Source organism: Sphingobium sp. SA916, assembly GCF_002894065.1.
In the GTDB taxonomy this organism is placed as follows: Bacteria; Pseudomonadota; Alphaproteobacteria; order Sphingomonadales; family Sphingomonadaceae; genus Sphingobium; species Sphingobium fuliginis.
The window spans coordinates 1-56,567 of the sequence record NZ_LXYF01000028.1 but is presented as its reverse complement, the minus strand read 5'-3'; the positions used below and the strand labels follow the sequence as shown (position 1 = coordinate 56,567).

The following is a 56,567-nucleotide window of genomic DNA, read 5'->3' as shown; positions in this document are numbered from 1 at the left end:
CAAGGACATCAGTCAGACCCGCGTCGGCGACACCATCACCACGGTCAAGAATCCGGCGAAGGAACCGCTGCCCGGCTTCAAGGAAGTGCAGCCGGTGGTGTTCTGCGGCCTGTTCCCGGTCGACGCCAATGATTTCGAGAAGCTGCGCGAATCGATTTCCAAGCTGCGGCTGAACGACGCCAGCTTCTCCTTCGAGATGGAGACGTCGGCCGCGCTGGGCTTCGGCTTCCGCTGCGGCTTCCTGGGCCTGCTGCATCTGGAGATCATTCAGGAGCGGCTGAGCCGGGAATATGATCTGGACCTCATCACCACCGCGCCTTCGGTGGTGTACGAGATTCACATGAATGACGGGACGGTCCGGCATCTGCACAACCCCGCCGACATGCCCGACGCCAACCATATCGACTATATCGAGGAGCCGTGGATCGAGGCGGTGATCTACTGCCCCGACGAATATCTGGGTTCGATCCTGAAGCTCTGCCAGGACCGGCGCGGCATTCAGAAGAACCTGACCTATGTCGGCGGGCGCGCTCAGGTGACCTATGAACTGCCGCTCAACGAGGTGGTGTTCGATTTCTACGACCGGCTGAAGTCGATTTCGCGCGGCTATGCCAGCTTCGACTATCATCAGATCGGGGCGCGGGAAGGCGACCTCGTCAAGATGAGCATCCTCGTCAACAATGAGCCGGTCGACGCGCTCAGCATGATCGTTCACCGGGGCACCGCCGAATCACGCGGGCGCGGCATGTGCGAGCGATTGAAGGATTTGATCCCCCGCCACCTGTTCAAGATTCCGATCCAGGCGGCGATCGGCGGCAAGGTGATCGCCCGCGAGACCATCGCGGCGATGCGCAAGGACGTGACCGCCAAATGCTATGGCGGCGACATCACCCGCAAGAAGAAGCTGCTGGAGAAGCAGAAGGAGGGCAAGAAGCGGATGCGCGAATATGGGTCCGTGCAGATCCCGCAGGAAGCCTTCATCGCCGCGCTGCGCATGGGGGATGAGAACTGAGGCTCCTGCCGGTGCAGGAGTACGCTATTCCCGAACTAAAGGGACTTCATTCCGCCGCCAGATGGTCCCGAAACCAGGCGGTGGTTTCCTCCTCGCTCAGTTCTCCGGCCGCGAGAGCCAGGAAGGCTACTACCAACTCGGCGTCGGTGGCCGTCAGCACATAGCCGTTCAGCGCCAGGAAGGTTTCGCTGACAACTGCGGCGGTGCGCTTGTTGCCGTCGACAAAGGGATGGTTGCGCGCAATGCCATAGGCATAGGCAGCCGCCAGTTCCGCTGCATCGGGTTCATGATAGGCCGCCAGATTCTGCGGGCGGGCCATGGCGCTTTCCAGCAAGCCTGAGTCGCGCACGCCTTCACCGCCGCCATGTTCGGCCAACTGTTCGGCATGCGCCGCCATCGCCACTTCGGCGCTGACCCAGACCCAATTGCGGGACATGGTTTATTTCGCAAGCTCGCGCAGCGCGCGTTTGCGGCGCTGCATGACCTCCCGCGCTGCCGCCATCTGGGCGTCGAAATCGGGTTCGGCTGCGCTTAATTCGATGCCGCGCGGCGTGGTGACGACCGACAGGGTCTCGCCGACGCTGACATTGAGATGCGCCAGCACCTCCTTGGGCAGGATGACCCCGGCGGAATTGCCGATCTTCGTGATCTTGAGCGGTGTGTTCATACGGATGTTATAACCATTATCCGGCTGCGGCGCAAGTCCGGCGGCCTTGACGGCGGCGGGGCGTCCATGGTCAATGCTCACGACCAACCGCAGGGGACCGGCATGAGCGAGACATGGCTGTATGACGAGCATCCCGCGATGTTCCGCGCGCATCCCTTCCTGTTCATCCTCCTGCTGATCTCCGTCGTCGGCATCCTCGCCATCGGCGTGTGGTGGGTGTTGCACAAGGGGGAGCGGCTGGCGCTTTCCGACCGGGAAGTGCTGCTGGAACGGGGCCTTCTGGCCAAGCAGCGGACGGAGATCGCGCTTTCCAGCATCCGCAGCGTGCGCATCACCCAGACGTTGGGCCAGCGCATCTTCAACGTCGGCAATGTGGAACTGTTCAGCGCCGGGGACATGGCGGAAATCGCGATCAGGTCCATGCCGCGGCCCGACCGCATCCGGGCGATCGCGGCTTCGCGCAATCTCGACCTGCTGCCCCAGCGGTAGGAGAATGGTGAACAGCCTCTTGACTTGTCCGCATTTATTTCAACGATAGTGCAATAGCGAGAAGGGGTGCTTTGGAGCGCCCACGGCCAGCAGGAAGGACGCCGGAGGAACGCCGGTCCGCAGTGGCGCGGGCAGGTGAGCAAGGGGTCGTCGTGCATGGGCTTGCGTGTGATGCCGTCGCTGCCAGAACTGACCGCGCAGCAGCAGGACGAAGTGCGTCAGGCTTGCGGTTTCGCCTGCGTCCGCTGTGGCGTGACCATCTACCGCTATCTTCGCTTGCCCGAAAGTCATGGGGTGACGCTGCTCTGCCCCACCTGCCATGGGCTGGTGGAGGAAGGGCGCCTGACGCCGATGCAGGTGCAGGGCTTCCATGCCAATCCCGTCGTGCGGCAGCGCCATTTCGCGCGGGACCGCCTGCCCTTCTCGCCGGAATTGCCGACGCTGATCATGGGCGGCTCGCAATTGCTGAGGGACACGCCGATCCCGCTGACGCTGGAGGGGGAGCCGATCCTGATCTTCGCGCCGCCGCGCCGAAGCAATGGCGCGACCCGCATCAGCGTGCGCATGGGTGGCCCCGATGGCGAGCCGGTGCAGGTCGTGAACGGCAATGAGTGGATGCCGACGGACGGTAGCTGGCACTTCCTGCTGCGCGGCGACCGCTACAGCATGATGGCGGCGCGGGGCGAGGGGCTGGCGGTGCTGCGCATCGTGGCGCGCAACCGCATTGCCGTCGAGCATCTGCGCACCACGATCAGGGGGCGGCGGCTGGAAGTGACGCCCGACTGGCTGGAGATCGACGGGAAGCGTTATGTCGGGCGGATCGGCAGCGGGACGCTGATCGGGCTGGAATGTTGATGGGGCGTGGGCGGCGCTGTGGTCTGATCCGTTGGTTATGGGCGCGCCGCTCTTCCATTATTCAGATGTCATCTGACTTTTCTTCCTCAGCCTGCTCATGTTGAGCGCCGCGGCGGCGCGAATCAGCGCCTTGAACGCGTCGGCATCGATTGTCTCGCCTTCCCTTATGTCGATGGCGCGGCGCACATTGCCGTCCAGGCTGGCGTTGAACAGGCCTGCCGGGTCCTCCAGCGAAGCGCCCTTCGCGAAGGTGAGCTTGACCACCGCCTTGTAGCTTTCCCCGGTGCAGAGGATGCCGCCATGCGACCAGACCGGGACGCCCCGCCATTTCCATTCCTCTACCGCCTGCGGATCGGCTTCCCTGATCAGCGCGCGGACATGGGCAAGCGTTTCTCCCCGCCAATCGCTGAGTTCCGCGATGCGCCGGTCGATCAGCGCGGAGGGAGAGTCAGTGTCGTTCATCGGGCCGCTCCTCTTGCCCGGCACCCTAAACGGATCGCAACGAAACGGGAATGGCGTAGCGATGGTGCCAGGAGGGGCCTGCCTCCCCGCGCCACCGCTACGCCGCCCTTTGGGGACCACCCGTGGGGCTGGCCGCCCGCGATCAGGGGGATCGCGACCGGCGCCGGATGGGATACGGCTGTGCGGTAAGGTTTATTCCATTGCGATCCTCAGCCGCAGCGCGCGGTCGTGATCGCCATCTTCCCGTCATAGCTGACGGTCAACCGGTCCGGGCGGAAATCCATGGTCATCGCCATGCCCGGCGCGCCCCAGCGCAGCGTGCGGGCCCCGGAAAGCCTGAGCAATTCGGCGCCGGTCGCCGCGCTGGCGGTCTGGCCGATGAAGCGGTCCAGCCCCTCGTCGCGGCATGGTCCTTCGGCGGTGGGCGGCGGCGTGGCGGGGCCTTGGCCGTTCGCGCCGGCGCAGGCGGCAAGCAGGGAGAGAAGGGGAAGCATAGCGGTTCGCATCCGTCCTGAACTCCTATTGCGTGCGGGTCATCTTGAGGCGGCCATTCTTGACCGCGAAGGCAAGGCGGCCCTCGACCAGGTCGACCGCATCGCGGCCGAACTGTTCATAGCGCCAGCCTTCCAGGATCGCGAGGTCTTCCCGCACGCCGGCGGCCAGCGCGTCGATGTCGTCGCTGCGGGCGATAAGGCGCGCGGCGACATTGATGTCGCGCGAACGGATTTTCAGCAGCAGCTTCAGAAGGTCCGCCACCAGCGCGCCATCCTTGCCCAGGCCCGGCCGCTTGGGGTCGCGCTCCGGCATTTCCTCCTTGGCCAGCGGCTTGTGCGCGGCAAGGGCGAGCATCAGCCGATTGCCGATGTCGTTGGTCTTCCACGTGGCAGACAGGCCGCGCACCTTGCCCAGATCCTCCTGCGTGCGCGGCGGGTGGCTGGCGATGTCGGCCAGCGTCTCGTCCTTGACGATGCGGCCGCGTGGCAGATTCTTGTCCTGCGCCTCCATCTCGCGCCATGCCGCCAGCGCCTTCAGGCGGCCCAGCACATCGGCCTTGCGGCTGGCGATGCGGACGCGTTGCCAGGCCTCGTCGGGCCTGTTCTCATAGTTGGAGGGGTCGCTGATCCGCTCCATCTCCTGATCCAGCCAGTCGCCACGGCCGGTCCGGCGCAGTTCCTCCAGCATCTTGGGGAATATCTGGATCAGGTAGGTGACGTCGCCGATCGCATAATCGATCTGCCGCTTGTCGAGCGGCCGGCGCGCCCAGTCGGTGAAGCGCGCGCCCTTGTCGAGCTGCACGCCCAGCCAGGCGTCGACCAGATTGCCGTAGCCGATCTGTTCGCCCAGCCCCAGCGCCATCGCCGCGATCTGCGTGTCGAACATCGGGTGGGGGGTCTTGCCGGTCAGGTTGTAGATGATTTCCAGGTCCTGACCGCCCGCATGAAAGACCTTCAGCACATCCTCATTGTCGACCATCAGGTCGAGCAGGGGCGAAAGGTCGAGGCCGGGCGCCTTGGGGTCGATGGCCGCCGCCTCATGCTCGTCCGCGACCTGCACCAGGCAGAGATCGGGCCAATAGCTGTTTTCGCGCATGAATTCGGTATCGACCGCGATATAGGGCGATTTGGCGATCCGGGCGCAGAATTGGGCGAGAGTCTTGCTGTCGGTAATCAGCGGATGGATTTGCATATGGTCTTCGATCTTATTATGGGCTGGCCCGTCGCGCACGGGCTCGTCAATGCTTGACAGGACTGCCCATAGCGGCGCTGCAACAATTTGTCATTTCCGTAAAACGAAGCTGAAAGACCAAAAACGCCATGCATGCCTATCGCACCCACACCTGCGGCGCCCTTACGACGGCGGAGGTCGGCAATGAGGTGCGGGTGTCCGGCTGGGTGCATCGCAAGCGGGATCATGGCGACCTGGTGTTCATCGACCTGCGCGACCATTATGGCATGGTGCAGATCGTCACCGAGGTGGATGGGCCGGTGTTCAGGGTGATCGAGTCGCTGCGGGCCGAAAGCGTCGTGACCGTGACGGGCAAGGTCGTCGCCCGGGCGAAGGAAGCGGTGAACCCCAACCTGCCGACCGGCGAGATCGAGATTCGCGCGCTGGACGCGGTGGTGCTGTCCGCCGCCGCCGACCTGCCGCTGCCGGTGGCTGGCGAGCAGGAATATCCGGAGGACATCCGCCTTCGCTACCGCTTCCTCGACCTGCGGCGCGAGACGCTGCACGCGAACATCGTCAAGCGCACGCAGATCATCCGGGACATGCGCCGCCGCATGGAGGATGCAGGATTCACCGAATATTCGACGCCGATCCTGACGGCGTCGAGCCCCGAAGGCGCACGAGACTTTCTGGTGCCGAGCCGCATCCATGCGGGCAAATTCTACGCGCTGCCCCAGGCGCCGCAGCAATATAAGCAGTTGCTGATGGTCGCGGGTTTCGACCGCTATTTCCAGATCGCGCCCTGCTTCCGCGACGAGGACCCGCGCGCCGACCGCCTGCCGGGCGAATTCTACCAGTTGGACCTGGAGATGAGCTTCGTCACCCAGGAAGACGTGTGGAACACCATGGAGCCGGTGATCGCGCAGGTGTTCGAGGCGTTCGCCGACGGCAGGCCGGTGACGCCAGCGGGCACCTTCCCGCGCATCCCCCATGCCGAGGCGATGCTGAAATATGGGTCGGACAAGCCCGACCTGCGCAACCCGATCCTGATCAGCGATGTGACCGAGCATTTCCATGGCAGCGGCTTCGGCATCTTCGCTTCGCTGGTGGAGAGCGGCAGCGTGATCCGCGCTATTCCCGCACCGGGCGCAGGCGCGGGCAGCCGCAAATTCTTCGACGACATGAACAATTGGGCGCGCAGCGAAGGCTATTCGGGCCTTGGCTATATCAACATCAAGGACGGCGTGCCCGGCGGTCCCATCGCCAAGAACCATGGCGAGGAACGGACGGCGAAGCTGATCGAGGCGCTGGGCCTTGGCCCTAATGACGGCGTCTTCTTCGCGGCGGGCAAGGAAAGCCAGGCGGCCAAGCTGGCGGGTCTGGCGCGCATCCGCGTGGGTGAGCAGCTCGATCTGATCGACAGGGATCGCTTCGAACTGTGCTGGATCGTCGACTTCCCCTTCTACGAATATGACGAGGATGAGAAGAAGATCGATTTCGCGCACAACCCCTTCTCCATGCCGCAGGGGGGATTGGATGCGCTGGAGCATCAGGACCCGCTGAGCCTCAAGGCCTATCAATATGACATGGTCTGCAATGGCTATGAAATCGCCTCGGGATCGATCCGCAACCAGTCGCCGGAACTGATGGTCAAGGCGTTCGAGAAGGTGGGCCTCAGCCAGGCCGATGTGGAGGAGCGCTTCGGCGGCCTCTATCGCGCGTTCCAATATGGCGCGCCGCCCCATGGCGGCATGGCGGCGGGCGTGGACCGCATCGTGATGCTGCTTTGCGGGGCGCAGAACCTGCGCGAGATCACGCTGTTCCCGATGAACCAGCGCGCGGAAGACCTGCTGATGGGGGCGCCCAGCCCGGCGGAGTTCAAGCAGTTGCGCGAACTGCACATCCGCGTCGTGGAGCCGCAGGCGAAGGCCTGATTCCCCAACCTCCGTTCGCCCTGAGCCCCAACGACAGGAGAGGCTTGCACTCTCGCTGAACCTTCGATGTAAGGACGGGCAAGGGGGACAGGCCATGCTCGACGAACAGATGTTGCCGGACAAGCCGCCGGCCCTGGCGCGCAGCCTGGGCGTGGCGGGCGTCCTGTTCCTGACCCTGTCCGCGACCACCCCGGCATCCTCCGTCTTCGTCATCATACCCGGCATGTTGCAGGAGGCCGGGACCGGCGCGATCTGGGCGATGATCCTCGCCAGTCTGATCTGCGTCACCACCGCCTTCATCTATGCCGAACTCTCCTCCGCCTGGCCGGTGGCGGGCGGGGAATATGTCGCGGTGGCGCAGACGCTGGGGCCGATGGCCGGTTTCGTCATGCTGGGCGTCAATGTCTTCAACAATGTGCTCTTCCCGCCTGTCGCGGCGCTGGGCATCGCATCGGTCATGGCGACGGTGGTGCCGGGCCTGCCCGCCGTGCCGGTCGCGGTGGCGGTGATGATCGGATCGACGCTGGTCGCGATCCTCAATATCCGCGTGAATGCGGTCATCACCGGGCTGTTCCTGCTGGTCGAACTGGCAGCCGTGGCCGTGGTGATGGTGCTGGGCTTTGCCGATCATGCGCGGCCGGCGCTGGAATTCCTGACCCATCCGGTGGTGGCAGCGACGGGGCAGGGCTTCGTCCCGGCCAGCGCCGCCTCCATCGGGGTGGCGACGACCATCGCGATCTTCGCGCTCAACGGCTATGGCATGGCGGTCTATTTCGGGGAGGAGATGCATGAGGCGCCCAGACGGATCGCCGGAACCATCCTCGCCGCCCTCGGCCTCGCGCTGCTGTTCGAAGGCGTGCCCTTGCTCGCGCTGCTGCTGGCGAGGATCGACCTTGCGACCCTGCTGACCGTCGACGATCCCTTTGGCCTGCTGGTGCGGCAGCGGGGGAGCGCCGGCCTTTCGGCGCTGGTGTCGGTCGGCATCGTGCTTGCGATCGTGAACGCGATCATCGCCTGCGTGCTGGCCTGCGCCCGCTTCTTCTATTCGACCGGGCGGGACCGGGCCTGGATTCCGCGCATCGACGACTGGCTGGTGGCGATCCATCCGCGCTTCGATTCGCCCTGGATCGGAACGCTGATCGTCGGCGGGATGGGAACGCTCGCCTGCTTCCTGCCGCTATCCATGCTGCTGGTGCTGAACGGCACCGGGCTGGTGGCGATCTATGGCGGCATCGCGCTGGCCGCCATGGCCGGGCGGCGCAGTGGGGCGAGCGCCCATGCGCCCTATCGCATGCCGCTTTATCCGCTTGCCCCGGTCGTCACCCTGCTCGCGCTGGCCTATGTGGTCTGGACCAGCTGGCTCGATGCCGGGGAGGGGCGGCCCGGCCTGATTGCAACCGCCGCCCAGATTGCGGGTTCGGTGCTTTGGTATAAGCTCGTGCTTTGCCGCCGGGGCCAGTGGAAGGTGCAGACATGACCATCGACCTTGCCGATTATGAGAAGGGCGCGAAGCTCAAGGGCGATTATGAGGCGAAGCTGGCCGAATTGCAGGAGCGGCTCGCCAAGATCCAGGTCGCGCACATCATCCACGACCGGCGCAGCGTCATCCTGCTGGAGGGGTGGGATGCGGCGGGCAAGGGCGGCATCATCAAGCGCATGACCGCCGACTGGGACCCGCGCTATTACAAGGTCCACCCCATTTCCGCCCCGACGGAGGAGGAGCGCGACCGGCACTTCCTCTGGCGTTTCTGGACGCGGCTGCCGGCGGGGCGCAACATCGCGATCTTCGACCGGAGCTGGTATGGCCGGGTGCTGGTCGAGCGGGTCGAGGGCTTCTGTTCCAAGGGCGAATGGAAGCGCGCCTATGAAGAGATCAACGCCTTCGAAAGGCAGCAGGTCGACGCCGGGACCAACATCGTCAAGCTGTTCGTCCACATCACGCAAGAGACGCAGGACGAACAGCTCGCCCAGCGGCTCGACACGCCGTGGAAGCGGTGGAAGACCGGCGCGGACGATTATCGCAACCGCGCAAGGCGGGCCGATTATCTGGACGCCATGCACGACATGTTCCGCAAGACCGACACCAAGGTGGCGCCCTGGCATGCCATCGACAATAATCACCGTCGGGCGGGTCGGATCGCGGCGCTCTCCTATGTCGCCAAGCGATTGGAAAAGCTGGTGCCGATGGATTTTCCGGAAGCCGATCCGGAAGTGGTGAAGCTGGCCGCCAAGGCCTACGGCTATAGGGTTCCGTAAGAAAATCACTGAAAATCAACATCTTGTAACAAAATTGTCATCAAAATCTAACGGCTCATTTACCATTATGGGCTTAACCGGCGCCTATGTACGCACCCCCGATGCTCGACCGATCCCTGGACCATTCGGCTGGTCCGATCCTCATGACGCCCAGCCCGGCGATCCGGCTGGGGCGGCCGCTCAGCGAGGCGGTCGATCATTTCCAGCATGACCCGGCGCTGCGGCTGCTGCCGGTACTCGATGCTGCCGACAGGCCCGTGGGAGCGATCTACGAATGCGACATGCGGCGCATCCTGTTCAATCCCTTCGGCCATGCCCTGTTGCGCAATCCCAGCTTCGGTGGGCGGCTGGACGATCATGTCCGTCACTGCGCGACGGTCGAGCGGCGCGCCAGCATCGAGGCGCTGATCGACCTCTATGCCGCGCAGGGGCAGGGCTGCGAAGGCCTGATCGTGGTGGACGGGGATCGCTATGCCGGGGTCGCGGGTGGGCAGCTTCTGCTCCGGCTGGCGGCGGAGCGGGACGCACGTGTGGCGCTGGCGAGGGTCGAGCGGCTGGAACGGGTGACGCGGGAGAGCGCGACGTTCCGGGCCGATGTCCAGGCGTTGACAGGGGACATGGTGGCGATGGCGGACATGCTGTCGCGTCTGGCCGAAGATGCGGCGGAACGGTCCGCGCATAACGGGCATGCGTCGGCCGGCATGGCGGTGGCGGCGGCGCAGACCGCCGACAATCTGGCCGGCATCGCCGTGTCCGGGCGGGAACTGGGGCTGCTGTTCCAGGCGATGGAGGATGAAGTGCGCGAGGCGGGGGCCGCCATTCGCGCCGCCGTCGACCAGACGCAATCGGGTGCGGCGCAGACAAGGATGCTGAGCGCGCAGGCCGACGGGATCGGGGAAGTGACCGCTCTGATCGACGCGATTGCGCGGGCGACGACGACGCTGGCGCTCAACGCCGGGATAGAGGCGGCGCGGGCCGGGGACGCCGGGCGGGGCTTTGCCGTGGTTGCGCGGGAGGTCAAGACGCTGGCGGGCCAGACACGCGATGCGGCGGCGGAGATTGCGCGGCGGATCGACCATATCCGCGTGACCGTCGGCCATGTCGCGCAGGGCCATGCGCATATGGATGCGGCGATCGCGACGGCGGATCGGCTTTCGGCCTCCGTCTTTACGGCGGTGGCGCGGCATGGCGCATTCAGCCGGGCGATTGCGGACAGCGTGGCGGAGGCGGGCGAGGCGAGCGGGCATGTCCGCGCCAGCGCCAGTCAGATCAGCGTCAATGCGGGCGATGCGGTGGCGGATGCGCAGGCGATGCGCGACGCGGCGAGCCGCCTGTCGGAAGAGGCGCATCGGCTGGATGACCGCGCCAGCGCCTTCATCCGCGCAATTCAGGCCGCCTGAAGGGAAAAGGGCTGGCTTCGGGCGGAATTCGGGTTAGGCTCTCCTTCCAGAAAGAAGGAGAGGATGCATGCTCGTCATGTTCGTGGGCGCCGACCGGACCGAAACCGCCGTCAATGCCGCGCAGGTCACCTTCGTGTCATCGGTGACGGACGGCACCCGCATCCGCTTCGGAGAGGGACGCAGCGTCACCGTGATCGAGCCGATCGCCGAGGTGATGGAGCGGCTCAACGTGATATTGCGGCGGGACGATTAGCGGGCTGCTCCGGCGGTTTGTCTTGGCATGGCCGATCATCACGCCGGATAGCTGATCGCCATCACCTCATATTCCCGCTCGCCCGCGGGCAGCACCACGCGGCGCAGGTCGCCCACGGCAGCGCCGCGCAGGGCGCGGGCGATGGGCGTGCTCCAGCCGATGCGGCCGGCGGCGGCGTCCGTCTCGTCATTGCCGACCAGCGTGACGGTGCGGTGGTTGTCGTCCTCGTCCGCGATGGTGACGGTGGCGCCGAAATAGACCTTGCTCTTGTCGGGCTGCTGGCGTGGGTCGACCACCCTGGCGTCCTTCATCTTGCGCGAGAGGCGCTTCAACTGGCCGTCGATCTCGCGCATCCGCTTGCGGCCGTAGAGATAGTCGCCATTTTCGCTGCGGTCGCCATTGCCGGCCGCCCAGCTTACCACTTCCACGATCTTCGGGCGCTCGACTCCCAGCAGCTGGTCATATTCGGCGCGCAGCTTCGCGAAACCTTCCGGAGTGATATAGTTGGGATGGGGAGTGCTCATGCCCCGCCCATAGCGCAAGTTCAGCCCGGCGTCTGCTTGCCGAGATATTTGGACAGCGGCGTCGTCGTGCCCCGGAAGCGGGCGCGCTGCGGGTTCATCGCCTCATAGACCACGGCGTTTTCCAGCACGCGCTGGACATAGTTGCGCGTTTCGAAAAGCGGAATCTGCTCGATCCAGCGCAGCATGTCGGCGCCGGGCAGGCGCGGGTCGCCATTGGCGGCGATCCAGCGGTTCACATTGCCCGGCCCGGCATTATAGGCCGCCACCGCCAACGGATAGCTGCCGCCATAATAATCGAGCATCCGCTGGAAATAGGAGGAGCCGAGCATGATGTTGTAACTGGGATCGTTGAGCGAACTGGCGTCATAGCTCATTCCCAGCTTCCCCGCCTGTTCGCGGGCGGTGCCGGGCATCAGTTGCATCAGCCCGCGTGCGCCCGCATGGCTGACGATCTGCCGGTCGAACTGGCTTTCCTGCCGGGCAATGGCGTGGACCATCGTCCAGTTATATTGCGCCTCCGACGGCACGGGCACGCGGGGAAAGGCGCTTTCGCCATAGCCGGTGAGGCCGCTCGACACGGCGCGGCGGCCGACCATCACGCCCATGTCGGGTCGTCCGATGCTCTGCGCGAGTTCGACGGCGAGATAATGGTCGGCATCGCTGTCGGCATTATTGGCGATGGCGCGGGCGAATTTGCTCTGATCTTCCCAATAGCCCATCTGGCCCAGCGCCTTCACCGCCCGGACGACCGAGCGGTTGGCGAAGGCCGTGCGTTCCGCGGCGGAGATTTCGACCGGACGTTCCACAGTCGCTGGGGCAGGGATCGGCCGGCCCAGCCGTTCGAGCGCAAGCTGGCCGTAAAACTGGTCCGGAAAGGCCCCCGCGCGGGCGAAATAGCTGTTCGCGGTCGCAGCGTCGCCGGCCTGGAGCGCGGCGCGACCCGCCCAGTAGAAGCCCTTGGACTGGGTCTGCGGCGACTTGGCGGCTGTGGCGTAGCGGCGGAACATCTCCATCGCGTCCAGCGGCTTGCCAAGGTTGTAGAAGGCCGTCGATCCCGCCAGCCAGGCAAGGCTGGTATAATCGTCGCGCTCGCCAATGGGCCGGCTGTTGACGTCGGTGCCGGGCAGATAGGCGTCGTCCAGCTTGCTGGCGATGCCGTAGGCGAAGCTCCACTGGCTGTCATTGGCGGCGGCGCGCGCCTGCGTCAGCAGCGTTTCATACCATTTTTCCGCGTCGCCGGGACGGAAGGTCAACGCCGGACGGTTGGCGAGATATTGGCGGCCGGCGATCCAGTTGCCCGTGTTGAGCAGCCATGTCGCCTTGTCCGCGACGAATCCGGCGTCGGTCGCGCCCACGGCCTCCGCCAACTGCATCTTCATCGCCGCGTCGGGCGCCTTCTGGCGGAAGGCGATGCGCGCCTCATAGACCGGGCGGCGGGCCGGCGAGACATAGGCAAGCCTCCGCTGCGCGCCCATGACGTCGCCCTTCCACAGCAGCGCGTCGGCGCGCAGGTCATGCTCCACCGATGTCCATCCCGCGCCGAAGAGCGAAAGCAGCCGCGCCTCGTCATCGGGGGAAAGCGTGCCGCCGACCCACGCGTTGCGCGCGGCGACCCGCGCCTCGCCCATGCGGCCCTGCTGCATCAGCGCCAGCGCATAGCGGGCATTGCCGGTTGCGGTGCGCGGCGGGAAGCGGGTGAAGAAGGCGATGACTTGCCCGGGATCGTAGCTGTTGGGATTGATGCCGGTTTCCGCCAGCCGCCGCATCCGGTCCTCGCCCGGCCAGCCGGGATTGGCCATGATGAAGCTCATATAGGTGGAGGAGCCCAGGCCATCGCTCTGCTGGAGCGCGCGCCACTGGCTGATCGTGCCGGAGATCGAGGGATCGCTCGCCACGCCGATTCGGCTTTGGGCGCGCTGCCACGGGCTGGGCTCGCTGGAGCTTGGAACAGGCTGCACCACGGCGCCGGGCGGATAGGCCGCGGCTGGCGCGGGGCCGGTGGTTTCGGTCTGGGCGCTGGCGCCGGCTGTGAAAAGCAAAAGAGCAATCAGTGGCATACGAACCGTGAGGGCTTCCGGGGCAGTTTCAAGACAGGAGAGCGATACCCTACTGGACATTATCGCAATTGCATCCTTATCAGGCCCTGAATGACGCGCTATAGCGCGCCGTTCGCGTGTTTCACGCTATCATGCCCCGGAATCCCGGTGAATTGAAGGAGTTTGTTGCATGTTTTCCGGGTCGATTCCGGCACTGATCACGCCCTTCCGCAACGGGGCGGTGGACGAGGCGGCTTTTCGCGCCTTCGTCGACTGGCAGATCGGGGAAGGCAGCAGCGCGCTCGTCCCTTGCGGCACGACGGGCGAAAGCGCGACCATGACGGTCGAGGAACATAATCGCGTCATCGCCATCTGCGTCGACCAGGCGGCGGGCCGCGTGCCGGTGATCGCGGGTTGCGGTTCCAACGACACCCGCATCGCGCTGGAGCATATGTTCGCGGCGCAGGCGGCGGGGGCCGATGCGGCGCTGGTGGTCGCGCCCTATTACAACAAGCCCAATCAGGAGGGGGTGTACCGGCATTTCGCGCATCTGGCGGAGCGCTGTTCGCTGCCGATCATCCTCTATAACGTGCCCAGCCGCACGATCACCGACATCGGCGTGCCGGTCATCCACCGCCTGTCGGAGGAATTTCAGACCATCGTCGGCATCAAGGACGCCACCGGGAATCTGGGGCGGGTCAGCGCACAGCGCCTCGCCTGCCGGGCCGATTTCTGTCAGCTTTCCGGCAATGACGAAACGGCGCTGGGTTTCAATGCGATGGGCGGCAGGGGCTGCATTTCGGTCACGGCCAATGTCGCGCCGCGCCTTTGCGCCGAATTCCAGCGGGCAATGGCAAACGGCGACTGGCATGGCGCCCTTGCGCTTCAGGATCGTCTCTACCCCCTGCATGATGCCCTGTTCAGCGATTCTTCACCCGGCCCGGTCAAATATGCCCTTACGCGCGTTCGGCCCGACATGTCCGGCGAGGTCCGCCTGCCGATCACCTGGCCGTCGGAATCGAGCCGTGCCGCCGTCGACCGGGCTCTGGAGATCGCGGGACTGGTTTGATCGTCCCGCGGGCCTATATGGTGAAGCGAGTTAGTTAGAGAATAATGGCCCGTCCCCGTCCCGAAGCCTTCGACAAGAAGAAGATCGTCGCCGAGAACCGGCGCGCCCGTTTCGAATATTTCCTGGAGGATGTGTTCGAGGCTGGGATCGCCCTGCAAGGGACCGAGGTGAAGTCGCTGCGCTTCGGCGAGGGCAATATCGCGGAAAGCTATGCCGAGGTGAAGGGCGAGCAGGTGTGGCTGGTCAACAGCAACATCCCCGAATTCAGCCATGGCAACCGCTTCAACCATGAGCCCAAGCGCCCCCGCAAGCTGCTGCTGCACCAGCGGGAGATCGCCCGCATGCATGGCGCTGTCGAGCGCAAGGGAATGACGCTGGTGCCGCTGTCGATCTATTTCAACAGCCGGGGCAAGGCGAAGGTCGAGCTGGCGCTGGCCAAGGGCAAGAAGACCCATGACAAGCGCGACACGATCAAGGAACGCGACTGGAAGCGCGATCAGCAGCGCATCATGAAGGCGCATCGCTGATGGACAACAGGCTCTCCCGCTGGTGGCACGCCAATGCGCCTACCCGCGAATCGCTGGAAAACAACCGCTTTTTGGCCCCGGTGGCGCACCGGGTGCTGGAACCCTCGCTGTGGCGCTTCACCCGGCGTTCGGTGCCGCGCGGCGTGGCATTGGGGCTGCTGGTCGGCATCTTCCTGCTGATCCCCGGCGTGCAGATCGCGGGCGCGGCGCTGCTGGCGCTGCCGTTCCGGGCGAACATCCCGCTGGCGGCGGCGATGACCTTCCTCTCCAATCCCGCGACCACGCCGCTGTTCCTGATGGCGTCGGTCTATATGGGCAACTGGCTGCTCGGACGGTCGGCGGATGCATCGGGCTTCATGGCGCTGATCGACCGGCATGCGTCGATCCGCGAATGGTGCGCCTGGCTCTTTTCGGAGGCAGCGCCCGCCATGCTGCTGGGGCTGGCGCTGATTTCCCTGGCTTTTGCGGTGGTCGGCTACTTCCTGGCCGACTGGATCTGGCGTCATCGCATGGGCCGGAAATGGCATGCCCGCAAATTGAGGATTGGCAAGGCACGCGAAAGCAGCGCATTGGAGGAGGTCGCTTCGGCCTGACCGGCGGGAGCGGGCAGTCCATTGTGAATGCAGGGGGATAGCCGGGCCGTGTCCGCGCGTGTGATCAGGGATGGAGACGCCTGGGCGGCCGACAGGTCGTCGCCCCTGGCCCTGCCGCTGCTCATCCTGCTGGCGCTGATGTCCGCCGGGCTGGTGGTCTATGCCGCCGGCAACTGGGCGCTGGGCGCCGGGTTCGGCGCCGCGCTGCTGGCCGGAGCGGCGCTGCTGGGGTGGTATCGCCGGCTCTATCCGCAGGAAGTGGCCGTGGGTGAGGCCGTGCCCGACTGGACGGTGGCGCGCGCGGCGGCGGATGCCTCCAACATGGCGATCGCCGTCACCGATCGCGCCGGGCGGCTGGTCTGCGCCAGCGACCTGTTCGGGGAATGGTTTCCCGGTTTCCCCACGCCGCCCCATGTCACCGGCGACAGCAGCCTGTCCGACAGTCTGGGCAACGCCGCCCGCGCCGCCTGGCGCGACGGCGAGGCGCGGGTGGAAGGGATCGTGCAGGGTGCGCTGCGACTGGATGCCTTCCTCTGCCGCACCGGCCGGTCGGAGGATTATCTGCTGTGGCGCTTTTCCCCGGTGCGCCAGCCGAGCGCGCTGGACGATGTGCACCGCCTGCTGACCGGGGAAGCCGGGCGGCAATTGGGCGAAGCGGGCATCATGGCGGTGATGATCGGCGGGGAGGGGCGCATCCGGGCCGCCAACGGCGCCTTCCTGCTGCGCGCCGCCGGACGGATCGACGCCAATATCACCGGGCGCGATTTCGCCGCCCACATGCGGGTGGACGACAAGGCGCGGCTGTTCCTGGCGCGGGAGGAATCGGGCGGCATTCCGCTGCGGCTGCTGCAGGTGCCGCTGAAGCGCGCCGCCCAGCCGGCGGGCGCGCAATCGGGTGCGCAGGATGGGCCGATGCTGCTGCTGCTGATCGACGAGCCGGCGGGCAATGCGGGCGGCACGTCGGCGCTTTCCTATATCGAGACGCTGTTGTCGCTGCTGCCCTTCGGCCTCGCCATGGCGGATCGCGACGGTCGCGTCCTGTTCATGAACAAGGCCTTTTCGCGAGCGGCGGGCGTTAAGCCCGAGGAGAAGCCGAGCTATCCCGGCGACCTGGTGGTGCGGGAAGATCAGGCGGCGGTGGCCGACGCCGTGCGGCGCTTTGCGGTCGGGCCGCAAATGTCGGGCGATGTCGCCGTGCGCATGCGCAACCAACCGGACGAGCCGATCGCGCTCAGCCTGGCCGGCGTGCGCGGGCTGGGCGAGGCGGCGGTGCTGCTCTCCCTCAAGGACAATAGCGAGGAGAGCAAGCTCAAGCGCCAGGTCGCGCAGGCGACCAAGATGCAGGCGATCGGCCAGCTCGCGGGCGGCGTCGCGCATGACTTCAACAATATCCTGACCGCGATCATCGGCCATTGCGACCTGATGTTGATGCGCCATACGCCGGGCGACAGCGATTATGACGACATCCAGCAGATCAAGTCGAACAGCAACCGCGCGGCGGGGCTGACGCGGCAGTTGCTCGCCTTCTCGCGCCAGCAGACGTTGCGGCCGCAGATATTGCAGTTGCCCGACATCGTCGCGGACGTCTCCAACCTGCTGAAGCGCCTGCTGGGCGAGAGCGTCAAGCTGGAAGTCAGCCATGGCCGCAATCTGGGCGCGGTGCGGGCCGATCCCGGCCAGCTGGAGCAGGTGATCGTCAACCTGGCGGTCAACGCCCGCGACGCCATGCCGGACGGCGGCACGCTCAATATCCAGACCTACGGCGTGCCCGCCGCCAAGGTGCGGGAGATGCGGTCGGACATATTGCCGCCAGCCGACTATACGGCGGTGCGGGTGTCCGACACGGGGCTGGGCATCCCGCCCGACATTCTTTCGAAGATCTTCGAACCCTTCTTCACCACGAAGGAACTGGGCAAGGGGACGGGCCTTGGCCTCTCCACCGTCTACGGCATCGTCAAGCAGTCGGGCGGGTTCATCTTCGCGGAATCGGAGCTTGGCCGCGGGGCGAGCTTCGTTATCTACCTGCCCGTCTATCAGGGCGCCGATGTCGATCAGGCCGCCCAGCCCAAGGCGCCCGTGCGCCGCAGCGAAACCTGGGGCACCGGCACCGTGCTGCTGGTGGAGGATGAGGATATGGTGCGCGCCGTCGCGGAACGGGCTTTGTCGCGCCAGGGCTATAAGGTGCTGACAGCCAATGACGGCGAACAGGGGCTGGAAGTGTTGGCCGGAGACGAGAAGATCGACCTGTTGATTTCCGATGTGGTGATGCCGAACATGGACGGTCCATCGATGGTCGCGCGGGCGCGGGCGAGCCATCCGGACCTGCCGGTCTTGTTCATGTCGGGCTATGCCGAGGAACAGTTGCGCAAATCGATCGACATCGCCAATGTGGCTTTCCTTCCGAAACCCTTTTCCGTCAGCCAGTTGGCGGAAGCGGCGCGGGATGCTCTGGCGATGCGTCCTGCGGCGGAATGAATTTGAAGAATGAACTTCCGCGCGGCTTGTCGATTATGCCGGTGGGAAAAGGCCTTTGGGGTTGCGATGGGTAAGATTGGGGACCGCAAGCATGTCTGATGGCAAGACCATCCTGATCGTCGAGGATGAGGCAATGATCGGCATGATGTTGGAGGATTATCTCGACGCGCTCGGATACCGGCTGCACGCCATTGCCGAATCGGTCGATGATGCCTGCGCCAAGGCGCGCGAGGGCGGCTTCGACGCGGCGCTGCTCGATTGCAACCTGCATGGCGAGAAAAGCTGGCCCGTTGCGGACATATTGGCGCAGAGCGGCATACCCTTCGTCTTTGCGACGGGCGGCATGGCGGACGATCTGCCGACCAGCCATGCCGACCGGCCGACCCTGGCCAAGCCCTTCACGATCGGCGCGGTCGAGCGCGCGCTGAACAAGGCGCTGAGCGCCGCATAAGAAAATTTCGTTCCCCTCTTGTTCCATTAGAACAAACAGGATACATGGTGGCCACGCGCCATCCGGACCGGCGCGTTCCGCTTGACAGGGGATAGGCCGATGACCGCAATGCTCTCACTCATCGATTCCAAGAAGACAGGGACAATGGACAGACAGAAAGCATTGGAAGCGGCCCTTTCCCAGATCGACCGTGCCTTCGGCAAGGGGTCGGCCATGAAGCTGGGCAGCCGCGAGAAGATCGAGATCGAGGCGATCTCGACCGGATCGCTGGGGCTGGACATCGCGCTTGGCATTGGTGGCCTGCCGCGCGGACGTATTGTGGAGATTTATGGCCCGGAAAGCTCGGGCAAGACCACGCTGGCGCTGCACGCCATTGCAGAAGCGCAGAAGACCGGCGGCATCGCGGCCTTTGTCGATGCGGAACATGCGCTCGATCCGGGCTATGCGAAGAAGCTGGGCGTCGACATCGACGAACTGATCGTGTCGCAGCCGGATACCGGCGAGCAGGCGCTGGAGATCGTCGACACGCTGGTGCGCTCCAATGCCATCGACGTGCTGGTGGTGGACTCGGTCGCCGCGCTGGTTCCGCGTGCCGAAATCGAGGGCGAGATGGGCGACAGCCATGTCGGCCTGCAGGCCCGCCTGATGAGCCAGGCGCTGCGCAAGCTGACCGGCTCCATCTCCCGCTCGCGCTGTCTGGTGATCTTCATCAACCAGGTCCGCATGAAGATCGGCGTCATGTACGGCAATCCCGAAACGACGACGGGCGGCAACGCGCTCAAATTCTACGCCTCGGTCCGCCTCGACATCCGTCGCACCGGTCAGATCAAGGATCGTGAGGACATTGTCGGCAACGCGACCCGCGTGAAAGTGGTCAAGAACAAGGTCGCGCCGCCCTTCAAGCAGGTCGAATTCGACATCATGTATGGCGAGGGCGTGTCCAAGATTGGCGAACTGCTCGACATCGGCGTGAAGGCTGGGCTGGTCGAGAAGTCGGGCGCCTGGTTCTCCTATGACTCGGTTCGCATCGGGCAAGGTCGCGAGAATGCGAAAACCTTTCTGAAAGAACATCCCGAAATGGCGGACAAGCTGGAAAAGGCGATCCGCGGAAAGACCGAGGAGGTCGCCGAAGGGATGATGGCCGGACCCGAAGCGGAGGATGATGGCGAATAAGCGCTGACGGGCTTTCCGGCCGGATCAACCGGAAGGCTCCAGCGCGGCTCTGCCCGCCTGCCGCTTCACGCACTGAAAAGGCCCGCTGCGCGACTGGCGCAGCGGGCCTTTTACCTTCGGCCCGGGTGTCCGGATGGGATGCCCTATCCATGGAATTCTCTTTGCGGGCAGAGGCGTTGGATGATGATTGGTCATGCTGCCGTCCAACACTCCGCGCCCCTGCAAAGGTTCCTCGAAACAGACAAGTGCCTCATAAGAACCCAAGCCAGACGCTGCCGTGATAGATGAGAGAGACCTGGACTCATGCCTTCAGGAGCGTAGTGAATCTCAGGAATCTCGCCCTGCATTCAGACCCGGTTTCCCGCCCGCAAGCATCCAGCAAAGTCGCCCCTTGAACCCGCCCCCGGACATTTCCATCCGACTGCCGATGGCGTCAATAATCCTTCGAATAGCGCAGATTGGCTGAGGAACCCGCATTGGTGCCGGTCTTCGACAAAAGGCTGAGCGTCTTGGACAGGGAGATTTCGAGCTGGGTGGCGGTGAAACCCTTGGGATCGGTGATCACCTCCACATAGATGTTGTTGGAGATATGCTGTCCGACGGCGAGGGAGGTGCCGCGTCCCGTCGCCTCGTCTCCGCCGACGATGCCGATCCGGTCGACGCCCGAAGCATTTTGCAGCTTGCCCATGGGATTGAGCCCGCCTCCGCCCCCACGCAGACCGTTGAGCGCCGCCGCCAACTGGATCGCCTGGGTGGCCGACAGGTTCGCCACATTGTCCCCGAACAGGATGCGTGCCAATATCTCGTCCTGCGGCAGCGTCGGCGTGGAAACGAAGGCGATGTCGGGCCGTTGCGCCGTGCCGCCCACCGCTATGCCTGCCGTCACATCGTCGATCCGGGTTTCGGCGCGGATCGCCAGCGTGGGATTCATCATCGGTCCGTTGAAGGTGATGATGCCCTGCTCCAGATCGAACTGATGGCCCGAGAAGCTGTAGCGGCCGCGTATCACCTCGATCTTGCCGACCACGCGCGGATCGTTCGCGGTGCCGGTGACGCGCATGTTCGTCTTCCATTCGGAATCGAGGCCCATGCCGGTCACATAGATTTCGTTATCGGCGCGAACGCGCACGTCCAGCTTCCATGGGGTGGGCCTGGCGGCCGCCTGCCGTGCCGCAAGGCGCTGGTCGAGCAGGTCGGTCCCTTCGCCCTTGCGGCGCACGCCCGTCAACTGGCGGATGTCGCTGCCCCCCTGCCAGGCGACGCGGTAGCGCGTTTCCGGAAGCGAAAGGTCGCCCCTGATCAGGCCGCCATTGGCCGGGCTGTTGGTGATGGCCAGCGTGCCGCTGACCACGCTGGTGATCGCTTCGCTGCGGGCGAGGCGGGCGCGGTTCAGCCTCACGGCTATGTTCATCGGATAGCCGCTCTCCGCCGCCAGCCCCACCGTGCCGCTGGCCTGCACCGTGCCTTCGCCTGCCCGCCCGGAAAAGTCGCGCAGGTCGAGCCGGTCATTGGTGAAGCGCCCATCCAGCCGCATCTGCGTGACGCGCGTGCCGAAGGTCTCATTCTCATAGGTCAGGGCATTGGCGCGAACCAGCCCGTTGAGCCGCGGGGCAGTCAGCCGCCCCCCGAAATCCGCAGCTACGGCGATCGGCCCCGTCAATTGCTGGTCGGCTAGCCCGGCGAAGGAAAACAGCACATCGGCCGGCCCGGCATAGCGGATGCCGCCGCCCAAGGGCGCGGATTGCAATTGCTGCGCCCAACTCGCCCCGGGTCCCGGCGGCGCCAGCGTCGCGACGAAACGGCCCAGCGTCGCATTGCCGCGCCGGATGAGGCCGCGCATGTCGCCGCCTGCGCTCGACAGCTTGCCCTCGATTGCCATCGACACCGGATCGGATACGGCGGTCAGGCTGGAACGGCGGAAGTCGTTGATCGCGAGGCGCGTGGTCGCGGTGGGGAAGGCGGAGCCATTCTGCGCGAAATCCAGCGTGCCGGTCGCCTTCCCGCCAATTCCCAATCCCGGAGAGGCCATGTTGACGATGGCGAGGTCGAAATCCTTGAACCGCGCCTGCATCGCCGTCTGCCGGCCGAAGCGCCCCGCCAGGTCGACCCGGCCCTGCGGCAGCACCAGCGTTGAGGGTTCGAGGCGATAGCCTTCCTTCTCGATCCGGATGATGGCAGGCCGGGCGAAGCGGAAGGGGATGTTGCTCGCCCGTCCCTCCAGCGCGACGGCGTAGAGTGTCGGGCGCAACGCGGCGTTCATGGCGATGGAGAAGGGCACGCCGGTCGATCCGTCAGCCACCAACTGAGCCCGCCCGCGTCCGCCGCGATAGTCGATCCGGCCGCGCGCCTTGCGCACGATATAGTCGCCATAGGCGGCGTTCGCCATCTGCACGTCGGCGTTGATCTGCGGCTGTTCGGTCAGCACCATGTTCGCCGTGATCAGCGCCCGGCCGATCACCACATCCGCTTCGCCCGGCAGTTTCGCATTGCTGGCGGTGGCGCTCAACTGCGCGCCCTGCGCCTTGCCCACCGCCATCAGCCGGACCGCGCCGGTGATGCCGGAACCGTTCATGGCAAGTTGCCCGGTGAAGGGACCGGCGGCACTCTGCTGCACGCGGCCGTTCATGTCGATGCCGGCGAAACGCGCCCTTGCTATGTCGATGGTGAGCGGCCCCCTGGCAGTGCGGATCAGCACATTGGCGAAGAAGGGGCCATAGGCGGACCCGCCCGTGGCTTCGAGCCGATAGCCCGCCCCTTCGCCATTCAGCTTCGCCACCACGTCGTAAAGCTGCACGCCGACATTGGGCCGGGCGGCGCGGAGCACGGCATTGGGCCGCTCCATCGTGCCGCGCACGGTCAGCGCCAGCGGGCCATATTGGTTGGACGTCGCCTTGGCGTCGAAGGCGATCCGGCCGTCGGTATCATAGCTGCCCGAACCGCTGTGGATCCGGAAATTGGGCGCCGCGCCTTTCAGGCCGGTGAGGGTGAACTTCCCCTCCGGCGTCATGCCGATGCTGCCGGAGGCGACGGCATTGCCGCCCAGGAAATCGCGGACGGAGGCGTTCTCCCAACGGGCCGTGCGGACGCCGAAACGGCCGGACAGGCCGAAGCCGCCCCGGGGCCCCGGCACCAGCTTCACATCGGTGTTGAGATTGACGATGCCGACGCCGTCGATCCTGTAGTCGTTGACCCGGCCCTTGAGCGCGCCGCGATAGATGGCGTTTTCCATGTCGGCCAGCACGATGGCGGTGGCGTCCACCCGGTCGCTGTCGATCTTCAGATTGTCGCTGATGAGCTTGCCCGCGGCATAGGCGAAGTCGCCCTTCACCCGCAGATTGTTGAGCAGGCCGCCCGCCGCGGCATTGAGGCCGGTGACGCGGCTGGCGGTGGCGCTTACCGGAATGCGGATGCGGTCGGCGTCGATCACGGCGCGCCCGCTGGCCTTCAGATTTTCGATCCCCGTGGCGTCGAAGGCGATATGCTTCGCCGTGATGTCATAGTCGATGAAGGGCGTCGCCATCGGCCCGTCGAGGATCACCGAAGCGCGCACATCGCGGCCCTTCACCTTCTCCATGATCGCGCCGGGGGTGAGCAGGGCGGCGTCGATCCTGAGCGCGCTGAACCGGCTTTGGCCAAGGTCGACCAGACCCTGCGCCGTGGCGGACAGGGCGGGGGATTTCAGCGAGCCTTTGAGGTTCACCCGCCGCTCGTTCAGGCCCGCGAACAGGTCGACGTCAAGCGACGGCGTCGTCAGCCGGTCGACGGTCCCGGCAAAGACCAGCCCGGGCCGCAGCGGGCCCCTGGCGGTGAAATTGCCGTCGCGAGCGGCGAGCGCGATATTCGCCAACTCGCCCTTGCCGGACGTCGCGACCAGCCGCCCGTTCCACGCCTGCCACGTGCCCCGGCCGTCCAGCGTCGCGGTGAAGCCGTCGGTCAGGCCGCTCATCGCCGCGATGACGCCGCCCTTCGGCGCGGTCAGCGTGCCCTTCATGGACAGGCGGTTCTGCGCGGGCACGGCGTCCAGATTGGCCTGCAGGCGGTCGCCGCTATCCACCACCGCATTGGCCGACAATATGGCGCGGCCGTCCGCGATGTGGGTCACGCCGTCGATGGCGATCTCCCGCTTCTGGCCGATCACCGGCCTGGCGACGAGGAACCTCGCGATCTTCAGCCGATCGACGTCGATGTCGAGGTCGGGCAGGATCGGCGCATTGGGATCGCTTTTCGTCACGTTGAACTGCGGGCTGCGCGCCAGCACCACCAGCGGGCTTTCCAGCAGCCGCACCGAAATATGGTTGTCGATGTAGCGGAACGGGCTCCATACCACATGGACGCGCGGGGAGGCGGCGAACGGCCCCTTGGGATCGCGCAGCACCAGGTCGTGGATCACCATGTCGCTGTAGATCGACCCTTCGATCCGGCCGACCGATATGCCCATGCCGGATTCCAGCTTCAGCGCGGCGATCTGTCGGATCAGGAATTTCTTGCCCGGCTGGGTGTTCAGGAACAGCAGCAGCCCGGCGACCAGTACGATCAGGGCGACGACCAGTCCGACGACCCACAGGACGATCCTCTGCCAGAGGGGACGCCTGACGACGACAGTGGCGGTTTCCTGGGCCATCAGAATGCCTGTCCGATGCCGATATAAAGCGCGAACTTGGATTCGCCCGGCTGCCGGTTGATCGGCATGGCTATGTCGGCGCGGAAGGGACCGAAATTGGTGTAGAAGCGGCCGCCGACGCCCACGCCGTACCGGATGTCGGAAAATTGCGGCATGGAACTTTCATAGACCTGGCCCGCATCGACGAAGGCGACCACGCCATAGTCCCCGAAGCGGTAGCGGCCCTCGACCGCGAATTCATTGACGGACCGGCCGCCGATGGGATCGTTGTTCGCGTCCTTCGGCCCCAGTTCCTGATAGCCATAGCCGCGTACCGACCCGCCCCCGCCGGCATAGATCCGCCGTGAGGGCGCCACATCGTCGCGCTTCACCCCGCTGATCGTGCCGACCCGCGTGCGCGCGGCGATCACCAGGCTGTCCGACAAGGGATAATAGCCGGTGAGGTCGAATGTCGCGCGCAGATAGGGGGAGAAGCTGCCCTGCAACGATCCTTCCGGTTCCGCGCGCAGATTGGCGCGAAAACCCCTGGTCGGGTTCAGCAGGTCGTTGGACCGGTCATAGCCGAGTTGCACCGGCAGGCCGCCGATGAAATAGGTCCGCCGCGTCTTGTCCGCCGTCGCCGGATCGACCACCACCTGTTCGTTGGTCAGCAGCACTTCCGCGCCATAGCTGTAGGTCCAGCGCTTCTGGAAGATCGGCGTCGACTGCCGCGACCAGCCGATGTTGAGACCTGCCGTATAGGCTTCATAGGCGTCGTAATTCTGGTGATTGAGCGTGATGCCGGTCTGGAAGGTCTTGTCGCGCTTGCCCGCATTGGATCGGCGGAAGGTGCCCGACGCGCCCTGTTCCTGCGTTCCGGCGATCACGCTGGCGATCAGCGCGCCTTCGGGCGGGAAGAGGTTGCGGTGGGTCCATGTTGCCTCCGCGCGGAAGCCCTGGCCGGTGCCATAGCCCAGCTCACCCGCCAGCGTGCGCGGCCTGCCGGCCTCCTGCGCGACTTCCAGGTCGACATATTCGGTGCCGTCCGGTCCCGGCTCGCTGGTCCTGACCGGATCGACCGAGATGCTGGAGAACAGCCCCGTCGCCACCAGCGCCCGGCGAAGGTCGTCGACCTTGCGGCTGTCGTAAAGCTCGCCCGGCCGGAAGCGGCTGATGACCTTCATATGATCGGCGCCGAAGGCCTGCTTCTCGCCCGTGGTGGTGATCCCCCGGAACGATCCGCGCGGGCCCGTCTCCACCGCCAGGGTATAGTCTCCCGTCACCGTCGCGGGGTCGAGCAATATGTCGCGCTGCCCGACCTTCGCGAAGGGATAGCCATTTTCCGGCAGCTTGACGCCCACATTGGCCTCCGCCCCCTCGACCGCCGCCGCGACGATATAGTCGCCGGTCTTGAGCGGCAGGCTGTCGCGGATCAGGCCGGGCGGCACGGTCGGCCCGGCGTTGATGACGATGTCCCCGATCCTGTAGCGCTTGCCCGGCGTGACCGAGAGGACGGCCTTCAACGCCCCGTCGCCTGATTGGTCGAGCGATGCGAGCGCGGTCGCGTCATAATAGCCCTCAGCATAGAGCAGCCTTATGGCGAGCGCCTCATCCTCATGGGCCCGGGCCTGCACCATTGCCGCCGTGTCGGCCTTGCCGCCGCCGTCGATCAGGGCGGAGGAATCGCGGAACGCCGGCTCCAGCCCGGTCTTGCCGAAGCCTTCCAACGCCACCGAATAACGCACCGCCTGGGTCTTTTCATCGGGGTTGCCGTCAGTCGCGACCTGCGTCGGCACCTGCACGCTGTCGAGCGGCGGCAGCGGCTGGGCCAGTTCACGCTCCTCCTGCGGCTCGACCGCCGGGGGCAGTTGCTGCGCCGCGCCGGCTTCGGGCATCTGCTGGTCGATCCACTGGTCTATGGAGGGCAGCGGCGCGCCGGCGCCCGTTGGCGTTTCCCCCGTCTTGGGCAGGCGCGCCTCGAACTCGCTGTCGGGCAGGATCGGTTCTTCCTGCTGTTGCGGCGAAGGCGTCTGCGCCATCAGGGGGAGGGGAGAGGCCGCCATCATCATCAGACCCAAGGCTCGCCGGACCCGCTTCTGCCTTGAACCCATGGAAACCCGCTTTGCCCCTTTTGTCCTTCGCCCGTGCAGGGCGCGAACAGCCAATACGCGCAAGCGGTTGCTTCGGTTCCGCCTGCGTCATGAAGGCAGGTGCTTCCCTCCGAATCCCAACCGGTCTAGACCGGCGGCATGACCATCGCGCTCAACATTACCCGCTCTATCCTTGGCCAGCCCTGGCGGTGGCGCGGGGGCAATGGCGATGGGCGCGATCCCGGTTATCGGCCCGACGATCTGGTCACGCAATTGCTGCTGGCGCGCGGTTGCCCGCGTGAGGCGGTGGAGGCGCACCGCAACCCCACCATCCGCCATTTCATGCCCGACCCCAGCCTGTTCCGAGACATGGACGCCGCCGCCGAACGGCTGGCCGACGCGGTGGTGCGCGGGGAGGATGTGCGCATCTTCGGCGATTATGATGTCGACGGCGCGACCAGCGCGGCGCTGCTGATACGCCTGCTGCGCGATCTGGGGCTGGCGGCGCGGCCCTATATTCCCGACCGGCTGATGGAGGGATACGGCCCCTCCGGCGAGGCGCTGGTGCGGCTGGCGGGCGAGGGGGCGACGCTGATCGTCACGGTGGACTGCGGCGCGCAGGCGTTCGAGGCGCTCGCCATGGCGAAGGCGGCAGGGGTCGATGTCGTGGTGGTCGACCATCATAAATGCGCCGCCGCCCTGCCCGAAGCGCTGGCGCTGGTGAACCCCAACCGCCTGGACGAAGCGGAGGAAGCGGCGGCGCACGGTCATCTGGCGGCCGTGGGCGTGGCCTTCCTGCTCGGTGCGGCATTGATCCGCGTGCTGCGCAGGCGCGGCTGGTTCGACCGGCGTGCCGAGCCGCCCTTGATGGAACTGCTCGACATCGTCGCGCTGGGCACGGTGGCGGATGTGGCGCAACTGAAGGGCCTCAACCGCGCCTTCGTCGCGCAGGGGCTGAAGATCATGGCGAAGCGGCGCAATATCGGCCTTTCCGCCCTGATCGACGCCAGCCGCCTGACGCGGGCGCCGCTGTGCCACGATCTGGGCTTCGCGCTTGGCCCGCGCATCAATGCGGGCGGGCGCGTGGGCAAGGCGGATCTGGGGGTGCGGCTGCTGATCACCGACGATCCGGCGGAAGCGGCGAAGATCGCGCAGGAGCTGGACCGGCTCAATGAGGAACGCCGCGCCATAGAGGCGGCGGTGCAGGCGGAGGCGGAGGAACTGCTCGCGGCGCAGGGCAATCGGGCGGTGGCGCTGGTGTCGGGCGCGGGTTGGCATCCCGGCGTGATCGGCATCGTCGCCGGGCGCATCAAGGAGAAGGCGGGGCGCCCCGCCATCGTCGTCGCCCTGGATGAGGAAGGCGTCGGCAAGGGGTCGGGCCGCTCCATCTCCGGCGTCGATCTGGGCGCGGCGATCCTGGCGGCGAAGGACAGCGGCCTGCTGGTCGCGGGTGGTGGTCATGCCATGGCGGCGGGCCTGACGGTCGCGGCGGACAAGGTGGATGCGCTGGCCGACTTCCTCGACGAACGGCTCGCCAACGCGGTCGCCAGGGCGCGGGACGACCGGGCGCTGCTGATCGACGCCGTGCTGGCGCCTGCGGGGGTCAATCCGGATTTTGTTGCCGCCATCGACGCCGGCGGTCCCTATGGGGCGGGGTGGCCTGCGCCGCTCATCGCCTCCGGCCCGATGCGGGTGGTCAAGGCCGATGTCGTCGGCAACGGCCATTTGCGCGCGATCATGGCGGGCGACGATGGCCGGTCGATCAAGACCATCGCCTTCCGCCAGGCGGAATCCGATCTGGGCCAGGCCATTCTCGGCGCGCCGCGCGACCGGCGCCTGTGGATAGCGGGCCGCGCGAAGATCGACGATTGGGGCCCCCGTCCTGCCGCCGAACTGCATCTGGAGGATGCCGCCTGGGCCGATTGAGAAGCGGATCGGCAAATTTTCGCCCCGCGCTCTTTTCATGACGAAAAGGGGGTTGACCGTTCCGGAGCCACCGCCTAATGCCCGCCTCGCTTCGCAGCGACGCCCAAGCGGACCTGCATGTGGCCCCTTCGTCTAGCGGTCTAGGACGCGGCCCTTTCACGGCTGAAACACGGGTTCGATTCCCGTAGGGGTCACCAGTCAAGCTATTTATAGCATTGATTTTGTGTGATAAATTAAAAAGTACCCGAAACCGATACCACAAGCGTTCCCACATTTTCCGTGGGGTTTAATGGTATGCTTCAGAACGTCCTAGGACAGAATCGATCATATTTCTGATCTGCTTCTCCTGAACGGCCGCGTTTTCGGTTCCTATCGCGACACCATCTGATCGCAAGGTATGGTCCAATTCCAACTGAGAAGTTCCAGCAATATACTGCGAAAGCTCCTTTCGTCGGAGCATAATATTCTTGATGACTGAGAGCCCCACGCCAACATTCGTTGACCTGTGTTTAGGCCGTTGATCTTCCCAATAGTGCCATCGAACGCGGCGGCTCCCCATCCCCAGGATTTCCGCCGCGCTCCAAATGGACATTAGAAACGATAAGCGGCGCCCACCAAGATTTGATGGCGGTCGAATTTGCTCGGCCCTTCTCCAAGATCAGAATATCGGTACTCCAGGCGGGCCGATATGTGATCGGTGATCAGTCTCTCGGCGCCACCGCCGATCATCCAGCCATCCAGGTTGTCAGATGAAGAGATTCGCTTGGAATCCACTGTCGCGGTCGTACGCACACGGGCGTTGCTGTACCCGCCGCGCACATAGAGCAGCGTCTGGGGCGTTACGAGATAACCCACTCGGGCTGTCAGATCGAAGGCGTATTTGGGGTTGACGCGTATCGAGGCCGCCGCCGCCGACGCCCCGAACTCATCGGACGCGGCAATATTGAACTCTGCCTGAGCACCGAGCACGACATGCGGCACCACTTCGTAGTCATATGCGAGGAACCCGCCGGCCACGAACGCATCGGTCGACTGGTCGATGGCCGGCGTTCCATCCTTTCCTTTGGGAAGACCCACGTCAGTATTGTTCCAGCCCGCCTGGATGCCAATTGAGGGGCCGCTGAAATCCTGCGCTGAAGCCTGGATCGACCAACCGGCTAGGGCAGCGGCGATGAATAGACGGATTTTCATTTGTTCAATCTCCTAGATCACTAGCAATCACGGCAACTGCTACGTGTGCCGGGGAGATTGATAGGGTCGGACCAGAGTTTCTGGATTGTTCGATCGGCTGGATTGCTTTCTTGATGTGGCGTCGTTTGCCTAAACTTCGGTATAGCGGCCGGGGTCCGAACAGGCCTGAACAGAATGCTGCGCGACGAGAGCCTGTGCGGACATCATCCGCACGCTGACGGGCCATCGACCTTGCGGCTAGTCCCGGCATACCATCGAACAGGCGAGCCAGAACCATAGCAGAATGGCTGGATCCCACCCACTTCGCCAGCTTGCCCTCGGATCACTGAGGCAGGTCTGATGAAATCAAGACAGCAGACATCCACCCGGCATCGATCGAGGACGACAGGGAGTCCCTGGGATAGGCTCGCTCGTGGGCAGCTATCCCTTCTGGCGCTTCCAGCTGCAATGGCGGGCGTCATTTCATGGCACACCTTCGCTTCCTTGGGTGATCTGCCCTTATCCCTCGTCTTGGGCAGTGTGGGGTTCGTCATCCTCACGCCCCTGATCGCTTCCATGAGCGACCGGGATCGAAATCGGCATATCAAATGAATAAGCGGCGGCTGGTGCTCGACGGCCTTGTCACGCTCGTGACGATCGCCATGCGACTTTCACCACTCGAGCGAGAAATGCTGGCTGTCGCGCTGCTTGCATTACACGATAGGCTTTGGCCTTCGGGGCTATTGCGAACCGACCAACAGATCCATTCTTCAGGCGGTCGCCGGTTCGGGCTTCGCAGGCGATCACTGTCTGCTCCCAGTCCCGGCGGCCGTGATACCCGGACCGACGAACGGTCGTGCGAGGCGGCGGCGAACATATTCGTCGATCCGCCAAGTGCCTGAACCTTTCGTGAGAATATTCTGACCTGCACTGCCCTTTACGCTTCAGGAGGCTCACGGCTCTGTTCCAAAGGATAGATCGGCATAGCCATTGGCGTGCAGCTGCTAGTCTCCCGCACGATAGCGGACCGGCGAGGCGTTCGCGATCCTTCCTTCAGCTTCCAGGTTCTGTCGTAGCCGACCCGCGGAAGCCAGGGATTCACCGTCGCTGCTCACTAGGAGATATCGCATGGCACAGCATATTGTTATCATTGGAGCCGGTTTCGCCGGTCTCATGGCCGCACTTTCGGCCGCGCGCTTGCGTGATGAAAAGGGTGCATCGCCCGACGACATGAAAATCACTGTGATTTCTCCGGAACCGGCGCTGGTCGTTCGGCCGCGCCTCTACGAACGTAGCCCGGAAACGATGGTCGCGCCGCTGGGCGAGTTGTTCGCATCGACGGACATCGGCTTTCATTCCGGGACCGTGGACAGGCTTGACGCCCAGCTCGGAACGGTCACGGTAACGGGTGCGGATGGAAAGTCCTCGAGCCTGTCCTACGACCGATTGATCATTGCGTCAGGGAGCCACGGTTTTCAGCCCCCCATACCTGGTCTTTCCGAATTTGGTCACAACGTGACAGATCTCGAAGGCGCGATGGCACTCGACAAGCATCTGCATGCTCTTGCGAGCAAGCCTTCCTCGCCAGCCCGCAATACCGTGGTGGTCGGCGGCGGAGGGTTCACCGGAATAGAAGTGGCGACCGAAATGCCGGATCGGCTCCGAGAGATTCTCGGTCGGGACGAACCAGTGCGCATAGTCATCGTGGAGCGAGGACCCGTAGTCGCTCCGGATATGGGAGCCGAACCGCGCCCCTATATCGAGACCCGGCTACGCGATATCGGTGTTGAAACGGTGCTCGGCTCGGGCATTGCCCGCATCGATGCAGATGGGGTCACGCTCGAGAATGGCGATCAAATCGAGGCGGGCACCGTGATCTGGTCAGCGGGCATGCGCGCGTCGCCGCTAACCTCTCAATTACCCGCCGATCGCGATAATCTCGGACGCATTCTCGTCGATGCCGATCTGCGTGTACCTGGCTATCCGCACATTTTCGCCGCAGGCGATACGGCGAAAGCAGCGACGGACCAGGACGGCCATTTCTCGGTGATGTCATGTCAACACGCACGTCGACTGGGTTCCTTCGCTGGCCACAACGCCGCAGCCGATCTTCTTGGCGAGCCTGTGCTTGCCTATGATCAACCTGCCTACGTCGTCTGTCTCGATCTCGGTCCCGACACTGCCATTTTCACGCGAGGCTGGGCGCCCCGGAGGGTGGAACTTACAGGCGCTGACGCCAAGAAAGTCAAAATGGATATCAACGCGGTGTGGATCTACCCGCCGGCAGCAGAGCGGCAAGCTGCATTCCAGAATGCCTATGACGCCCGCACGGTCGATTTCTGAAAATCCCGGGCCGGTCGGGTGGAGCGTCCGGCCGGCCCTCCACAGACAATTGAAGCTGGAACCATTCATGCGAATTTGTGTCTTTTCCGGGTCGAGCCATGGATATTCGCTGGAATATCAAGGTGCTGCGACGGCGCTGGGCCGGCTGCTGGCCCGCAATTCCATCGAGCTTGTCTATGGTGGAGCCGCCGTCGGGTTGATGGGTGCCGTTGCCGACGCTGTACTCGCTGAGGGCGGTCGGGTGACGGGAGTCATCCCGCAAGCGTTGGTAGACAAGGAGGTCGCTCACCTTGGCCTGACCGACCTGCGTGTCGTGCATTCCATGCACGAGCGAAAGGCTCTGATGGCAAATCTTTCGGACGGTTTCATTGCTTTACCCGGAGGCATTGGCACATTTGAGGAACTGTTCGAGGTTTGGACATGGGCACAGCTAGGAAGCCACTCCAAGCCTTGCGCCCTCCTGAACATACTGGGCTTTTATGACCGGCTGCTGGAGTTTCTGGACCAGGTGGTTGAGCAAGGCTTCCTGAAGGCTGTGCATCGCCAGATGTTGCTCGTGGAGGAAGACGCGGCCCCTTTGCTCCGCGCCATCCGGCAATATCACGCGCCTGCCGAAACCAAATGGATCAGGCCGACTGAAACCTGATCCGCAAGGCACGTCGTCGGGATGTTCGGAGCGACCAGAGCGTGACCGCTACACCTCTTTCTCTCGGCTGGCCTGCTTCTGAACTTGGCGCGGCGTTACGCCCGTAATCCGGCGAAAGGCAAAGCCGAAAGCGCTTTCCGAACCATAGCCGGCGCGCGCGGCAACGGCGGTAATCGTTGTGCCCGGTTGAGCGAGCGCCTTCTGAGCGAGCGCGATGCGCAATCTTGTCAGATATCCCATCGGCGGGAGGCCAACGGCCGATCTGAATCGTGCGGAAAAGCGCGAGCGTGAGAGGCACGCGACGCTCGCAAGATCCTCGATCCGCCAGTTTCTCTCCGGATCCTGATGAAGCGCCCTGAGCGATGCACCGATCCTGGGATCGGCTAACGCAGCAAGCCAGCTGCCAACCTGGCCACTAGGTATGTTTCGGATCATTTCGATGAAGATCATCTGCATGATGGTCGCGGCCATCACCGACGCGCCAATGGACCCCGAGGAGAGTTCCTCCTCCAGCCTGTCGACAAGCCAGCGCAGGCGGACGGCAGCCGGTTCATCCGCATGGATCACGATAACCGGTGGCAGGGCATCGGCCAGGAAACCGGCGGTGGCCGGAAGGTCCATACGGCCCCCGAGGCAATGAAAATCAGGCCCGGGTCCTGTGTCCAGCCAGGCGCAATCATTGGCCTTCACACCGGCAAAAACATCCTCCGCCGCCTTGGGTATTCGGTCGAGGTCGGTCCCGATGATGAAAGGCAGGTTCGCACCGACGAGAAAACAACTGCCTTCTTCCAGCGCCCACCGCGCCGCGCCGACTTCGAGCTGGCATTGTCCCCCCTTGATGATGTTGCATTTGAGCGCACCCACAGGAGCCACCCGGACGGCCCAAAGCCCTCTTGCCCTGAGCCCGGATGACATAACGGCGCGCGCATCGATGAGAGACAGTATCTGCGACAAGGGATCTTCGAGCGATGCAGGATTATCTCTATATGAATCGGGATTTTCAGCCATGGATTATCCCCAATCCGCTTCCCATTGTTCCTGTCAACTGAGACAGGAGATTTTGAATGCCTTCTTCACAAAAGCCCCTGGGCACCGGCTTTGGACCGTTCACCACGGCTGCGGAGGTCGCGAATGGCGTCGACCTTTCGGGAAAGACCGCCATCGTGACGGGCGGGGCGTCCAATCTTGGCCGGGAGACCGTGCGAATCCTTTCTTCGAAAGGAGCGCGCGTGCTGGTGCCGGCGCGCGATCCCGATGCAGCGCGAGAGGCGATGTCGGATCTGCCGGATGTGGAACTGGTCCCGATGGACCTGCTCGACCCATCATCGATCGACAGTTTCGCGGCCGGGGTGATCGACAAGTTGGGGGCGCTCGATCTCCTGGTTCTCAATGCCGGCGTCATGGCAAGCCCGCTATTTCGCGATACGCGGGGCCATGAAGGCCAATTCGCCACCAACCACCTCGGCCATTTCCAGCTGACTGCCGCACTCTGGCCCGCACTTCTGCGCGGGGACGGCGCGCGTGTTGTCGTTCTCTCCTCCCGGGCGCATCAGCTCGGTGGCCTTGATCTCTCCGATCTCGACTTCCGGCATCGCGCCTATGACAAATGGCTCGCCTACGGTCAGGCGAAGACGGCCAACGCGCTCTTTGCCGTAGCCCTCGATGCGCGCGGCAAGACCCGCGGGGTCAGGGCTTGCTCGGTTCACCCCGGCTCCATCCTTGGCCCGCTCGCCCGGCACCTGACCCGCGAAGAGATCGACCAATTTGGCGCCCTCGATGCGGACGGATCCCCCGTCGTCGACCCAAGCCGCGACAAAAAAAGTCCGCAGCAAGGCGCGGCGACGACGATATGGTGCGCCACTTCGCCTGAGCTTAGCGACATTGGTGGAGTCTATTGCGAGGACTGTGACATTGCGCCCGTCGTATCGGATGGCCAGCTTGGTGGCCCTGGCGTCCGCCCGTTCGCGATCGATCCGGAGACGGCCGAAGCGCTGTGGACTGAAAGCGTCCTGCTGACCGGCCATGATATTCCATGATCTGTCCGGCCGCCCCGCGCATTGCTCCGCCTGACTGTCAGCCCGCCATCTCATCGGCATCGATGATCGCGCGGGCAAAGGCATGTGGCGCTTCCTGCGGAAGATTGTGTCCTATGCCGCCTTCGATCAGCCTGTGCTCATAGGACGCCAGGAAGCGTGTCCGATAATCCTCGGCGCGCAGGTGGGGGGCGCCATTCGCATCGCCTTCCAGCGTGATGGCGGGAATATTTACGGGCGGAAAGCGCGCAAGCTGGGCCTCCATGCCTGCATAACGAGGCTCCCCTTCGGAGAGGCCGAGCCGCCAGCGATAGTTGTGGATGGTGATCGCCACATGATCGGGATTATCGAGCGCGACAGCTGAACGTGCGAAGGTCGGCTCATCGAAGGCCCAGCGGGGCGATGCGCTTTTCCATATCAGCTTTGCGAAGTCATGCGTGTGTGCCGCATAACCCCGCCGCCCCCGCTCCGTCGCGAAGTAGAATTGATACCACCAGTCACGCTCCGCTTCGGGAAGGAGCGGTACCGCCCCCGCCGCCTGGCTGCCGATGAGATAGCCGCTCACCGAGACGAGCGCGCGCACCCGCTCGGGATAAAGGACGGCGAGAATGCACGCTGTCCGGGCGCCCCAGTCGCAGCCACCCACAATGGGATGTTCCAGACCCAACGCCTCGACAAGTTCGATCGCATCACTGGCAAGCGCTGCCTGCTGACCATTGCGAGGAGATGTGTCGGAGAGGAAGCGGGTTGCGCCATAGCCGCGCAGATAGGGAATGATCACCCGGTAGCCCGAAGCCGCGAGAAGCGGTGCAACCTCGGCATAGCTGTGGATGTCATAGGGCCAGCCATGGAGCAGCAATATGGGGCGACCGCGCGATGGCCCGGCTTCGACATAGGCAATGTCGAGTGTGCTGGTGCGGACCCGCTTAAGCGGGCCAAGGCCCGCCGATCGCGTGCTCGCGTCCACGACTGCTGACGATGCGCGCACGGGCTTGGTCGTTGCCGCCAGAAACGCTGTGCCGCCCAGGATGGAAGCAAGGAAGCCGCGCCGCTCGAAGCGCGAGCGGGCCGGAGCAAACGGTTCCTTCAGATGAGACGGATGCTTGATATCATACAAGATATGCCGCCAGTCGTCTCCGCCAGGTATGCCCATCCTGCCATCTCCGCTTCTGTCTAGACGATAGCGTCATGCCGGGACGAACGCGCCGATCCGCCCCGGCCTGCGCATCAGCCCCGGATGAAGGCCAGCATATCCGCGTTGATTACATCGGCATTGGTAGCCGCCATACCGTGCGGATAGCCGTCATAGGCCTTGAGCACCCCCTTCGCGAGCAGCTTGGCCGACAGCGGGGCAGAATCCGCGAATGGCACGACCTGGTCATCCGTTCCGTGCATAACGAGCGTCGGCACCTGGATCTTCTTCAGATCTTCGGTGAAATCCGTTTCCGAAAACGCCTTGATGCAGTCGTAATGGGCCCTGGCGCTGCCCACCATGCCCTGACGCCACCAATTCTGGATCAGGCCCTGGCTGACCTTCGCGCCCTCGCGATTGAATCCGTAGAACGGCCCCGCCGCGATATCGAGGTAGAATTGGGAGCGGTCCTCGGCGAGGGCCTTGCGGAACCCGTCGAACACCTCGATCGGCAGCCCACCGGGATTGCTGGCCTTCCTGACCATCACGGGCGGCACCGCCCCGACAAGGATCAACTTTGCAAGCGTCCCGGGCTTGGCGCGCGCCGCATAGTGGGCCGCCTCGCCGCCGCCGGTGGAATGGCCGATATGGACCGCATCCTTGAGATCGAGCGCGGCGACCAGCGCGGCGACATCGGCAGCATAGGTATCCATCTCGTTTCCGGTGTCGGTCTGGGTCGAGCGACCGTGACCACGGCGGTCGTGCGCGATGACACGATAGCCCTGCGCGAGGAAGAAAAGCAGCTGGTTGTCCCATTCGTCGGCGGTCAGCGGCCAGCCATGATGGAAGACGAGCGGCTGCGCGTCGCGCGGACCCCAGTCCTTGTAGAAGATCCGAGCGCCGTCATTTGCGGTAATGAAATTCATGGGATGAGCTCCTTGATTTGCGTGAATTAGAGATGCGCCGAGGCCTACGACCGGCCAGCCCAGACCGTTCACGAGGACAGCAGCTCCGCCGGCGGCGCAGAATGCCCGGCGATCGACCATGAAATCTTTAAGTAGCGGCATGCTGTGCTCCTCTGCACCGCGCCAGCTCTGCGCGAGTTCGATTTCGGACAGAGCGGCCTGGTCAGGAATAGTGAAATCCCGCCATTTCTCGACCATACGGGGGGCGCGGCCAGGCTATGCGAAGGTGGAGTGCCTCCCGGCAGAGAGATCAGGACGCGCTGGCGACAAGCGATCAGGCATCAGCGGATACCTCGAACCCGTCCTGACCGAAGGGATTAGAGGCCTGCCACCGCCGCACAGTCGCGCGTTTATGCCTCGACGGCCTAGCTCCTTGGCATCAACGGCAAGGAGACGTCGCAATGAGTATCCCACTTCACCATGCAAATGGCGCACCGGTGACCGACAATCTCAACATCCTCACCGCCGGGCGACGCGGGCCTGCGCTGCTCCAGGATGTCTGGCTCATCGAAAAGCTCGCTCATTTCGATCGCGAGGTCATTCCCGAACGGCGGATGCACGCCAAGGGATCGGGCGCACATGGCACGTTCACGGTCACGCAGGACATATCCCGCTTCAGCAAGGCGAGATTGTTTGCCCGGCCTGGCAAGCAGACGCCGGTGTTCGTCCGGTTCTCGACGGTGGCGGGCGAGCGCGGCGCGGCCGATGCCGAACGCGACATTCGTGGCTTCGCGGTCAAATTCTATACTGAGGAGGGCAACTGGGACCTTGTCGGCAACAACACGCCGGTCTTCTTCTTTCGCGACCCCTTGCGGTTCCCGGATCTCAACCATGCGGTGAAGCACGATCCGAGGACGGGTTTGAGGAGCGCCGAGAACAATTGGGATTTCTGGACGCTGCTTCCCGAGGCCCTGCATCAGGTGACGATCCTGATGTCCGAGCGCGGCATCCCCAGAAGCTACCGGCACATGCACGGGTTCGGCAGCCATACTTATGCGATGATCAATGCCGCCGGCGAACGCCATTGGGTCAAGTTCCACTTCCGTTGCGAGCAGGGCATCGCAAATCTGAGCGACGGCGAAGCGGCCACGCTGATCGGCAGCGACCGGGAAAGCCATGGCCGGGATCTCCTCGAGGCGATCGACCGCGGTGACTTCCCACGCTGGACGCTTGCGATCCAGGTCATGACCGAGGCGCAGGCCGGGACCCATCGCCACAATCCGTTCGACGTCACCAAGGTCTGGCCGAAAAGCGAATATCCGCTCATTCCTGTCGGCACGCTCGAGCTCAACCGCAATCCGGAGAATTATTTCGCCGAGGTTGAGCAGGTCGCCTTTTCACCGGCTAATCTTGTTCCGGGACTCGGCGTATCGCCCGACCGCATGTTGCAGGCACGCCTGTTCTCCTATGGAGACGCACAGCGTTATCGACTCGGGGTCAATCACCTGCATCTCCCGATCAACGCCCCGCAATGCCCGTTCGCAAGCTACCATCGTGACGGCGCGATGCGCGCGGACGGCAATCTCGGCGCGACGCCCAGCTATTATCCGAACAGCCATGGGGCGTGGGAGGACCAGCCTCATCTGGCCGAACCGACGATGCGGATCGAAGGCGATGCCGCCCATTGGGATCATCGCGACGACGAGGATCACTGGGAGCAGCCCGGCAACCTGTTCCGCAAGATGAACGCAACCGAGCGCGAGGCGCTGTTCGCAAACACCGCCCGGCAGATCGGCGGAGCCACGCGGGCGGTGCAGGAACGGCACGTGGCGAACTGCAATCGCGCGGACCCTGCTTATGGGGATGGTGTCGCCAGGGCGCTCGGCCTGCGCTGACCGCGCGAAGGGCCATGATGGCGGACCGACATTGAGTCAGCGGTCCGCTGCGCCTTCGCCCCTCTCGGCGGTGATGACAGGCAGGGTGAATATGAAGCGCGCGCCGACGGCATCGCCATTTTCGGCCCAGAGCCTGCCGCCATGCGCTTCGATAATCGAGCGGCAGATCGCAAGGCCCATGCCCATGCCATCCGCCTTGGTCGTGAAAAAGGCCTCGAAGACAGTCTCGGGAGAAGGCAGGCCGGATCCGGTATCGGTCACCTCGACTTGCACGCCTTCAGCGACCGCCGAGAGGTGAATGCGTAACGTTCGCCGGTCAGGATCGACATCGACCATCGCTTCCATCGCATTGCGCAGGAGGTTGACCAGAACCTGCTGAATCTGGACGGGGTCGATCGCGACGTGGGGGACGTTCGCTGCCACTCGTGTATGGAGCGCAACCTCGTATCGCGTCAGTTCATCGGCGAGCAGCTCGCACACTTCGCCGATGAGCACATCGAGGCCCAATGACGTTCGCGGCCCCGCGTTCCGGCTGAAGAGCGCGCGAATATGGCTGACGATGTCGGCGGCAGACTGCGCGCTGCGTGCGATCCGATCGACGATCGCCCGTGCCCGATCGACATTGGGAGGGTCCGCCGCCAGCCAGCGGTGGCAGGCCTGCGCATTGGTCATGATCGCCGCGAGAGGCTGGTTGACCTCATGCGCGACCGACGCCGAAAGCTCGGCAAGGCTTGCCGCCTTGCCGGCCCGTGCGAGTTTGTCCTGCGCCGTGCGCAGCTCTTCCTGGGCGCGGATCTGATCTTCGATATCAAGGCAGACGCCATTCCACTGCACAATGGCCCCATCTTCATTGCGCATCGCGGCGATACGGGTCTCGACCCAGCGATATGTTCCATCGAAGCGCCGTTGCCTGTGCGTGAGCGCATAGGGATCGCCCGTCCGAAGCGAATGCATGAATCGCTCGTTGACCTTGGCGAGATCGTCCGGATGGATCACCGCTTCGAGAATGCGTTCGAGCCGCGAAGCGCCGGGCCGGTCCTTCGCGGCGACATCGAAGCCGAAAAATTCCCGCAGGCGTCGGCTGAAATAGATGGGTTCGCCTTCGGGCGTCATGCACCAGATGAGAGCGGGCGCAGTCTCGATCATCTCCCGCAGCGAACGCTCGCTTTCGCGCAGCGCGTCGTCGGTCTTGCGAAAGACGTCGATATCCTGACCCGTTCCGTACCAGCCCGTGACGCGCCCGTCGGCGTCACGCGCCGGGCGGATCGCAAAGCGGTGCCAGACATAATCGCCGCCCGCGCGCAGGACGCGATATTCATAGTTGAAGGGCTCCCCGGCGCGCATGCAGCGCCGCAACTCGGCGGCGGCGCCTTCATAATCGTCCGGATGCACGCCATTCTTCCAGCCAAGATCACCGCCTTCGATGAAGCTGCGTCCGTCCAGAGGAGCGTTCAGATCGTCGAGCGTCATGGCGATCGAGGTCTGCGCCATGGGGTGGCGTAGGTGAAGTGGCCGGTCGCATCGAACGCGAAGGCGGCGCCATAAAGATTCTCGATCACCTTCGCCGCGCGGACGGCACCCTCGGTTTCGCCAAGCGAGGCGGCGATCGTCCACGCATCATCCGGCCTATGCACGATCGGCGCGACATCCACTCTGATCGGGTAAGGCGGATCGGCGCGATATTCGTGCCACCGCCAGGCCCCGATCCATTCCCGGCGGCGATAGCCGATAATCTGTGGCACGCCGCTGATAAAGGCCCGTGCTTCCGCCTGCGCCATGGCCTCGCGGTCTCCGGGATGGATCATGCCGACATGGCTGCGCCGTCCCGCGAGCCATGCGCCTCCCAACAGGCCGAGGCCCAGCCCGATCGCGAACCATGCCGCCAGAGCGCCGAGCCAGGCTGCGATCGCGACTATAGCCACGGCAATGATCGTCAAAGCCATCCAGCCGCGCGAAAGGGACCTCATGCCTTCAACCTCCTGCATCGCGTCGCCGAGGCACGGGCGTTCTCGATGCGGCGTCTCCGTCATGGCGGAAAGGGATCAGGTCGCGTTCGGCGGGTGAGGAATGAAAGACCGCGGCGCATTTCCCGTCAGCCGACCGACTACCGCATGACGTCCGGCACGGGGCAGGACAACGCGGAATTCCGCTCCGCCGCCAAGCCGGTTCGACGCCGACACCTCACCGCCATGGGCCACGACGATCGACTGGCATATGGCGAGACCAATGCCCATGCCCTGGGGCTTGGTGGTGAAGAAGCCGTCGAAGATGTGATCGAGATGATCTGCCGCGATTCCCGGTCCGCGGTCGCGCAGGGTGAATAGAAGGTTGCCCTTCTCGTCGGTCCCCGTAGCGATCGCGATGTCACGATCGTTTTCTTCGCCGCACTCGACCGCCTGCACCGCATTGATAAGCATGTTCACGATCACTTGCTGGAGCTGAATGCGATCACCGATGACCGGCGGCAAATTGCGGGCGAAGGAAGTCGTTACACGAATCGAGCGCGTTTCGACCTCGTGGCGCACGAAGAGCAGGCTTTCCTGAATGATCTCATTGAACGCGAGCTCGACGGGTTCGGGAGCCTGCTTGACCGCCATGTCCCGCGCGCGTTGCACGATATCATCCGCCCGCCGCGCGTTCGCCGCGATCCGTGCGGTGAGTTGCGCGACCTTGCCGATATCGGGTGTCTCGCGCGCCAGCCAGCGCAGACTGGTCTCGGCATTGGTCACAATGGCGGCAAGCGGCTGGTTAACCTCATGGGCGATCGAACTTGCCAGTTCGCCGAGCATCGAGACGCGCGCCGCGTGGCTGAAATCGGCCTGCAACTGGCGTAACTGCGCTTCCATGCGCAAGCGGTCGGTCACATCTTCCAGACTGAAGATGGTGGTGTCGAGTTCGAGCAGCGGTTCCGGATAGGTGACGGAAAGGCGCACGTCGAGCACGCGGTTGTCGAGCGTGCGAAGCTTCATGAACTCGCTGTAGTTCTTCAGGCCGGTGAACCGCCCGATCATCACGCGCTGTAGCGATGCGGGGCTTTCGGCAAAAAGATATCCGACGGGCCGGATCAGATCCTGCACACCTGTCCCGCCAAAAACTTCGATCGCGCTGCGATTGACATCGGTGACGGGAACCGAGGTCGCCGCGAGTTCGACTAGCTCGGGATGCTGTTCCAGATAGCGCTCGAAGTCGACAACGCCCTGCGCCTTCAACCCCGCATAGATTTTCCCCATATGGCTCGCATCGACCTGCCAGAGAGCGATCGGCATATAATCGATCAGGTTGCGGTAGCGGGCCTCACTTGCGCGCAGGAACGGATAGGAACGATCGTCATCGGCTTCCCCGTAGACTGCGATGAACAGATGGCCCGGCCGTTCGCTGCCCGCACGCCACACGCTGACGACCGGATCGCGCAAAATGCCGTCCGACGCGAGCTGTCGGCGGCACACGCTTCCGTTCTTGTCGTCCAGCGCTTCCAGGATAAGTTCGGCCAATATATTGCGGCTGCCGACCGGCCAGAAAGCGGCGACGGACTGGCCAGTCATGAGGGCGCGTCCGCGATTGCCGCCGACGAGGCGTGCGGTACGCTCATTGACTTCGACGATCCGGGCGGTTTCGACGAGGTGACGATGAAGCCTGTCCATCTCGTCCTCGCCTGCAAGGTCGGTGCGCTCAGCAATCTCGGCGATCATCGCCGAGGCAGGCGAGATGTCGATTCTCCAACTGGCCGCCATCATCCCGTCGGGAACGGCGCCCCCCTGGGCACGCGGATCCCCGGCATCCGTCGCCGGCCGTGCGAATTCGATAACGTCGCGATGTTCGCCCGCCGCGCCATACCGCTGGTGACGCCGCACATCAGCAAAAACGATGTTGCCATCGGGGGTGCACCGTCCCACACGGCCCTGCCACGAGCCTTCCTGCAACAATTGGGTCCAGGCTCGCTTTTCATCCGCAGGTGCCGATGAAAATTTAGTGATCGAGGTCCCGCGCGCTGCAAGCGCGGGCCAGCCGAAGAGTCGTTCCGCAGCGGGGTTCCAGTAGCGCACCTTTCCGTGCCGATCTAGAATGACGACACTTTCCGCCGCAAATTCGGCAATCCCCGTGTCGTCATGCTCCTGGAGGCCGAGAACGATAGTCATCGTCAGCCACCCGGCCCAGAGTTATTCTCGATGGCTATGGTGATCGCGCCAAGCAACTGCTCGTCCGAGACTGGTTTGGTAAACCAGGCATGGACTCCAAGCGAAAGGGCATGCGCCCGCGTTTGCTGATCGAGTACCGATGAAAGGATGATCACCGGCAGTTTGGCGCCTTCATCATGCAGGCGCTCCACAAGTTCGATCCCGGTCATTCCGGGCATACGGATGTCTGTGACCAGACAATCGAAATGGCATTCTGTCCATGCGGCAAGGAAGGCCGCTGCACCGGCGAAAGTGTGGCAGGAGAGCCCCGAGACCATCAGCAGGTCACCAAGGGCTTCGCGCACAGCCTCGTCATCGTCAACGATGGCGACGGTCGGCAATTCAGGCAAGGGGCGACATCCTCTCTAACGCAGGCTCCGGTACAGAAGCCGTCAATGTCGCGCAGCTTGTAAGGCATTGTTACCATACCAAAGACTAGGCCGGGACGACTTCGCGTATATCGAGAGGCAGCTTCTCCCAGGCACGAATCAACTCGCCCACGGACGATGCCTCCATCTTGCGCATCACATTGCTGCGATGTAGCTTCACGGTGATTTCGGTTATGCCGAGGTCGAACGCGATCTGCTTGTTGAGGCGGCCCATGGCCACTTCCCGCATAACCTGACACTCGCGCGGAGTCAGGGTCCGGTAGTGCTCGACATGCTTCTGGACGGTACGAGCATTCGCGCGATCCGAAACATCGCGCTCGATGCCAGCGGTCACTGCGTCAAGCAGGGTCTGGTCGCGCACGGGCTTGGTCAGAAAGTCGACGGCGCCCGCCTTCATCGCCTGAACGGACATCGGAATGTCGCCATGGCCAGTCAGGAACACGATCGGCTTGGAGATACCGGCGGAGGCCAGGTGCTGCTGCAGATCCAGCCCACTCGCTCCGGGCATGCGTACATCGAGGATGATGCATCCTGGCCGTTCAAGAAGCGGAGATTCCACTAGGGCGCTCGTCGAGGAACAACATGCTGCCTCTATTCCGACCGACAGCATCAGTTCACGGATTGCCGCGCGAACCTCCTCGTCGTCATCGACCACGAAGACCAGCGGGGTTTCCTTTTCGATAACCTGACTGATCATGATTCCATGTCCTTCGTTTGCGCCAGCCTTCCCGAGCGTCGCTCCGTCATCCGTTGATCGAACCATGCCCTGGTATCTGCGCCGAATGTGGCTGGCGCCTTGCGCTCGAGCCGCCCACCGATATCCGCGAGAGTCTCGCTTGCGAGCGCATCGCGCATCGCTCTTTCGGCTTTGAGCATGACGGCGTGTATCGAGCAGACACCCCGTGTTGCCCACCTCGGCGCATCTTCTTCAAACAGCGCGCAGCGGCTGCGGATTTCCTGGCAGTCGAAGAGCGGCTTGCGTCCCTCGATCGCGTCGACCAGTTCGAGCACGGTGATTGTCTCCGGTCCGCGAGCGAGGCGATAGCCGCCGCGTACTCCCTCCTCGGCTTCGACGATCCCGGCTTTCTCGAGCTTCAGGAAAATCTTCGCGACGAAGGTAGGCGAGATGCCCTGAAACCGGGCGAGGTCGCGTGCACTACGCGGCTGCTCGCCGGCATCAAGCAACCCCAGCAGGCAATGCAGCCCATATTCCACGCTTGCGGTAAGATGTGCCATAACGAAGACTATAATTGTCTTCGTTTGGTGAGGCAAGGAAATCTGGCCCCTGCCTCGCCTTGCCGGCGGATGTCGCGCGCGATGGGATCAGTCGGCTTTCCGCCGTGGAGGAAGAAAATTGCCGTCGATCCCGCCTGGCCAGGGCGTCACTGTTTCGCCGGCCACCATCCAGATGCCGGAATCCCTGCGCAGGCGAAGCTCATACATCGCCGGCGGCGCATCCGGGCTCATGCGGCGATAGAGGATCGCGGTGGCATGATCGCCTTGCTGTTCGATATGGAGGACGCGGTGTTCGGTCGAGAGCGGATTCTCGCCCGCGTCGCGACGAGACCGGAACTCGGCGATCGAATCATCGCGGCGCACGCGGGTCACACCGCCGTCACTGCCGAGAACCAGAAAGATCTGGTCCGGCGTATAGAGCTTCTCCATGCCTTCGATATCGTAGGCACTGCCAACGTGAACGACATCATGGATCAAGTCATGAATTGCGGGATCGATTTCCGATTGTGTCATCATAGAGGTTCCTTCCAGGATTAACGGGCATGATCAGAGCAGCGCCATGCCGCCATCGACGCGCAGATTAATGCCGGTGATGAAACTGCTGGCATCCGACGCGAGGAACAGCGCTGCGCGCGCGAGCTCCTCAGGCTGACCGAGCCGGCCGAGCGGGATCGCTCCCGCCATCATGGCGGTGAAGGCATCGCGCTTCTCCACAGGGACGCCGAGCTTTTCGAGTATTTCCGTTTCGGTGGGGCCCGGGCTCAGAATATTGACGCGGATGCCGCGTCCCTTGAACTCAAGCGCCCAGCTTCGCGCGAAAGCGCCGATAGCTGCTTTCGTGCCGGCATAGACTGCATGACCTTCAAGGACTTTTTCGCTCGCGAGCGAGCCAAGGAGAATGATCGACCCGCCGTCACGCAACGTCGGAGCTATGGCTTGCACGCCGAAAAAAGTACCCCGCGCATTGATTCCGAACTGGGTATCAAACTCGGTCTCGGAAACCCGATCCGAAGCCGTTATCGTGTTCACCCCGGCATTCGCCATATAAATGTCGGCGCCGCCGAAACGCTCACGAATGACCTCCGCAACCTTATGATGATGTGCCGGATCGGCAACATCACCCCGAACCGCCAGCGCGGTGGCGCCGATCGCCTCAACCGCATTGTCAAGGGCTTGCTGACGGCGCCCGGTGATCACAACTTGCGCGCCCTTCTCAGCAAAGAGCTTCGCACTCGCGAGCCCGATGCCGCTGTTGCCGCCGGTGATGACGGCGACCTTCCCGACCAGATTTGTCATGATTGACCTCCGATATTGAAACCGGAGATGCATTTGGTTTTTCCATGAAAGAAAATTAGTCTCGACTATGGCACAGCATTTTTGCCAAAACCTATCAAATGAGTACCGGTCTCGAACTCGCCCCCGGCCTTCAGGCCTTCGTCCGGGCCGCAGAGGCTGGTTCGTTCAGCGCCGCCGCCCGGCTCGCCGGAACGACCCCCTCTGCCATTTCGAAAAGTGTCGAACGCCTTGAAAAGCGGCTCGATGTGAAGCTCTTTTTGCGCTCGACCCGATCGCTCACGCTGACTGTCGACGGAACCGCTTATTACGAGCGGGTGGCACCCTTGTTGCGCGCTCTTGATGAAGCAGGAGAGGTCCTGAGCAAGACGGGCCGAGCGCGCGGGGCGCTACGCGTCAGCATTCCTGGCGTGCTTGGCCCGACGATCGTCGAGCATCTGACGCGTGGGTTCGTTCAGCGCTATCCTGAGATCAAACTCGATATCAGTATTACCGACCGCCATGTCGATCTCGTGCGCGAAGGCTTCGACACCGCATTGCGCGCCGGAGCAGTCGACGCCGCCGACTGGATGGTCCGGCGCATCGCGACCCTGCCGCTCATACTTGTTGCAGCGCCTGCCTGGCTTGAGCGCTCCGGGCATCCCGAGACGCGAGAGGATCTTATGCGGGCAGATCATATTCGCTACCGCCTCGGTTCAAACGCTTATCCGATCCGCTTCGCCGATGGGTGTGAATTGGAAACTGATCGGGTTCTCGACACCGACTCCGGCCAGGCCATGCGGATTGCGGCCATCGCTGGTTTGGGGATGGCGCAATTGCTTCGGCTCGCGGTTGCAGATGATCTCTCGGCCGGCCGACTCGTCGAAGTGTTGCCGGGAGATCCTCTCACGGCTGTCCCGGTCCTGTCCCTGCACGCCTTCGGGCGCCTCGTTCCCCTGCGAGTTCAGCTATTCATCGACTTTCTTGTGGAAGTCCTCGCGCCCCACTCGGTCTAACGGGTCCAGCGCATTTGAATGGTTCTGGCGGATTTATGTTGCGGTTGCACAGGCAACCATCCCGTAGCTGTAAGGGCGCACATCCGCAGAATGCTGCGCGTGCGCGCCCAGACATGAACGTTACCCAAGCTGCCGTCAGTAATCCCAGAAGGACGCGACCCAACGGAAGGCGTCGCCATCGACTGCAACATGGCCAACCGACGGAAATGGCAGATGTGTGGCAACCAGCAGTTCACCGCTCGCCGCCGCGTCCTGCAGAAGGCGGACGCGGACGCGCACAGACTCTTCCGGGTCATGCTCGAAGCCATTATGCCAGTCAGGATGCTCGAAGCCGACCGGGAACAGGGCATCCCCGGCGAAGGTCAGACGCTCGCCGCCGGAAGCGAGATGGACCACGCAGTGACCAGGCGTATGGCCGCCGGTGAGCTTGGCGACCACACCGGGCGCCACTTCATACTCGTCTTCGAAAGTTCGAAGGTTGCCGCGATAGACCTTGATGAACTCTGCGGCAGTGGAGCGAAGAACCTTCGGCACCGGGGTTGGCATCGAGGTGAACGAGAAGTCCGGCGCATCCCAGAACGCGACTTCGGTCGCCGAAACGTGAATTCGCACGTCAGGGCTCAGCCGTTTCTTGACGTCCTCGACCAGTAGTCCGCCGACATGGTCCATGTGCATGTGGGTGATGATGACGTCCGTGACGGATGCGAGGTCGATGCCCGCTGCTTCCAGACGCTTGGGAAACTGGCCCGCGCGGGGGAAGCCAGGGAATTGTCCTCCGAGGCCCGCGTCGATCAGAATCGTCTGGTCGCCGCTCCGGACCACAAGAACATTGAGCGCCCAGTCGAACATGTCGGGTCCGACGAACATATCCTTGAACCAGGCGGCACGAACGGTCGGGTCCACGTTAGTAGCCATGGTTTCGGTCGGTAAAGGCAGGACGCCGTCGCTGACTACGAGGACATTGAGGTCGCCGACACTTAGCGCGTACCGCGAGGGCACGAGATCGTCGGCATCACTCGTGCCGGGTTTGGCAATGGTATCGAGTTTCATGCTAAATTCCTTTCAATTGCCGTCAACGCCACGGCGATAGCCAAGCTACGCGGGAGCATTTGATGGATCGATTGGATCGAAGCATCGCCTGAGATATACGGTCGGGTAGGTTTGGGGAGAGCAGAGTTTAGGGCGGATCACCTTTCCGGATGATACGTATGCGGCACCTATCCATCGGGATGGATCTTCCGCGACGAATGTAGCATCGCATCGCCCGCATCACGATATTAGTTCAGTGTGGCAGTCCGCAGGAAACCGCCCCCACCCCGACCTCGGACTGACCGCTGGTTAGCGGTAGTTTGAGCGGGCCGGTTACCCCCCCGACCGGCCCGCTCTTTTAATAACCATGTCAGCATTGATTGGTCTTTACTCTATTCCTGATGACAGTCGATCGAAGGCAAAGTCGCAATGACCGCCATTTACCCCTGTTGTGAAGTGCAGCTTGCATCCGGAAATGTCGATGTGAACGCACGAAGGAGCCCCGTGTTCGTTTATCAGCAACAGTCTAGTTGACCCCTTGATCTGCCGTGACATCAATTACGCATCGCACCGGCTTTTTCGCCTTTGAGGCCGTCGCGCGACATTTGTCGATCTCGTCGCGATTGTTCTGCACAAGCGCATTAGAGAACAGCACCGTGCGCCAGCGTTCCGGCTCGGCGGTAGCAAGCAGGCGTTCCCCGGCTGTCCAGCGGTCAAGGCCGAGGGTGCGGGCGGCCATTCGTTCCGGTAAATGCCAGCTATCGGGCAAAGTACGTGCGACGAAGCCGGGAAGGAACGAGCAAAGCACGATGGCCGCCAGCGCGCCGCCTATCCCCCGTTGATGACGCTGGCGGCGTTGATCGCGGGCGGTGGCGACCGTTCCCTGGATATATTCCATCCGGGCCGTCGCCTTGTTGAATCGCTCCTGCACCTGCCCGATGGTCGCGGCATCCTCCGCGCGCGCCTTGGCGGCGGTGGCCGTGATCCGCTCGGCCATCGCTTCGGGCGTGATCTCCATAGCGGGCCGACGCGCAAGCGCGTTGATCGCGGTTCGCATCTTTTCGAGAAGTGCCGCGATCTCGCCAAGCGTCTCGCTGTAATCGGGCGTGGCTTCACGCTTGGCGGCAAGCCCGGCGATAGCGGCTTCGAGCAAATCTACCTTTTCGGCAAGACGCGCGAAGGCGTGCGCGGCCGGGTCCGCGTCGGGGGCAAGGGCTGGCAGGGTGTCCATGATCGTTTCTCCTATCTGCTAAGTCCGTGGTCGTGGCTGCGGCCCATCTCGATCCCGACGCTGGAAGCGAGGTCATGGGTGAGCTTGCGGCCGGTATCGAAGTCGATGCCGAATTCCTGCTTGCGGCCGCGCAACAGCGATTCCACCTGGGCGTCGCGTTCGAGGCTTTTCGCCATGCCCGCCATCTGCTCGGACACTTTGCGCGCGCCCCGGAAATCCCCGTCGCGCTGTAGCTCCTCGCGGTGCTGGCCGAGTTGCCGCCAGCCTTCCACGAACCTGTCGGCGCGCTTGTCGGGATCGGTGCGGATTTCTGCTTCAAGCTGCATGGCGCGGATGGCTTGGCGGACACGTCCGCCCGCTGCATCGGACGCCAAGGCAGGATCGCGACTGTAAGCCCGTTCCATGTCCTGGGCGGCGTGCTTGCTGGTCTGGTTCATCGCCTCGCGGGCCTTGTCGAGTTCGGCGCGCTGATGGGGCAGGACGGGCAAGCCCTGACCCTGCATCTTCCAGATGCTCGCGACCGCGCGGGCATGGCGCTGAACGGCAATGGCCCGCATGCGCTCACGCTCGGCCCGTGCGGCTGCGGCCGGGTCATGGTTTTGCGCGGGCGGCCGGAAGCTTGCGAATATCCCCTGCTCGCACTGCGGCTGCGGCGCGGGCGGCCGGAAATTGTCGAACATGCCGCGTTGCCGTTCCGGCGTGGGCGATGCCCCGCGATCCTGTCCGGGCAGAGACAGGCGCAACCCGTCGAAGATGCCGCGCGCTTTCTCCGCGCCTGCGCGGGCGATTCCCATGATGCGCTCGCCAATGCCGATGCCGCGCCGATCTGCGAACTCGCGCGCGGGGTCGGCTTGGCGGTAGTCGCTCGCCATGTCCTTGACGCGCTCGCGGGACAGCGTGCGGATAAGGCGGGTGTCGTACTTGAAGTCGTCGCGGCCGTAGTGGAGCGCCATGCCCTCCCGGTGGCGGGTCATGCCGACATAGGCCCCATGCCGGTCCATGCTCGGTGTGGCGAGCATATGGGAGCGATCCACGCTCATGCCCTGCGCCTTGTGGATCGTGGCGGCATAGCCGTGATCTACGTGGGCATAATCTTTCGTATCGAAGGATACGGAACGTCCGTCATCGGTGCGGACGGTCACGCCCTGCTGGTTCACCTGCTCGACGGTGCCAAGCGTGCCGTTCTTCACCTCAAGCCCGCGCTCATTGCGAAGAAACATAATCCGGTCACCTGATGCGAAGGCACGGGGGCCGCGCTCGGTTTTCACCTGCACGTCATCGCCAAGCTCGCCCGCCGCCCGCATCCGGTCGCGCGCGGCTTCGTTGAGTTCTCGCACCTCGTCATTGGTATGGGTGAGGATGATGCGGGATTGATCCGGCGCTGCGATGCGCTCGCGGTCCCACCGTTCGACAAGCTCGGTGCGCGCCTGCTCGCGCGTCTCGGCGGCGTGGACCATGCCGCGCTCCGCATAAGCCCGGATCGCCTCGCCAGTCCTGCCGGTCGCCAGATGCCGGGTGGCGTCCTGCTGCCACTCGACATGCTGGCGGCGGACCTCTGTAATCTCGACACCGCCATGCCGTTCGTTGATCGCCCGAAAGGCCGCGCCCGCCTCAATGGCCTGCAACTGCTGCGGGTCGCCTACCAGCACGACCTTTGCGCCCACGTCGGCGGCATGGGACAGCACGCGCTCCATCTGGCGCGTGCCGACCATGCCCGCCTCGTCGATCACCAGCACATCGCGGGCGGCCAGAAGCTCGCGCCCTTGGCTCCATTGATGTTCAAGGCTGGCGATGGTGCGCGAGGCGATGCCGGAGCCGTTCTCAAGACCTTCGGCGGCGATGCCGGACAGGGCAGCGCCGCGCACCTCGAACCCGCCGCGCTCCCATGCCTCACGCGCAACGCCAAGCATGGCGCTCTTGCCGGTCCCGGCGTAACCGACGACCAGGCCAAGCCCGCACTCGCCCGTCACATGATCGAACGCCGCGCGCTGCTCGCCGGTCAACGCCAGCCCGCGCCCCTCCGCGCTCGCCAATGCGGCGGCGCGATCCTTCTCATCCACGCGATGCCGCTCGCGCTCCGCCATCAGTTCGGACGCATGCTGCAACCGCTGCTCGGTTTCGATCATGTCGCGGCTGGTGGACCTGTCGTCGCCGCGCCCGTCCTTGCCCAAGGCGACAAGATCGGGCGAGGCGCGAACGGCGCTCATCGCGCGGTCGAACTGCTCTTTGCCGTCCGTGTGGCGATGCACGAACATCGCTACGTCGCGCTTGGTGAATGTCGCTTGCTGGTGGGTGATGGCGTCCAGAGCAACGCGCGGGTCGGCAATGATGCGTTCGCCGTTGCGCTGCGCGATGGCGCGGTGATCTTCGATGCGCTCGGATTCAAGTCCGCGCTCGCCCATGCGTTGCGCGGCCGGACCGATCTTGTCTTGTGGCTCAAGGCCGATGCCCTGCGCCTCAAGGGAGCGGTGATCTATGCGGGCATCTATATCCAGTTCCGCAAGCCGGGTGTTGACGTGATCGGCCCACCGCTCCCGCCATTGCTCGACAAGCTCGGTCCTGTTCCAGTCGCGTTCCTTCGCGCCGAAACCGTCGGGACCAACCTCGCGCATGGTGAGCATGACATGGGCATGAGGCTTCGCCAACCCGTCCGCGCCGATATCCCAATGCACATTCAAGTCCGCGATCATGCCGCGATCGACAAACTCGGCCTGAACGAAGTCCTGTGCGAGCGCGATGCCCTGTTGCTGGTTCATCTCGCGCGGAATGGAAAACTCCACCTCGCGGGAAAGCTGCGCGTCCTTGCGCTTCTCGGTCGCCTCGACCTCGTTCCAGAGGGTCGCGCGATCCGAGAAGCGTTCGGGTGCGCCTTCGGGCAGGAGGATCTCCGAATGGACGACACCCGACTTATGCGTGAAGTCATGGTCGCGGTCCAGCCGGTCATCGTGCAGCCGCTCGGCCGAACGATAGGCGGCTGCCGCGACAGCGCTGCGCCCTTGCGCGCGGCCAATGACCTGAACGGAGAAATGGTAGATCGCCATAGCGATCATCCATTTACTGCCTTAAGCGCACGTCGGCACGACGTATAAGCGCGCCCTTCTCGAAAATTTCTCGGACGGGACTAGGCGGTGTCAGGCTGTCCCGGCGACTCTACTGCGCGATGGCGAGGTTTATCTTATCATCGCTCCATCGTCACTCAATGGAGACTTAACGATGCGTAAGCCGCGTGATTTTGATTCGGAACTCAAAGCCCTTGCCGACAAGGCAAAGGCGCTCAAGGAACGCCGCGTGCGCCAGTTGGGCGAACTGGTGGCGGCGTGCGGAGCCGATGCGCTCGATGCCGATCTGCTCGCCGGGGCTTTGCTGCAGGCCGTCGCAGCGAAGGACTCGGCGACGAAGGAGGGTTGGCGCAAGACGGGCGCGGCCTTCTTTCGCGGCGAAAAACGCCAGCCTGCGAGCGGAGCTGGACGCAGCCCGAGCGGCACTCTCCCGCTTGAAGGCGGCTCGGCATCGGCTTGAGGCACGAAAGGCGCGAACCGACATGCGCGAATGGGCCATCAAGCGCCGCGAACGCACGCGGCACCTGATCGAGTTGGGCGGCCTCGTCACCAAGGCCGGACTGGTCGATTTGACCGACGATGATCGCGCTACCCTCTATGGCGCGTTCCTCACCGTTGCCGACAGGTTGCGCGGGCCAGAGCGGAACAACGCGCTGGCGCTGTGGCAACGAAAAGGCAAACGCGCGTTCGAGACGGAGAAGCCATCGGCTAATTGATCGTCGCAGGTTCCGAGACCCTATCGCGCAACCACTGTTCGAACCGGTCCGGGCCTCGCGCGATATGGCGAACGGCGCGGAGCATACGATGCCGCACGATCCATTGGAAGGTTCCCATGTGTTTGGAAATCTGCGCGTAGCTCAGTTGATCGACGCGATTGAGGAAGAAGGTGTCGTAAACGCGTGGAGGCATGGCCGCGACGATCATCTGCATGAGGGTTCGGTCGTCGTCGCCATGATCGGTCCATGGGATCGGACCAGCGATGCCCAATGCCGCTAACCGTTCCTCGCAATAGGCGCGATGGCGCCGATGCAGGTCAGCCTCGGCAAGGGCGATGCGCGGATCGTTGCGGCGTCGGGGTTCTGCCCCATCAAGCATGATGCGGATCATGCCGAGCGCCTCGACGAGGCAGGATTCCACCGCCTGCGCGTCGATGGACAATCGAAGGGCGATTTCATCATAGGACAGGGCATCCAGACGAACGAGCAGGAATATGACACGCGTCAGGACCGGCAGACGGTCGACGGCTTTCCTGTAGGTAGCGAGCCGTTCGGCGTCGGGGTCAGGCGCGTCGGCCATGGCACGCCTCCCCATATATGGCGACCATGCCGTCCAGCCGCTCGCGGCAGAGCCGTTCGAGCAGGCCGTGCAGTTGTGTCACGCGCTCCATCGCCCATGCCAGTTCGTCGGGACTGATGCGATAGGAACGGCCATAGCGAACCTCGACATAGGCACGGCGGATGCAGCCGAAGGCGCGGCGCTCGAACGGGGTTGCGCGTGGCCATGCGATGGACAGGCGCGCGTCCAGCGCCTCGGCCCTTTCGCGCAGTTCATCCAGCGCATGGGTGCGCGGACCATGCAGGGTGATCGTCCAGAGGACACATTGGTAGAGATGTTCGCACGCCTGATGCAGCAACAGTGCCGCCATGGGCGCATTGCCCTCGCTCCGGTAGAAAGCCGCGCCCAGCAGGAAATCGCTTGCCCGATCATGCCAGCGGGCGAACTCGGACTGTCCCCGCGCATGCCGTTCCTGCATAGGTAGCAAGCGTGGCGACAGAAGCCGGAAACCTTCCATCTCATAGAGCGGGATGCCTTCGCCCGCGATCGCGACAAAATGCGGAATACCCTTGGCCAAGGCGCTGTTGAACTGTTCCAGGCTATGGACGGTCAGCCGCACCGGGCGAGATATCTCGCCAAACTCCCATGCGCGGCGCAATCGGTCGCGCGCCAGTCGCCAATCCCGCCGCGTTCGCGCCAGCCGGGGATGATTGACGATCGCCAGCAGATGGAAGGCATCCTCCGGCGCGACATTCCACGAATCGGACCGCGCATGGGAGCCATGCAGGATCAGGGTCAGGATACGGCCTGATCGATAGTGCTCTGACAGCCTGCCCTTGAGGTTTTCCGCAAAGGTTTCGAACAGCATCGCCGTGACGCGGCACAGTTCCTGCCGCACCGGCCATGGCAGATGCTCCCTGTCGGTGGACGGCATCATGAGCGGGTTTCCCGTTGTTCGCGATGCCAACCGTTCGGGCGGCGATGGCCGGTGACGTCATGCACGCGGTCGAGCAGGCCACGCAGCAGCGGGCGAACCTCGTCCACCGTGAACCCGCCATTGTTAGGGGACGGCGTATCGATCCGATGGACATGACCCCATTTCCAATAGGGGGAAAGAACGGCGGCGAGCCGCGCCATGTCGGGGCAGTCATGCCCCAAACCGGTCGCGTTGGCATGGGCGAGCGACTTGGCGACATCCAGCCGGATATGGCGGGCGTTCCACTCGTCGGCAAAACCAACGTCGAGCAGGTGGGAGGAAAGCGCAAGCTGGGCGACAATGCCGGACCGGTACAGCATCTCACCGCCGTCATTGTCGTAGAGGCCGTGCCCCAGTCCCCAATAAAAGGACTCGGCATTGTGATAGCGGAAGCGGCTCAGGCTTCGTCCCGCCTTGGTCCGAACAAGCGCTGCCGGTGAATCACCATAGTGGTCGTGAAGATCGGCCAGAACTTCACCCCAGGGTGAGGCGACGGCGGTGGAAACGGCAATCGGCGTGGCGGTCAGCGCGCGCAACAGTGCGCGGCGCGATGTGCCGCCTACCGAATCATCAGAAGGAAAATTGGGTGAGGTCATCGGCCTGCTTTCCTCATTTCGCCATCCTGAAACGCCGAATGGCGATCCAGAGATATTAAGCGGCACCGCTTATAACTCGGAATGTGGGAAATATGCAATAACCGGCACCGCTTAATCTGCTTCCGGTTGAATGGGTGTCGTGCGCGGTTACGACACAATTATGGGAAGGCCACCGCTCAACGTGAAATCGACCAACATCCGTTTGCCGGAAGGTCTCGGCGAGCGAATTGACAAGCTGGTCGGGCGGCAACGCAGGGCCGCGTTCATTCGTACTGTGCTTGAACGCGAAGTAGAGCGTTTGGAGGGCGAGCAGGGCAAGGCAGGATAGGGAAACGGGTCATTTCTGGCCTGACGGAAAACCCCTCCAACCACTATGCTGGGAGATATTTCCGCAGAAATGCATGACCAATGTGCAAAAGTGGTGTGTTTTCCAACAGCCGACTTGCGCCAATTTCTGGCGATTTGTCTACTCCGGGCCGATCCCAAAAGCTGCCGTTCGTGAGGAACAATCAGCGACCTTTTTCAATGACGGTCTGTATCGATGGCTTACGTCCCAAGCAAATATTCCACGAAGTCCTCACTGAAGTTCCACCGGGGGACTTGATTGCGACGAACATCGTAGATCGCGCCGTAATGTTCACAGATTTGGAGCTTGGCGAGCAGTTCGTCGTGGTCCTCGTGGAAATAGACGAAAAACGGGATTGGACCGGGGTTATAACTCACACGCCTGGACAGAGCGATGATCTCCCTAGTGAAAGGCTTCGAACGGGCATCAGTCCGCATTTCTCCTATGAGTTCCGGCATCTTCGCCTCTAGACCTGTGAAGTCCCGGCCCTTTCGAACTACGTAACCTCGAAGTTCTACAGCCGCTGCGGCTTCTGCAAAGGCCTTCCATTCGACGAGATCGACAACATCATAAGCGGAGTCGTCCGCATCGACGAGGCGGCTGCACTGCTGGCACAGCCAAATTCCATTTTCAGCCGCTCGTCGACCGTCGTTAGTCAGGTATTCGTTAAAGCGCGGGCCGCCCTGCGACGCGGCGGTAATGTGAGCGGCAACGCCGACGCTCACCGCTCCACCGTCTGCCCCAGGGCCACTTGTTGGCTTGCGGCAATCTGGGTTTGAGCACCTGAACCCGACCCGTTTAGCCAAGCGCTGGGTTGTCGCCTGTGTGAAATCATCTCTCATCGCATCTTTATAGCCGGAGAGGTGTCGATGCCCAATGGCTCCGCCGAACAAGCGCCAATTTCGGACGTAAATCAGCTTAGGAAGAGTTCCTGAACTCTGTCACCAAAATTAGGGTGGATTGCAATGCTGCTAAACGTATGGAGCAGCATTCAATCGTTCGTCGATTTTTAGAGCCATTTCGTACATCACGTCGTAAACGGCATTCTCAAACCCTCGATAATAAGATATTTCCGTAACTATATCCCTCTTTCCATGCGCTATATTGTTTCGCCTCTGGACTAATGTTTTAATTTTTACGCGATTTTCTTCCAATGATATTAGCTCTATGTCTGCATCCTTAAGAAGGTCTTCGAGGACATTAGGCCATAGATTTGATTTAGTGTCGACTTCAGGAAAGTCGGGCGCTGGAGTGTAAAACGATGTATTAGGGCGTGAACTCATAATTTGAGTTGAGCTCTCCGCCTTCGCATGATTCAGGCGCTCTTTGAGAATGGAGGGCGTATGGCGCGGCGGCGGTATGAACTAACGGACAAGGAATGGCTGA

Annotated in this window: 52 protein-coding genes and 1 tRNA gene (1 of these 53 running past the window's edge); 24 read left to right on the top strand and 29 right to left on the bottom strand. The window is 63.7% G+C overall.

From position 1 onward, the window contains the following. On the top strand, positions 1 to 1,012 hold the 3' portion of the coding sequence (gene lepA, locus A8G00_RS07140; RefSeq protein ID WP_025547480.1) for a translation elongation factor 4. It extends 794 nt beyond the left edge of the window; only the last 1,012 of its 1,806 coding nucleotides appear in the window; the start codon falls outside the window, past its left edge; the stop codon is at positions 1,010 to 1,012. Positions 1,013 to 1,058: 46 nt separating this feature from the next. On the opposite strand, the gene A8G00_RS07135 is transcribed toward lepA, so the two are convergent. Together A8G00_RS07135 and A8G00_RS07130 are read right to left on the bottom strand one after the other, a co-directional pair. Beyond that, positions 1,059 to 1,448, bottom strand: coding sequence for a type II toxin-antitoxin system death-on-curing family toxin (locus tag A8G00_RS07135; RefSeq protein WP_103000372.1), 390 nt, complete (start codon positions 1,446 to 1,448; stop codon positions 1,059 to 1,061). A 3-nt stretch (positions 1,449 to 1,451) separates the two neighbouring features. Next, entirely contained in the window at positions 1,452 to 1,679 is a 228-nt protein-coding gene (locus A8G00_RS07130) for an AbrB/MazE/SpoVT family DNA-binding domain-containing protein (RefSeq protein WP_103000385.1), read from the bottom strand. Positions 1,680 to 1,781: 102 nt separating this feature from the next. Between A8G00_RS07130 and A8G00_RS07125 the strand changes: the two genes are divergently transcribed. Beyond that, entirely contained in the window at positions 1,782 to 2,168 is a 387-nt protein-coding gene (locus A8G00_RS07125; RefSeq protein WP_025547475.1) for a PH domain-containing protein, read from the top strand. Between the two features lie 171 nt (positions 2,169 to 2,339). Beyond that, the gene (locus A8G00_RS07120) at positions 2,340 to 3,023 is read left to right on the top strand and encodes a hypothetical protein (RefSeq protein ID WP_025547473.1); all 684 of its coding nucleotides are present in this window, start codon (positions 2,340 to 2,342) and stop codon (positions 3,021 to 3,023) included. Positions 3,024 to 3,080: 57 nt separating this feature from the next. On the opposite strand, the gene A8G00_RS07115 is transcribed toward A8G00_RS07120, so the two are convergent. The 3 genes from A8G00_RS07115 to rnd all read right to left on the bottom strand — a co-directional run bounded on the left by A8G00_RS07115 (position 3,081) and on the right by rnd (position 5,171). Further along, positions 3,081 to 3,485 carry a DUF1801 domain-containing protein gene (locus tag A8G00_RS07115; RefSeq protein WP_103000371.1) on the bottom strand — a complete coding sequence of 135 codons (405 nt, stop codon included), beginning with the start codon at positions 3,483 to 3,485 and terminating at the stop codon, positions 3,081 to 3,083. A gap of 209 nt (positions 3,486 to 3,694) precedes the next feature. Beyond that, positions 3,695 to 3,991 carry an I78 family peptidase inhibitor gene (locus tag A8G00_RS07110; protein ID WP_103000370.1) on the bottom strand — a complete coding sequence of 99 codons (297 nt, stop codon included), beginning with the start codon at positions 3,989 to 3,991 and terminating at the stop codon, positions 3,695 to 3,697. Positions 3,992 to 4,004: 13 nt separating this feature from the next. Beyond that, complete coding sequence (rnd, locus tag A8G00_RS07105; RefSeq protein ID WP_025547468.1) at positions 4,005 to 5,171, bottom strand: ribonuclease D; 1,167 nt, start codon at positions 5,169 to 5,171, stop codon at positions 4,005 to 4,007. Positions 5,172 to 5,299: 128 nt separating this feature from the next. Here rnd and aspS point away from each other — a divergent pair, with 128 nt between their 5' ends. From aspS to A8G00_RS07080, 5 genes are all read left to right on the top strand, one after another. Further along, positions 5,300 to 7,084 (top strand): aspartate--tRNA ligase, encoded by a 1,785-nt coding sequence (gene aspS, locus A8G00_RS07100; protein WP_103000369.1) that lies wholly within the window; start codon positions 5,300 to 5,302, stop codon positions 7,082 to 7,084. A gap of 94 nt (positions 7,085 to 7,178) precedes the next feature. Beyond that, complete coding sequence (locus tag A8G00_RS07095) at positions 7,179 to 8,561, top strand: APC family permease (RefSeq protein ID WP_253257937.1); 1,383 nt, start codon at positions 7,179 to 7,181, stop codon at positions 8,559 to 8,561. Beyond that, positions 8,558 to 9,340, top strand: coding sequence for a polyphosphate kinase 2 family protein (locus A8G00_RS07090; RefSeq protein WP_103000368.1), 783 nt, complete (start codon positions 8,558 to 8,560; stop codon positions 9,338 to 9,340). Before A8G00_RS07095 ends, A8G00_RS07090 begins: the two co-directional genes overlap by 4 nt. Before the next feature lie 143 nt (positions 9,341 to 9,483). Continuing rightward, on the top strand, positions 9,484 to 10,740 hold the full coding sequence (locus A8G00_RS07085) for a methyl-accepting chemotaxis protein (protein ID WP_367379442.1): 1,257 nt from the start codon (positions 9,484 to 9,486) through the stop codon (positions 10,738 to 10,740). A 67-nt stretch (positions 10,741 to 10,807) separates the two neighbouring features. Continuing rightward, entirely contained in the window at positions 10,808 to 10,993 is a 186-nt protein-coding gene (locus A8G00_RS07080) for a hypothetical protein (protein WP_025547459.1), read from the top strand. Between the two features lie 38 nt (positions 10,994 to 11,031). Here the strand turns inward: A8G00_RS07080 and greB are convergent, their stop codons facing one another. Then, entirely contained in the window at positions 11,032 to 11,517 is a 486-nt protein-coding gene (greB, locus tag A8G00_RS07075; RefSeq protein WP_025547457.1) for a transcription elongation factor GreB, read from the bottom strand. Positions 11,518 to 11,537: 20 nt separating this feature from the next. Beyond that, positions 11,538 to 13,574, bottom strand: a complete 2,037-nt coding sequence (locus A8G00_RS07070) for a lytic transglycosylase domain-containing protein (RefSeq protein WP_103000366.1) — start codon at positions 13,572 to 13,574, stop codon at positions 11,538 to 11,540. A 169-nt stretch (positions 13,575 to 13,743) separates the two neighbouring features. Here A8G00_RS07070 and dapA point away from each other — a divergent pair, with 169 nt between their 5' ends. The 6 genes from dapA (at position 13,744) to recA (ending at position 19,841) form a co-directional block, all read left to right on the top strand. After that, the gene (gene dapA, locus A8G00_RS07065) at positions 13,744 to 14,622 is read left to right on the top strand and encodes a 4-hydroxy-tetrahydrodipicolinate synthase (protein WP_103000365.1); all 879 of its coding nucleotides are present in this window, start codon (positions 13,744 to 13,746) and stop codon (positions 14,620 to 14,622) included. A gap of 44 nt (positions 14,623 to 14,666) precedes the next feature. Next, complete coding sequence (gene smpB, locus A8G00_RS07060) at positions 14,667 to 15,149, top strand: SsrA-binding protein SmpB (protein WP_007683053.1); 483 nt, start codon at positions 14,667 to 14,669, stop codon at positions 15,147 to 15,149. Continuing rightward, positions 15,149 to 15,742, top strand: a complete 594-nt coding sequence (locus tag A8G00_RS07055) for a DUF2062 domain-containing protein (RefSeq protein WP_025547448.1) — start codon at positions 15,149 to 15,151, stop codon at positions 15,740 to 15,742. Before smpB ends, A8G00_RS07055 begins: the two co-directional genes overlap by 1 nt. Positions 15,743 to 15,790: 48 nt before the next feature. Next, positions 15,791 to 18,217 carry a response regulator gene (locus tag A8G00_RS07050; RefSeq protein ID WP_044662815.1) on the top strand — a complete coding sequence of 809 codons (2,427 nt, stop codon included), beginning with the start codon at positions 15,791 to 15,793 and terminating at the stop codon, positions 18,215 to 18,217. A gap of 91 nt (positions 18,218 to 18,308) precedes the next feature. Continuing rightward, positions 18,309 to 18,668 carry a response regulator gene (locus tag A8G00_RS07045; protein WP_103000364.1) on the top strand — a complete coding sequence of 120 codons (360 nt, stop codon included), beginning with the start codon at positions 18,309 to 18,311 and terminating at the stop codon, positions 18,666 to 18,668. Positions 18,669 to 18,767: 99 nt separating this feature from the next. Continuing rightward, entirely contained in the window at positions 18,768 to 19,841 is a 1,074-nt protein-coding gene (recA, locus tag A8G00_RS07040; RefSeq protein WP_025547442.1) for a recombinase RecA, read from the top strand. Between the two features lie 433 nt (positions 19,842 to 20,274). On the opposite strand, the gene A8G00_RS07035 is transcribed toward recA, so the two are convergent. After that, on the bottom strand, positions 20,275 to 24,462 hold the full coding sequence (locus A8G00_RS07035; RefSeq protein ID WP_103000363.1) for a translocation/assembly module TamB domain-containing protein: 4,188 nt from the start codon (positions 24,460 to 24,462) through the stop codon (positions 20,275 to 20,277). Next, the gene (locus tag A8G00_RS07030; RefSeq protein WP_103000362.1) at positions 24,462 to 26,552 is read right to left on the bottom strand and encodes an autotransporter assembly complex family protein; all 2,091 of its coding nucleotides are present in this window, start codon (positions 26,550 to 26,552) and stop codon (positions 24,462 to 24,464) included. Before A8G00_RS07030 ends, A8G00_RS07035 begins: the two co-directional genes overlap by 1 nt. A 138-nt stretch (positions 26,553 to 26,690) precedes the next feature. Between A8G00_RS07030 and recJ the strand changes: the two genes are divergently transcribed. Next, the gene (gene recJ / locus A8G00_RS07025; protein WP_099185241.1) at positions 26,691 to 28,457 is read left to right on the top strand and encodes a single-stranded-DNA-specific exonuclease RecJ; all 1,767 of its coding nucleotides are present in this window, start codon (positions 26,691 to 26,693) and stop codon (positions 28,455 to 28,457) included. Positions 28,458 to 28,578: 121 nt separating this feature from the next. Continuing rightward, a tRNA-Glu gene (locus A8G00_RS07020) sits at positions 28,579 to 28,654 on the top strand. 394 nt (positions 28,655 to 29,048) lie between these two features. Here the strand turns inward: A8G00_RS07020 and A8G00_RS07015 are convergent. Next, complete coding sequence (locus tag A8G00_RS07015; RefSeq protein ID WP_103000361.1) at positions 29,049 to 29,648, bottom strand: outer membrane protein; 600 nt, start codon at positions 29,646 to 29,648, stop codon at positions 29,049 to 29,051. A gap of 1,107 nt (positions 29,649 to 30,755) precedes the next feature. On the opposite strand from A8G00_RS07015, the gene A8G00_RS07010 reads away from it, so the two are divergent. Together A8G00_RS07010 and A8G00_RS07005 are read left to right on the top strand one after the other, a co-directional pair. Next, the gene (locus tag A8G00_RS07010; RefSeq protein WP_103000360.1) at positions 30,756 to 31,970 is read left to right on the top strand and encodes an NAD(P)/FAD-dependent oxidoreductase; all 1,215 of its coding nucleotides are present in this window, start codon (positions 30,756 to 30,758) and stop codon (positions 31,968 to 31,970) included. A gap of 67 nt (positions 31,971 to 32,037) precedes the next feature. Continuing rightward, on the top strand, positions 32,038 to 32,616 hold the full coding sequence (locus A8G00_RS07005) for a TIGR00730 family Rossman fold protein (RefSeq protein ID WP_103000383.1): 579 nt from the start codon (positions 32,038 to 32,040) through the stop codon (positions 32,614 to 32,616). 48 nt (positions 32,617 to 32,664) lie between these two features. Here A8G00_RS07005 and A8G00_RS07000 read toward each other — a convergent pair whose 3' ends face one another. Continuing rightward, the gene (locus tag A8G00_RS07000; protein WP_103000359.1) at positions 32,665 to 33,624 is read right to left on the bottom strand and encodes an AraC family transcriptional regulator; all 960 of its coding nucleotides are present in this window, start codon (positions 33,622 to 33,624) and stop codon (positions 32,665 to 32,667) included. Positions 33,625 to 33,680: 56 nt separating this feature from the next. On the opposite strand from A8G00_RS07000, the gene A8G00_RS06995 reads away from it, so the two are divergent. Next, on the top strand, positions 33,681 to 34,652 hold the full coding sequence (locus A8G00_RS06995; RefSeq protein WP_103000358.1) for an SDR family NAD(P)-dependent oxidoreductase: 972 nt from the start codon (positions 33,681 to 33,683) through the stop codon (positions 34,650 to 34,652). A 37-nt stretch (positions 34,653 to 34,689) separates the two neighbouring features. Here A8G00_RS06995 and A8G00_RS06990 read toward each other — a convergent pair whose 3' ends face one another. Both A8G00_RS06990 and A8G00_RS06985 read right to left on the bottom strand, forming a co-directional pair. Then, positions 34,690 to 35,766, bottom strand: coding sequence for an alpha/beta fold hydrolase (locus A8G00_RS06990; protein ID WP_226869999.1), 1,077 nt, complete (start codon positions 35,764 to 35,766; stop codon positions 34,690 to 34,692). A gap of 110 nt (positions 35,767 to 35,876) precedes the next feature. After that, a complete protein-coding gene (locus tag A8G00_RS06985; RefSeq protein WP_103000356.1) occupies positions 35,877 to 36,707 on the bottom strand; it encodes an alpha/beta fold hydrolase in 831 nt (276 codons plus the stop codon). A 440-nt stretch (positions 36,708 to 37,147) separates the two neighbouring features. Between A8G00_RS06985 and A8G00_RS06980 the strand changes: the two genes are divergently transcribed. Next, positions 37,148 to 38,581, top strand: a complete 1,434-nt coding sequence (locus A8G00_RS06980; RefSeq protein ID WP_103000355.1) for a catalase — start codon at positions 37,148 to 37,150, stop codon at positions 38,579 to 38,581. Positions 38,582 to 38,617: 36 nt separating this feature from the next. On the opposite strand, the gene A8G00_RS06975 is transcribed toward A8G00_RS06980, so the two are convergent. The 8 genes from A8G00_RS06975 to A8G00_RS06940 form a co-directional block, all read right to left on the bottom strand. Continuing rightward, positions 38,618 to 40,072, bottom strand: a complete 1,455-nt coding sequence (locus tag A8G00_RS06975) for a PAS domain-containing protein (protein ID WP_103000354.1) — start codon at positions 40,070 to 40,072, stop codon at positions 38,618 to 38,620. Continuing rightward, a complete protein-coding gene (locus A8G00_RS06970) occupies positions 40,048 to 40,611 on the bottom strand; it encodes a hypothetical protein (RefSeq protein ID WP_146032573.1) in 564 nt (187 codons plus the stop codon). Before A8G00_RS06970 ends, A8G00_RS06975 begins: the two co-directional genes overlap by 25 nt. 12 nt (positions 40,612 to 40,623) lie before the next feature. Then, positions 40,624 to 42,717, bottom strand: a complete 2,094-nt coding sequence (locus A8G00_RS06965; protein WP_226869996.1) for an ATP-binding protein — start codon at positions 42,715 to 42,717, stop codon at positions 40,624 to 40,626. Positions 42,718 to 42,719: 2 nt separating this feature from the next. After that, the gene (locus A8G00_RS06960; RefSeq protein ID WP_226869994.1) at positions 42,720 to 43,106 is read right to left on the bottom strand and encodes a response regulator transcription factor; all 387 of its coding nucleotides are present in this window, start codon (positions 43,104 to 43,106) and stop codon (positions 42,720 to 42,722) included. Positions 43,107 to 43,191: 85 nt separating this feature from the next. Then, positions 43,192 to 43,842, bottom strand: coding sequence for a response regulator transcription factor (locus tag A8G00_RS06955; protein ID WP_103000351.1), 651 nt, complete (start codon positions 43,840 to 43,842; stop codon positions 43,192 to 43,194). Then, a complete protein-coding gene (locus A8G00_RS06950; protein WP_103000350.1) occupies positions 43,839 to 44,381 on the bottom strand; it encodes an Rrf2 family transcriptional regulator in 543 nt (180 codons plus the stop codon). Before A8G00_RS06950 ends, A8G00_RS06955 begins: the two co-directional genes overlap by 4 nt. Before the next feature lie 87 nt (positions 44,382 to 44,468). Continuing rightward, a complete protein-coding gene (locus A8G00_RS06945) occupies positions 44,469 to 44,897 on the bottom strand; it encodes a nuclear transport factor 2 family protein (RefSeq protein WP_226869991.1) in 429 nt (142 codons plus the stop codon). A gap of 30 nt (positions 44,898 to 44,927) precedes the next feature. Further along, the gene (locus A8G00_RS06940; RefSeq protein ID WP_103000349.1) at positions 44,928 to 45,677 is read right to left on the bottom strand and encodes a glucose 1-dehydrogenase; all 750 of its coding nucleotides are present in this window, start codon (positions 45,675 to 45,677) and stop codon (positions 44,928 to 44,930) included. A 98-nt stretch (positions 45,678 to 45,775) separates the two neighbouring features. On the opposite strand from A8G00_RS06940, the gene A8G00_RS06935 reads away from it, so the two are divergent. Then, positions 45,776 to 46,669, top strand: coding sequence for a LysR family transcriptional regulator (locus A8G00_RS06935; RefSeq protein ID WP_103000348.1), 894 nt, complete (start codon positions 45,776 to 45,778; stop codon positions 46,667 to 46,669). A gap of 135 nt (positions 46,670 to 46,804) precedes the next feature. Here the strand turns inward: A8G00_RS06935 and A8G00_RS06930 are convergent, their stop codons facing one another. The 3 genes from A8G00_RS06930 to traA form a co-directional block, all read right to left on the bottom strand. After that, entirely contained in the window at positions 46,805 to 47,719 is a 915-nt protein-coding gene (locus A8G00_RS06930; protein ID WP_103000347.1) for an MBL fold metallo-hydrolase, read from the bottom strand. A gap of 505 nt (positions 47,720 to 48,224) precedes the next feature. Further along, a complete protein-coding gene (locus A8G00_RS06925) occupies positions 48,225 to 48,929 on the bottom strand; it encodes a DUF6118 family protein (protein ID WP_103000346.1) in 705 nt (234 codons plus the stop codon). Positions 48,930 to 48,940: 11 nt separating this feature from the next. Continuing rightward, a complete protein-coding gene (traA, locus tag A8G00_RS06920; RefSeq protein WP_103000345.1) occupies positions 48,941 to 51,970 on the bottom strand; it encodes a Ti-type conjugative transfer relaxase TraA in 3,030 nt (1,009 codons plus the stop codon). Positions 51,971 to 52,142: 172 nt separating this feature from the next. Here traA and traD point away from each other — a divergent pair, with 172 nt between their 5' ends. Then, positions 52,143 to 52,448, top strand: coding sequence for a conjugal transfer protein TraD (traD, locus tag A8G00_RS06915; protein ID WP_103000344.1), 306 nt, complete (start codon positions 52,143 to 52,145; stop codon positions 52,446 to 52,448). Positions 52,449 to 52,470: 22 nt separating this feature from the next. Next, positions 52,471 to 52,704 (top strand): conjugal transfer protein TraD, encoded by a 234-nt coding sequence (locus A8G00_RS06910; RefSeq protein ID WP_103000343.1) that lies wholly within the window; start codon positions 52,471 to 52,473, stop codon positions 52,702 to 52,704. Here the strand turns inward: A8G00_RS06910 and A8G00_RS06905 are convergent. From A8G00_RS06905 to A8G00_RS06895, 3 genes are read right to left on the bottom strand one after another with little or no spacing between them, the layout of a single operon-like run. Next, positions 52,697 to 53,284 (bottom strand): sigma factor-like helix-turn-helix DNA-binding protein, encoded by a 588-nt coding sequence (locus A8G00_RS06905; RefSeq protein ID WP_172451805.1) that lies wholly within the window; start codon positions 53,282 to 53,284, stop codon positions 52,697 to 52,699. The genes A8G00_RS06910 and A8G00_RS06905 overlap by 8 nt on opposite strands. Then, positions 53,268 to 54,200, bottom strand: coding sequence for a HEPN domain-containing protein (locus tag A8G00_RS06900; RefSeq protein WP_103000341.1), 933 nt, complete (start codon positions 54,198 to 54,200; stop codon positions 53,268 to 53,270). Before A8G00_RS06900 ends, A8G00_RS06905 begins: the two co-directional genes overlap by 17 nt. Further along, positions 54,197 to 54,835: a hypothetical protein gene (locus tag A8G00_RS06895; RefSeq protein WP_103000340.1), complete on the bottom strand. Its 639-nt coding sequence runs from the start codon at positions 54,833 to 54,835 to the stop codon at positions 54,197 to 54,199. The genes A8G00_RS06900 and A8G00_RS06895 overlap by 4 nt, the downstream gene beginning before the upstream one ends. Before the next feature lie 130 nt (positions 54,836 to 54,965). On the opposite strand from A8G00_RS06895, the gene A8G00_RS06890 reads away from it, so the two are divergent. Then, the gene (locus A8G00_RS06890) at positions 54,966 to 55,163 is read left to right on the top strand and encodes a hypothetical protein (RefSeq protein WP_037444843.1); all 198 of its coding nucleotides are present in this window, start codon (positions 54,966 to 54,968) and stop codon (positions 55,161 to 55,163) included. 218 nt (positions 55,164 to 55,381) lie between these two features. Here the strand turns inward: A8G00_RS06890 and A8G00_RS06885 are convergent, their stop codons facing one another. Together A8G00_RS06885 and A8G00_RS25845 are read right to left on the bottom strand one after the other, a co-directional pair. Then, a complete protein-coding gene (locus A8G00_RS06885; RefSeq protein ID WP_103000339.1) occupies positions 55,382 to 55,906 on the bottom strand; it encodes a hypothetical protein in 525 nt (174 codons plus the stop codon). Between the two features lie 246 nt (positions 55,907 to 56,152). Further along, positions 56,153 to 56,500, bottom strand: coding sequence for an MAE_28990/MAE_18760 family HEPN-like nuclease (locus A8G00_RS25845; RefSeq protein WP_367379441.1), 348 nt, complete (start codon positions 56,498 to 56,500; stop codon positions 56,153 to 56,155). Positions 56,501 to 56,567: the final 67 nt, after the last annotated feature.

Coding starts and splice junctions, on each gene's coding strand:
- A8G00_RS07015 (WP_103000361.1), bottom strand. CDS start 29,648: ATGAAAATCCGTCTATTCATCGCCGCTGCCCTAGCCGGTTGGTCGATC.
- aspS (WP_103000369.1), top strand. CDS start 5,300: ATGCATGCCTATCGCACCCACACCTGCGGCGCCCTTACGACGGCGGAG.
- A8G00_RS06925 (WP_103000346.1), bottom strand. CDS start 48,929: ATGGACACCCTGCCAGCCCTTGCCCCCGACGCGGACCCGGCCGCGCAC.
- A8G00_RS07010 (WP_103000360.1), top strand. CDS start 30,756: ATGGCACAGCATATTGTTATCATTGGAGCCGGTTTCGCCGGTCTCATG.
- A8G00_RS06955 (WP_103000351.1), bottom strand. CDS start 43,842: ATGATCAGTCAGGTTATCGAAAAGGAAACCCCGCTGGTCTTCGTGGTC.
- smpB (WP_007683053.1), top strand. CDS start 14,667: ATGGCCCGTCCCCGTCCCGAAGCCTTCGACAAGAAGAAGATCGTCGCC.
- A8G00_RS07070 (WP_103000366.1), bottom strand. CDS start 13,574: ATGCCACTGATTGCTCTTTTGCTTTTCACAGCCGGCGCCAGCGCCCAG.
- A8G00_RS07085 (WP_367379442.1), top strand. CDS start 9,484: ATGACGCCCAGCCCGGCGATCCGGCTGGGGCGGCCGCTCAGCGAGGCG.
- A8G00_RS07055 (WP_025547448.1), top strand. CDS start 15,149: ATGGACAACAGGCTCTCCCGCTGGTGGCACGCCAATGCGCCTACCCGC.
- rnd (WP_025547468.1), bottom strand. CDS start 5,171: ATGCAAATCCATCCGCTGATTACCGACAGCAAGACTCTCGCCCAATTC.
- traD (WP_103000344.1), top strand. CDS start 52,143: ATGCGTAAGCCGCGTGATTTTGATTCGGAACTCAAAGCCCTTGCCGAC.
- A8G00_RS06940 (WP_103000349.1), bottom strand. CDS start 45,677: ATGACAAATCTGGTCGGGAAGGTCGCCGTCATCACCGGCGGCAACAGC.
- A8G00_RS06930 (WP_103000347.1), bottom strand. CDS start 47,719: ATGAAACTCGATACCATTGCCAAACCCGGCACGAGTGATGCCGACGAT.
- A8G00_RS07120 (WP_025547473.1), top strand. CDS start 2,340: ATGCCGTCGCTGCCAGAACTGACCGCGCAGCAGCAGGACGAAGTGCGT.
- A8G00_RS07035 (WP_103000363.1), bottom strand. CDS start 24,462: ATGGCCCAGGAAACCGCCACTGTCGTCGTCAGGCGTCCCCTCTGGCAG.
- recA (WP_025547442.1), top strand. CDS start 18,768: ATGACCGCAATGCTCTCACTCATCGATTCCAAGAAGACAGGGACAATG.
- A8G00_RS06975 (WP_103000354.1), bottom strand. CDS start 40,072: ATGGCGCAGACCTCGATCGCCATGACGCTCGACGATCTGAACGCTCCT.
- A8G00_RS07005 (WP_103000383.1), top strand. CDS start 32,038: ATGCGAATTTGTGTCTTTTCCGGGTCGAGCCATGGATATTCGCTGGAA.
- A8G00_RS06995 (WP_103000358.1), top strand. CDS start 33,681: ATGCCTTCTTCACAAAAGCCCCTGGGCACCGGCTTTGGACCGTTCACC.
- A8G00_RS06985 (WP_103000356.1), bottom strand. CDS start 36,707: ATGAATTTCATTACCGCAAATGACGGCGCTCGGATCTTCTACAAGGAC.
- traA (WP_103000345.1), bottom strand. CDS start 51,970: ATGGCGATCTACCATTTCTCCGTTCAGGTCATTGGCCGCGCGCAAGGG.
- dapA (WP_103000365.1), top strand. CDS start 13,744: ATGTTTTCCGGGTCGATTCCGGCACTGATCACGCCCTTCCGCAACGGG.
- A8G00_RS06950 (WP_103000350.1), bottom strand. CDS start 44,381: ATGGCACATCTTACCGCAAGCGTGGAATATGGGCTGCATTGCCTGCTG.
- A8G00_RS06965 (WP_226869996.1), bottom strand. CDS start 42,717: ATGACTATCGTTCTCGGCCTCCAGGAGCATGACGACACGGGGATTGCC.
- recJ (WP_099185241.1), top strand. CDS start 26,691: ATGACCATCGCGCTCAACATTACCCGCTCTATCCTTGGCCAGCCCTGG.
- A8G00_RS07090 (WP_103000368.1), top strand. CDS start 8,558: ATGACCATCGACCTTGCCGATTATGAGAAGGGCGCGAAGCTCAAGGGC.
- A8G00_RS06900 (WP_103000341.1), bottom strand. CDS start 54,200: ATGATGCCGTCCACCGACAGGGAGCATCTGCCATGGCCGGTGCGGCAG.
- A8G00_RS07115 (WP_103000371.1), bottom strand. CDS start 3,485: ATGAACGACACTGACTCTCCCTCCGCGCTGATCGACCGGCGCATCGCG.
- A8G00_RS07045 (WP_103000364.1), top strand. CDS start 18,309: ATGTCTGATGGCAAGACCATCCTGATCGTCGAGGATGAGGCAATGATC.
- A8G00_RS06935 (WP_103000348.1), top strand. CDS start 45,776: ATGAGTACCGGTCTCGAACTCGCCCCCGGCCTTCAGGCCTTCGTCCGG.
- A8G00_RS06970 (WP_146032573.1), bottom strand. CDS start 40,611: ATGACGGAGACGCCGCATCGAGAACGCCCGTGCCTCGGCGACGCGATG.
- A8G00_RS07135 (WP_103000372.1), bottom strand. CDS start 1,448: ATGTCCCGCAATTGGGTCTGGGTCAGCGCCGAAGTGGCGATGGCGGCG.
- A8G00_RS06890 (WP_037444843.1), top strand. CDS start 54,966: ATGGGTGTCGTGCGCGGTTACGACACAATTATGGGAAGGCCACCGCTC.
- A8G00_RS07130 (WP_103000385.1), bottom strand. CDS start 1,679: ATGAACACACCGCTCAAGATCACGAAGATCGGCAATTCCGCCGGGGTC.
- greB (WP_025547457.1), bottom strand. CDS start 11,517: ATGAGCACTCCCCATCCCAACTATATCACTCCGGAAGGTTTCGCGAAG.
- A8G00_RS07000 (WP_103000359.1), bottom strand. CDS start 33,624: ATGGCTGAAAATCCCGATTCATATAGAGATAATCCTGCATCGCTCGAA.
- A8G00_RS07110 (WP_103000370.1), bottom strand. CDS start 3,991: ATGCGAACCGCTATGCTTCCCCTTCTCTCCCTGCTTGCCGCCTGCGCC.
- A8G00_RS06905 (WP_172451805.1), bottom strand. CDS start 53,284: ATGGCCGACGCGCCTGACCCCGACGCCGAACGGCTCGCTACCTACAGG.
- A8G00_RS07095 (WP_253257937.1), top strand. CDS start 7,179: ATGCTCGACGAACAGATGTTGCCGGACAAGCCGCCGGCCCTGGCGCGC.
- A8G00_RS07030 (WP_103000362.1), bottom strand. CDS start 26,552: ATGGGTTCAAGGCAGAAGCGGGTCCGGCGAGCCTTGGGTCTGATGATG.
- A8G00_RS07125 (WP_025547475.1), top strand. CDS start 1,782: ATGAGCGAGACATGGCTGTATGACGAGCATCCCGCGATGTTCCGCGCG.
- A8G00_RS06910 (WP_103000343.1), top strand. CDS start 52,471: ATGCGCGAATGGGCCATCAAGCGCCGCGAACGCACGCGGCACCTGATC.
- A8G00_RS07080 (WP_025547459.1), top strand. CDS start 10,808: ATGCTCGTCATGTTCGTGGGCGCCGACCGGACCGAAACCGCCGTCAAT.
- A8G00_RS06945 (WP_226869991.1), bottom strand. CDS start 44,897: ATGATGACACAATCGGAAATCGATCCCGCAATTCATGACTTGATCCAT.
- A8G00_RS06980 (WP_103000355.1), top strand. CDS start 37,148: ATGAGTATCCCACTTCACCATGCAAATGGCGCACCGGTGACCGACAAT.
- A8G00_RS06895 (WP_103000340.1), bottom strand. CDS start 54,835: ATGACCTCACCCAATTTTCCTTCTGATGATTCGGTAGGCGGCACATCG.